This window comes from Gordonia sp. NPDC003422 (genome assembly GCF_053588675.1).
In genome coordinates this window covers 171,277-220,000 of record NZ_JBSFQL010000005.1, presented here as the reverse complement: position 1 = coordinate 220,000, position 48,724 = coordinate 171,277, and the positions used below count along the sequence as shown (strand labels likewise).

At 66.1% G+C, this 48,724-nt stretch carries 44 protein-coding genes and 1 pseudogene (1 of these 45 cut by a window edge); 23 read left to right on the top strand and 22 right to left on the bottom strand.

What is annotated here, in order from left to right; all coding sequences use genetic code 11:
• A partial coding sequence (locus ACWDTF_RS06905; protein ID WP_449754163.1) for an ISL3 family transposase occupies positions 1–313 on the top strand: 313 nt, incomplete at its 5' end.
• Between the two features lie 92 nt (positions 314–405).
• Here the strand turns inward: ACWDTF_RS06905 and ACWDTF_RS06900 are convergent.
• The gene (locus tag ACWDTF_RS06900; protein ID WP_449754162.1) at positions 406–1,647 is read right to left on the bottom strand and encodes a hypothetical protein; all 1,242 of its coding nucleotides are present in this window, start codon (positions 1,645–1,647) and stop codon (positions 406–408) included.
• Positions 1,648–1,848: 201 nt separating this feature from the next.
• On the opposite strand from ACWDTF_RS06900, the gene ACWDTF_RS06895 reads away from it, so the two are divergent.
• The gene (locus ACWDTF_RS06895) at positions 1,849–2,325 is read left to right on the top strand and encodes an anthrone oxygenase family protein (RefSeq protein WP_355276769.1); all 477 of its coding nucleotides are present in this window, start codon (positions 1,849–1,851) and stop codon (positions 2,323–2,325) included.
• An 18-nt stretch (positions 2,326–2,343) separates the two neighbouring features.
• Here ACWDTF_RS06895 and ACWDTF_RS06890 read toward each other — a convergent pair whose 3' ends face one another.
• Positions 2,344–3,210, bottom strand: coding sequence for an NmrA family NAD(P)-binding protein (locus ACWDTF_RS06890; protein WP_449754161.1), 867 nt, complete (start codon positions 3,208–3,210; stop codon positions 2,344–2,346).
• Between the two features lie 133 nt (positions 3,211–3,343).
• On the opposite strand from ACWDTF_RS06890, the gene ACWDTF_RS06885 reads away from it, so the two are divergent.
• Entirely contained in the window at positions 3,344–3,742 is a 399-nt protein-coding gene (locus tag ACWDTF_RS06885; protein WP_355276773.1) for a winged helix-turn-helix transcriptional regulator, read from the top strand.
• A gap of 23 nt (positions 3,743–3,765) precedes the next feature.
• Here the strand turns inward: ACWDTF_RS06885 and ACWDTF_RS06880 are convergent, their stop codons facing one another.
• The 3 genes from ACWDTF_RS06880 to ACWDTF_RS06870 are packed head-to-tail and all read right to left on the bottom strand — an operon-like array spanning position 3,766 to position 6,524.
• Positions 3,766–5,085, bottom strand: a complete 1,320-nt coding sequence (locus ACWDTF_RS06880; protein ID WP_449754160.1) for a VOC family protein — start codon at positions 5,083–5,085, stop codon at positions 3,766–3,768.
• The gene (locus ACWDTF_RS06875) at positions 5,082–5,606 is read right to left on the bottom strand and encodes an RNA polymerase sigma factor (protein ID WP_449754159.1); all 525 of its coding nucleotides are present in this window, start codon (positions 5,604–5,606) and stop codon (positions 5,082–5,084) included. Before ACWDTF_RS06875 ends, ACWDTF_RS06880 begins: the two co-directional genes overlap by 4 nt.
• A gap of 57 nt (positions 5,607–5,663) precedes the next feature.
• Positions 5,664–6,524 (bottom strand): alpha/beta fold hydrolase, encoded by an 861-nt coding sequence (locus ACWDTF_RS06870; protein ID WP_433257921.1) that lies wholly within the window; start codon positions 6,522–6,524, stop codon positions 5,664–5,666.
• Between the two features lie 69 nt (positions 6,525–6,593).
• Here ACWDTF_RS06870 and ACWDTF_RS06865 point away from each other — a divergent pair, with 69 nt between their 5' ends.
• Positions 6,594–7,196, top strand: coding sequence for a TetR/AcrR family transcriptional regulator (locus ACWDTF_RS06865; RefSeq protein ID WP_449754158.1), 603 nt, complete (start codon positions 6,594–6,596; stop codon positions 7,194–7,196).
• A 4-nt stretch (positions 7,197–7,200) separates the two neighbouring features.
• Here ACWDTF_RS06865 and ACWDTF_RS06860 read toward each other — a convergent pair whose 3' ends face one another.
• Positions 7,201–8,109 carry a DUF5996 family protein gene (locus tag ACWDTF_RS06860; protein WP_240862327.1) on the bottom strand — a complete coding sequence of 303 codons (909 nt, stop codon included), beginning with the start codon at positions 8,107–8,109 and terminating at the stop codon, positions 7,201–7,203.
• Between the two features lie 81 nt (positions 8,110–8,190).
• Here ACWDTF_RS06860 and ACWDTF_RS06855 point away from each other — a divergent pair, with 81 nt between their 5' ends.
• The 4 genes from ACWDTF_RS06855 (at position 8,191) to ACWDTF_RS06840 (ending at position 14,088) form a co-directional block, all read left to right on the top strand.
• Positions 8,191–8,949, top strand: a complete 759-nt coding sequence (locus ACWDTF_RS06855) for a VOC family protein (protein ID WP_240862325.1) — start codon at positions 8,191–8,193, stop codon at positions 8,947–8,949.
• 246 nt (positions 8,950–9,195) lie between these two features.
• Positions 9,196–11,742, top strand: a complete 2,547-nt coding sequence (locus ACWDTF_RS06850; RefSeq protein ID WP_355276784.1) for an ATP-dependent Clp protease ATP-binding subunit — start codon at positions 9,196–9,198, stop codon at positions 11,740–11,742.
• A 423-nt stretch (positions 11,743–12,165) separates the two neighbouring features.
• Complete coding sequence (locus ACWDTF_RS06845; RefSeq protein ID WP_433257926.1) at positions 12,166–13,017, top strand: enoyl-CoA hydratase-related protein; 852 nt, start codon at positions 12,166–12,168, stop codon at positions 13,015–13,017.
• A gap of 69 nt (positions 13,018–13,086) precedes the next feature.
• Entirely contained in the window at positions 13,087–14,088 is a 1,002-nt protein-coding gene (locus ACWDTF_RS06840; RefSeq protein WP_449754157.1) for an SGNH/GDSL hydrolase family protein, read from the top strand.
• Here ACWDTF_RS06840 and ACWDTF_RS06835 read toward each other — a convergent pair.
• Positions 14,001–15,470 (bottom strand): acyltransferase, encoded by a 1,470-nt coding sequence (locus ACWDTF_RS06835; protein WP_449754156.1) that lies wholly within the window; start codon positions 15,468–15,470, stop codon positions 14,001–14,003. The two genes, ACWDTF_RS06840 and ACWDTF_RS06835, sit on opposite strands and share 88 nt — an antisense overlap.
• 103 nt (positions 15,471–15,573) lie before the next feature.
• Entirely contained in the window at positions 15,574–15,918 is a 345-nt protein-coding gene (locus tag ACWDTF_RS06830; protein ID WP_449754155.1) for a hypothetical protein, read from the bottom strand.
• 311 nt (positions 15,919–16,229) lie between these two features.
• On the opposite strand from ACWDTF_RS06830, the gene ACWDTF_RS06825 reads away from it, so the two are divergent.
• Positions 16,230–16,727 (top strand): HNH endonuclease, encoded by a 498-nt coding sequence (locus ACWDTF_RS06825; RefSeq protein WP_240862313.1) that lies wholly within the window; start codon positions 16,230–16,232, stop codon positions 16,725–16,727.
• A gap of 3 nt (positions 16,728–16,730) precedes the next feature.
• Here ACWDTF_RS06825 and ACWDTF_RS06820 read toward each other — a convergent pair whose 3' ends face one another.
• The 5 genes from ACWDTF_RS06820 to ACWDTF_RS06800 all read right to left on the bottom strand — a co-directional run bounded on the left by ACWDTF_RS06820 (position 16,731) and on the right by ACWDTF_RS06800 (position 21,903).
• Positions 16,731–17,414 carry a DUF305 domain-containing protein gene (locus ACWDTF_RS06820; RefSeq protein WP_240862310.1) on the bottom strand — a complete coding sequence of 228 codons (684 nt, stop codon included), beginning with the start codon at positions 17,412–17,414 and terminating at the stop codon, positions 16,731–16,733.
• Positions 17,411–18,919, bottom strand: coding sequence for an LVIVD repeat-containing protein (locus ACWDTF_RS06815; protein WP_433259397.1), 1,509 nt, complete (start codon positions 18,917–18,919; stop codon positions 17,411–17,413). The genes ACWDTF_RS06820 and ACWDTF_RS06815 overlap by 4 nt, the downstream gene beginning before the upstream one ends.
• Positions 18,920–19,071: 152 nt before the next feature.
• Positions 19,072–19,569 (bottom strand): SRPBCC family protein, encoded by a 498-nt coding sequence (locus ACWDTF_RS06810; RefSeq protein WP_240862307.1) that lies wholly within the window; start codon positions 19,567–19,569, stop codon positions 19,072–19,074.
• Between the two features lie 40 nt (positions 19,570–19,609).
• A complete protein-coding gene (locus ACWDTF_RS06805; RefSeq protein WP_449754154.1) occupies positions 19,610–20,851 on the bottom strand; it encodes an MFS transporter in 1,242 nt (413 codons plus the stop codon).
• Between the two features lie 458 nt (positions 20,852–21,309).
• Positions 21,310–21,903: a TIGR03086 family metal-binding protein gene (locus tag ACWDTF_RS06800; protein ID WP_240862302.1), complete on the bottom strand. Its 594-nt coding sequence runs from the start codon at positions 21,901–21,903 to the stop codon at positions 21,310–21,312.
• A 91-nt stretch (positions 21,904–21,994) separates the two neighbouring features.
• Here ACWDTF_RS06800 and ACWDTF_RS06795 point away from each other — a divergent pair, with 91 nt between their 5' ends.
• The 3 genes from ACWDTF_RS06795 to ACWDTF_RS06785 all read left to right on the top strand — a co-directional run bounded on the left by ACWDTF_RS06795 (position 21,995) and on the right by ACWDTF_RS06785 (position 24,845).
• Complete coding sequence (locus tag ACWDTF_RS06795) at positions 21,995–22,927, top strand: helix-turn-helix transcriptional regulator (protein ID WP_355276799.1); 933 nt, start codon at positions 21,995–21,997, stop codon at positions 22,925–22,927.
• Positions 22,928–22,944: 17 nt separating this feature from the next.
• On the top strand, positions 22,945–23,133 hold the full coding sequence (locus tag ACWDTF_RS06790; protein WP_240862298.1) for a hypothetical protein: 189 nt from the start codon (positions 22,945–22,947) through the stop codon (positions 23,131–23,133).
• 716 nt (positions 23,134–23,849) lie between these two features.
• Positions 23,850–24,845 (top strand): alpha/beta hydrolase, encoded by a 996-nt coding sequence (locus tag ACWDTF_RS06785; RefSeq protein ID WP_355275045.1) that lies wholly within the window; start codon positions 23,850–23,852, stop codon positions 24,843–24,845.
• Positions 24,846–24,963: 118 nt separating this feature from the next.
• On the opposite strand, the gene ACWDTF_RS06780 is transcribed toward ACWDTF_RS06785, so the two are convergent.
• Together ACWDTF_RS06780 and ACWDTF_RS06775 are read right to left on the bottom strand one after the other, a co-directional pair.
• The gene (locus ACWDTF_RS06780; protein ID WP_449754167.1) at positions 24,964–25,923 is read right to left on the bottom strand and encodes a vWA domain-containing protein; all 960 of its coding nucleotides are present in this window, start codon (positions 25,921–25,923) and stop codon (positions 24,964–24,966) included.
• Between the two features lie 24 nt (positions 25,924–25,947).
• A pseudogene (locus ACWDTF_RS06775) lies at positions 25,948–26,430 on the bottom strand (AAA family ATPase); the annotation flags it as partial.
• Between the two features lie 144 nt (positions 26,431–26,574).
• Here ACWDTF_RS06775 and ACWDTF_RS06770 point away from each other — a divergent pair.
• Positions 26,575–27,204, top strand: coding sequence for an acyl-CoA-like ligand-binding transcription factor (locus ACWDTF_RS06770; RefSeq protein WP_240861881.1), 630 nt, complete (start codon positions 26,575–26,577; stop codon positions 27,202–27,204).
• A gap of 8 nt (positions 27,205–27,212) precedes the next feature.
• Here the strand turns inward: ACWDTF_RS06770 and ACWDTF_RS06765 are convergent, their stop codons facing one another.
• A complete protein-coding gene (locus ACWDTF_RS06765; RefSeq protein ID WP_240861883.1) occupies positions 27,213–27,362 on the bottom strand; it encodes a DUF1059 domain-containing protein in 150 nt (49 codons plus the stop codon).
• Complete coding sequence (kstR, locus tag ACWDTF_RS06760; protein ID WP_433257942.1) at positions 27,362–28,015, bottom strand: cholesterol catabolism transcriptional regulator KstR; 654 nt, start codon at positions 28,013–28,015, stop codon at positions 27,362–27,364. Before kstR ends, ACWDTF_RS06765 begins: the two co-directional genes overlap by 1 nt.
• 134 nt (positions 28,016–28,149) lie before the next feature.
• Between kstR and ACWDTF_RS06755 the strand changes: the two genes are divergently transcribed.
• The 7 genes from ACWDTF_RS06755 to ACWDTF_RS06725 all read left to right on the top strand — a co-directional run bounded on the left by ACWDTF_RS06755 (position 28,150) and on the right by ACWDTF_RS06725 (position 37,276).
• A complete protein-coding gene (locus ACWDTF_RS06755; protein ID WP_240861888.1) occupies positions 28,150–30,318 on the top strand; it encodes an acyl-CoA dehydrogenase in 2,169 nt (722 codons plus the stop codon).
• Between the two features lie 114 nt (positions 30,319–30,432).
• A complete protein-coding gene (locus tag ACWDTF_RS06750; protein ID WP_449754153.1) occupies positions 30,433–31,512 on the top strand; it encodes an acyl-CoA dehydrogenase family protein in 1,080 nt (359 codons plus the stop codon).
• Positions 31,502–32,665 (top strand): acyl-CoA dehydrogenase family protein, encoded by a 1,164-nt coding sequence (locus ACWDTF_RS06745; protein ID WP_449754152.1) that lies wholly within the window; start codon positions 31,502–31,504, stop codon positions 32,663–32,665. The genes ACWDTF_RS06750 and ACWDTF_RS06745 overlap by 11 nt, the downstream gene beginning before the upstream one ends.
• Before the next feature lie 325 nt (positions 32,666–32,990).
• The gene (locus ACWDTF_RS06740; protein WP_449754151.1) at positions 32,991–34,001 is read left to right on the top strand and encodes a bifunctional MaoC family dehydratase N-terminal/OB-fold nucleic acid binding domain-containing protein; all 1,011 of its coding nucleotides are present in this window, start codon (positions 32,991–32,993) and stop codon (positions 33,999–34,001) included.
• Positions 33,998–34,411: a MaoC family dehydratase gene (locus tag ACWDTF_RS06735; protein WP_240861896.1), complete on the top strand. Its 414-nt coding sequence runs from the start codon at positions 33,998–34,000 to the stop codon at positions 34,409–34,411. The genes ACWDTF_RS06740 and ACWDTF_RS06735 overlap by 4 nt, the downstream gene beginning before the upstream one ends.
• The gene (locus tag ACWDTF_RS06730) at positions 34,411–35,583 is read left to right on the top strand and encodes a lipid-transfer protein (RefSeq protein WP_449754150.1); all 1,173 of its coding nucleotides are present in this window, start codon (positions 34,411–34,413) and stop codon (positions 35,581–35,583) included. The genes ACWDTF_RS06735 and ACWDTF_RS06730 overlap by 1 nt, the downstream gene beginning before the upstream one ends.
• Positions 35,584–35,635: 52 nt before the next feature.
• Complete coding sequence (locus tag ACWDTF_RS06725) at positions 35,636–37,276, top strand: AMP-binding protein (RefSeq protein ID WP_240861899.1); 1,641 nt, start codon at positions 35,636–35,638, stop codon at positions 37,274–37,276.
• Positions 37,277–37,544: 268 nt separating this feature from the next.
• On the opposite strand, the gene ACWDTF_RS06720 is transcribed toward ACWDTF_RS06725, so the two are convergent.
• Positions 37,545–38,807 (bottom strand): ArsB/NhaD family transporter, encoded by a 1,263-nt coding sequence (locus tag ACWDTF_RS06720; RefSeq protein WP_355275029.1) that lies wholly within the window; start codon positions 38,805–38,807, stop codon positions 37,545–37,547.
• A 21-nt stretch (positions 38,808–38,828) separates the two neighbouring features.
• A complete protein-coding gene (locus ACWDTF_RS06715; protein WP_449754149.1) occupies positions 38,829–40,511 on the bottom strand; it encodes an MFS transporter in 1,683 nt (560 codons plus the stop codon).
• A gap of 235 nt (positions 40,512–40,746) precedes the next feature.
• Between ACWDTF_RS06715 and ACWDTF_RS06710 the strand changes: the two genes are divergently transcribed.
• Positions 40,747–40,887 (top strand): hypothetical protein, encoded by a 141-nt coding sequence (locus ACWDTF_RS06710; RefSeq protein WP_240861904.1) that lies wholly within the window; start codon positions 40,747–40,749, stop codon positions 40,885–40,887.
• Between the two features lie 15 nt (positions 40,888–40,902).
• Here ACWDTF_RS06710 and ACWDTF_RS06705 read toward each other — a convergent pair whose 3' ends face one another.
• Genes ACWDTF_RS06705 through kstD form a run of 3 tightly spaced genes read right to left on the bottom strand, consistent with a single transcriptional unit; the run spans position 40,903 to position 43,986 of the window.
• Entirely contained in the window at positions 40,903–41,334 is a 432-nt protein-coding gene (locus ACWDTF_RS06705; RefSeq protein WP_355275025.1) for a DUF6918 family protein, read from the bottom strand.
• A gap of 51 nt (positions 41,335–41,385) precedes the next feature.
• On the bottom strand, positions 41,386–42,249 hold the full coding sequence (locus tag ACWDTF_RS06700) for a MaoC/PaaZ C-terminal domain-containing protein (RefSeq protein ID WP_449754148.1): 864 nt from the start codon (positions 42,247–42,249) through the stop codon (positions 41,386–41,388).
• A gap of 3 nt (positions 42,250–42,252) precedes the next feature.
• Positions 42,253–43,986 carry a 3-oxosteroid 1-dehydrogenase gene (kstD, locus tag ACWDTF_RS06695; RefSeq protein ID WP_355275021.1) on the bottom strand — a complete coding sequence of 578 codons (1,734 nt, stop codon included), beginning with the start codon at positions 43,984–43,986 and terminating at the stop codon, positions 42,253–42,255.
• A 280-nt stretch (positions 43,987–44,266) separates the two neighbouring features.
• On the opposite strand from kstD, the gene ACWDTF_RS06690 reads away from it, so the two are divergent.
• Together ACWDTF_RS06690 and ACWDTF_RS06685 are read left to right on the top strand one after the other, a co-directional pair.
• Positions 44,267–48,112 (top strand): DUF3376 domain-containing protein, encoded by a 3,846-nt coding sequence (locus ACWDTF_RS06690; protein WP_433257961.1) that lies wholly within the window; start codon positions 44,267–44,269, stop codon positions 48,110–48,112.
• 120 nt (positions 48,113–48,232) lie between these two features.
• Positions 48,233–48,724, top strand: the start of a protein-coding gene (locus ACWDTF_RS06685; RefSeq protein ID WP_449754147.1) for a hypothetical protein. It continues 2,514 nt past the right edge of the window; only the first 492 of its 3,006 coding nucleotides appear in the window; its start codon is at positions 48,233–48,235; the stop codon falls past the right edge of the window.

Sequence of the window (48,724 nt, the reverse complement as noted above, 5' to 3'; positions counted from 1 at the left end):
TGCCGGTGACCTCGACAACGCTGAGGTGATCGACATGCTCGGCAAATGGTGCGGCTGGGCCCAGCGCTGCCGCATCAAAGAGTTCGTCAGAGTAGGCACCACCATCCGCGCACACCTCGAGGGCATCGCCGCTGCCGTGGACCGCGGATTGACCAACGGAACCCACGAAGGACTCAACACCAAAGTCCGATTGATCACCCGCCGAGCCTACGGATTCCGCACCGCCGAAAACGCACTCGCCATGATCCTGCTCGCCTGCGGACCGGTCACCCTCGAACTCCCATACCACACCCACACCCACCCACATCCATGACAGAAGAGCCGAAAGTTCTTCCCCTAGATTTTGCGGGCACGACGCCGTCGTGTTTCCCCAGTTCAGGAGGCTGAAAGCAGTAGCCGCCGGGTTCAGGAAGGACTCAGCAGCGACAGCGTGGTGCCCTGAGTCAGCACCAGATAGCCGTCGACCACCGACGCCGCGCCGCTGCTCAGACCGATCGTCCACGCGACCCGGCCGTCCGGTGCGAACGCGCTGAGTCGGTGTGCGTTGCCGAACACCATCAGGTCGGCCGAGGCGCCGACACAGCGGAGGTAGCCGATGTTGCTGTCGGGGTCGCGGAAGTCGGGTGGCGGCATCTCGCCGAGGATGGTTCCGTCGGTGAGCGCGAAAGTGACGCGGGAGCCGTCCTTGCGCGCCAGCGAGACCAGCGGACCACACGGGCGGGCCCCCGATTTGGATGCCTCGGGAGCATTGACCTGCCAGACGTCGTCGCTCGCCGGATCGCGCACCGAGTAGGTGCCGTGGGTGTCGAAAACCGTCGAACTGCTCTCGAGGACCGGCTTGGTCGACGGCCCCGTGATCACGCGGACGCCCGGGATCGTGTTGACGGGATCGGCGTCGAGTCGGACGTCGGGCATGGCGAACGTCGACACCCGCTCGTTGGCGGCCTCGCTGTACTCGACGACGAGTCCGCCCGGGTACAGCGTCATCTGGCATTGGCCGCAGGTGAGGTGCTCCTGCCCGTCGGTGCGTCGAAGTGCGTACTGGCTGCCGTCGGTGGTGGGGACGATCACCACGCTGCCGCTGATCTGTACCTCGTCGGTGAGGACGGCGTTGGCGAATCGTTTGGTCCACAGCGACGCACCGGTCGGCGTCATCAGGCTGACCTCGTACTTGAACTTGTTGATACGCAGAAAGTTCGGGCCGACACCGAACACCACTGCGGTGTCGTCGAGATCCGTCGTCGACGATGGGGTGCCGTCGTCACCGATGAGGTGGAAGCCGGGCTCGGGTGGGTCGCCCAGGTCGATTGCACATCCGATCTGTCCGGTGTCGGTGAATGCGCAGTCGCCCAGTCCGGCTCGAACCGGTTGCTTCCACAACGGCTTTCCGCTGCGGCGGTCGATGGCCATGAAGGCCCGGCCGAGACCGTTCGGGTAGGCGAGGAGCCAAGTGTCGCCGAAGGTGTCGGCTACGTCGATGGTGCCAACGCCCGAATGCCCGGGCAGGTCGGCGTCGGTGAGCGTCCACGAGACGTCGGGATTGTTCCGATAGTCGCGCAAGAGCCCGTACCCGTACTCGGTGTCGTCATCTTCCGGAGCGCCGGCCAGCACGACGCCGGCGGCCACCACCATCACCACGCACAACACGCCAACGACAGTCCCGATCCCAAACGGTAGACGCCGACGGACAGTGGCGATCCACGATCGGTTGGGCATGCCGATCAGTCAATCATCATTGTGTGGTCACGACCCTGTCGGGGAGGTGTCGGAGACTCGCCGAGACTCTGGCTTATGTTTCTGCGCTCCACGACCATGGATCGTCTCACGTTGCGGGTGTGGGATGAACCCATGAACTCAGTCAGGGATGCACTCCTCGGTATCACGGTGGTCACCACCGGGCTCAGCGCCGGTTTGCTGGCGGCCTTCGCCTACGCGGTGATGCCGGGTCTGGATCGTGCCGGTCCGGTGTCGGCCGTGCCGGCGATGCAGCGGATCAACGTCGCCATCCTCAATCCGGTGTTCGCCGTGATCTTCCTCGGCCCACTGGTATTCGGGGCGCTGAGCATCTGGGCGTTCTGGCGAAGCGACCTACGGTGGTGGATCGTCGCAGCGGTGGTGCTTATCGTGGTGGGCCTGCTCATCACCGCGATCGTCAACGTGCCGGCCAACGACCGGCTCGCTGCTGCCGGTGATGTGTCGGGCGGTGAGGTCGCCGCCGTATGGGCTGATTTCACGACGCAATGGGTGCGATGGAACGTCATCCGCGCGGTCGCCACCGTCGCCGCGTTCGCGACGCTGGTGGCCGGGCTCATCGCCGCCCGTTGACCGTGCGTCCCAAACGGTTCAGCGTGCGCTGACGAGGGACTCGGCGAGCACCTGCTTGAGTGACGCGCTCGGGCGCCCGCGGAGGTCGGCGAGGTCGGTCGACGTGGAGTCGAGGGCGCCACGGCTCACTCCGGCATCGGAGTCCGCGAGAATGGCTGCAACGGGGGCCGGTAGCCCTGCCCCGACCAGCGCCTCGGCGTACGCGGATTCGGGGATGTCCTGGTACCGCACCGGCTTTCCTCTCACCTCGGCGATGGCCGCCGCGATGGCGGGATGGTCGAGTGGTTCGGAGCCGGCGAGTTCGTACACCGCTCCCACGGTCCCCGCGATGAGGACGGCTGCGGCCGCGTCGGCGTAGTCGCGACGGGCGGCACCCGCGACGCGTCCGGCACCAGCGCTGCCGTACAGCGTGCCCGACTCGATCGCCGCCGGAGCTGATCCGACGTAGTTCTCCCAGTACCAGCCGTTGCGCAGCAAGGTGTGGGGTACCCCGCTGTCGGCCAGGATGTGCTCGGTCGCGAGATGCTCCTCGGCAAGCTTGAGCGGCGAGGTGTCGGCGTACAGGATGCTGGTGTAGGCGAGCAGGTCGACGCCGTTGGCCTTCGCGGCTTCGATCACGTTGCCGTGCTGGCGAACTCGACTACCGAATTCCGAGCCCGACACCAACAGCAGTCGGTCGACGCCGGAGAGTGCGGCCGACAGCGCTGCCGCGTCGTCGTAGTCGGCGACCCGCACTGTCACGCCCGCGTCGGACAAGTGCTGCGCACGACCTGCGTCGCGGACGATCGCGATGATGTCGGACGCCGCGACGCCTCGTTCGATCAGTGCCTCGATCGTCGCGCGTCCAAGTCCGCCGTTTGCTCCGGTCACTGCGTATGTGGTCATGCGTTTCCTTCCGTATCGCCGAACGCGTCGAGGCGCCGGCCATTAGTGGTTCTCTAGCAGCATGCACTTACTATTAGTACAGTGCAAGTGTAGGAGTTAGCGCTTAGGGTGTGGCTGGCATAGAATGCAGGTCATGACAGACGCGGCGTACGACGACGGGATTCCCGATCCCGCCTTGCTTGCCGACGTCTTCGCCCGTGACTGTGCGTCGCGCGACATCCTCCACAACGTCACAAGTCGGTGGGGTCTCCTCGCGCTGGCGGCCCTCGCCGACGGTGATCTGCGGTTCAACGCGCTGCGGCGTCGAGTGGACGGCGTCAGCGAACGGATGCTGTCGGTGACCCTGCAGTCATTGGAACGCGACGGTTTCGTGAATCGTGATGTGCTGCAGACGATCCCGCCCAAGGTGAAGTATTCGTTGACGCCGACCGGTCGCGAGGTGGCCGACCGACTGCTCGGGCTTATCGAGTTCGTCGAAGCCCACGTCGCCGATGTCCGGGACGCGCAAGGCACTTACGACGACACCCACTGAATCGTCAACGGGGGTGGGGTGGGTCAGAAGAGCTGGCCGAGGTAGAACTCGGCGCCCTGGTCGTCGGCGCAGCGGGCGGTGACGCCGTAGGGTGCGCGCTGGGGTTCGTCGATGACCCGACCACCCGCATCTCGTACACGCTCGACCGCCGCTTCCACGTCGTCGGCGATCCACATCGGCACCGCGACCGACGTGTCGGCACCGCCGCCGATGCCGATCTGCGGGCGGACGTCGTCGACCTCCCAGCCGTCGTCGATGCGCCCGGGATGGAACTCCCATCCGAGCACGCTGCCGTAGAACGCCCGCAGACGGGCGCTGTCGGGAGTGAGCACGGTCAGGTACGACATCTCGCCGATGCCTCGCGGGTGTTGCGGCGATCGCGGCGCCGCCGGGTCCGGCACGTGCACCGAGAATCGGACTCCTTGATCGTCGACGGCGTCGAGTACCCGAGCGCCATCACTCGACACCTCGTCGATGCTGCCGACCGCACCGCCGGCGGCGATGATCGCCTCACGCGCCGACCCGAAGTCGTCGACGGCGTACACGCAGTACAAGGTGTTGTTCCCGTAGTCGCCGGCCTCGGAAATGCCCAGGCGGTGACCAAGGTTGGTGACCTGGCGGCTCGCCGGGTCGTACTCCCAGCCGAGGACTGCGCGATAGAAGCGCGCGGCCCGCGCGGCGTCCGGCGTCTGCAAGGACATGTAGACGAGGTCGCCCTGCGCAATACGGTCCGACGCTGTGACAGCGCTCTTCGACGGTCCCGTCAGCATCCACCGATGTCCGAACGGATCGATGATGGTGCCGGTCCGATTTCCGTAGCCCTCGTAGGGTTCCCGCGTCACCGACGCACCGCCACGTCCGGCCCGCGCGACCGCTGCGTCGGTATCGTCAACGGCCAGCATCAGACTCACCGAGACATGCCCGGGAGTCGGTGCACGCAAACCCATGTCGGCGAACTCGCCCGCAAGATAGACCACGCCGCCGCCCATCTCGAGCTCGGCATGCCCGATGGTGCCGTCCTCCATGACGATCGGCTCACCACGGAGTCGGGCGTCGAGATTGGCGACATACCAGTCGATCGCCGCACGGGCGTCGGCGACGGTCAGGTAGGGCAGTGCTCCCGGCCGTTCGACGACCGGCTCGGATTGAGTTGGTGCTGAAACTGTTTCGACGGTCGTGCTCATGATGACTCCTTCGGGTAGGGTCGCGCCGCGACGGAGGCGATCACGCAACGCGTCAGCGAATGCGGCGTCCGGCGCGACCGGGTCGTCGAATCCGCTGTCGACACCGCGCAGGATGCGCAGCGGATCGCCGCTGGTGTCGGGGAACTCGGTGTTGTTCATACGTGACCTCCTCTCCGGCTCGATTGGAATTCGTTCTCCGGGTAGGCCGCGCGGAACGCGCGCTTTGCCCGGGTGAGCAGTGCCTCGGTGGCGCCGACGGTGCGGTCGAGGATCTGCGCGCAGTCGGCGACCGGGAGATCGTCGACGTAGCGCAACGTCAGCACCGCGCGGTGGGCCGGTCCGAGGGTCGCCAACGTGTGATGGGCAACCATCCGATCCAGATGGGCATCCCAATCGTCATCCGTCGTCTCGGGTAGCTCGTCCACCGGCTCCGGTGTGCGTTGCATCCGCCGCCAGTGGTCGGCCAACTTGTGCCGCGCGATTCCGATCAACCAGGGCGTCGACGGCACCGCCGACGCATCTCTGCGCACGGTGTCCATCGCGGCGAGGAAGGTCTCGGAGGTCACGTCCTCGGCGACCGCGCGGTCGGCGCAGCGCCGCACGACGTAGCCGTACACCGAGGGAAGTGCCTCGTCGTAGACCGATAGCAGCGCATCAGCACCGCCGGATTGACCGCTCACACCCTTATCGTCGTTCGTGGGGCCCAAAACCCGACGCCCTTCGCGCAAGTTTTTTCGTCAGGGCCGACGCGGCACCTGCCGTGCGCTGATCTCGACCACGGCGTCGACCACGGCCTGCGGACGGTCCATCGCGACAAAGGTGCGCGATCGGGGTACCTCGGTGAAGGTGGCGTCGGCGAAGACCGACGCCAGACGGCGGCCGAGTTTCGGCCGGAACGCGCGATCGGCGGTGCCCCAGACGACGGACACGGGTACCGCGACCTTCGACAATCGAGGCGTGATCGCGGCCAGTTCGGACGAGTCGATGGCGCGCAGGAAGGCGGCGAGGTCGTCGCGGATTCGTTCGTCGCTGCGCAACGGATCGAGGATCGACGCGGACAGCTCGGGATCGGGGTCGGTGACGAGCAGTCCGAAGCCGGCGATCGAATGGCGAAGCGCCGTCGAACGGTGCAGGAGCCCGACGAGCCGTTTGGTGAGGCCGGGCCGGGTCAGCAGGGCGAAGACGACAGGATACGGCTGCGGCGGAAACTGTTCGAATGCATCGCAATTGGTGAACACTACGCGGCTGGCGAAATCCGGGTCCTGATCCAGTGCGAACTGGCAGAGCGCGCCGCCGGTGTCGCAGCCGACGATCGTCGGGTCCGTGAGGCCCTGAGCGTCGACGAACTCGCGGATCAACCGGGCCGCCCCCACCGGCGTGCGATCAGCGTCTGGTCCCCAGGGGATGCGATGCGCGCCGAGTGGAAGAGTCGGTGCGTAACAACGGAATCCAGCGTCGGCCAGGCCTTGCGCCGCATCGGCCCACATCCGACCGTCGACCACCACCCCGTGTACGAACACCACCGGCGGATGGGGCGAGTCCTCCGGTCCGAAGATTTCGTATTCGATGGTTGCCGTGGCGAGTTCGATGGTCGGCATGGTGGCCTCCGTCGTAGGCTTGATGAGTTCAGTTACAAACACTCGGTATGAAAGTTACGTGCAGGCTGTATGAAAGTCAACCGTCGGACGCAGGCGGAGCGCACCGCCGCCACCCGTGCGGCCCTCATCGAGGCCGGCCGCGAACTCTTCGGCGAACACGGTTACGCCGACGTCGGAACGCAGGCGATCGTCGAGCGCGCAGGCGTCACACGTGGTGCTCTCTATCACCAGTTCGACGACAAGAAGGGCCTGTTCACCGCGGTATTCGACGAGCTCGAGCAGGAGGTTGTGGCGCTGTGCGCCGAGTCCATGGCAGAACTCGCGCCGACCGATCCGATCGCGGCTCTCAAGGTCGGCGTTCGGGCGTTTCTCGAGGTGTTCGCCGAACCCGTCCGACACCGCATCGGGCTCGTCGACGCGCCCGCGGTCCTGGGCTGGCAGGAGTGGCGAGCGCGGGGGGAGCAGTTCGGTTTCGCGCTCCTAGAAGGACTGATCCGGACCGCCATCGAGCTCGGGCAGGTGGCCGAACAGCCCACCCGCCCCATCGCGCATGTGGCCATCGGCGCGCTCGACGAGTCGGCGCTCTACGTCGCCGCCGCCGACGATCGGGAGCAGGCCACCGAGGAGATGCTCGTCGTGATGGATCGCATCATCGACGCGTTCGTGGTCTGATTGCTCAGCGTTCCAAGCTCTTTCGGTCCCACCCGCCCAGATCCGCGGCGATCTCGTAGGTGCTCTGCAGGAAGTCGAGCAGCACTGCGTCGGGATCGTCGGCTTCTCGAACCGCGGTGTAGGGCAACAGGAATTCGCCGAGGCCGGCGTCGAAATAGGCCGACGACGGCGCCACCGGAGCGGCCGTGAAGCCCTCGGGTTCCGGATAGGCGTAGGAGTAGAAGTAACCCTCGCCGTCGGGGCCGGGCCAGTAGCCCGCGCTCGACACTTCGTGCGAGTAGGCCTCCCACATCACCTCTGGGCCGCAATTCGGTGCTCCGCCAGGGTGTTTGGGGGCTTCTCGGCCGGAGAATCGTGTCACCGCGAGATCGGCTGCGCCCCAGAAGAAGTGGGACGGACTGACCTTGCCGATGAAGCGCGCGCGAAAGATCTCGAAGACCCGGTCGATCTGAACCAGCGCAAGCCAGAAGCGATGGACGGCGTCTGGGTCGTAGGCCACATGCTCCCGGTCCTCGTCGAAGGCGATCGCGCCCGGGATCTCGACCGGCATTTCCCATATCTCCGTTGATAACCCGAGATCGTCGAGCATCGCCATGACATCTCGGTAGAAGTCGGCCACCGGTCGCGACTCCAGCTTCAGCGATCGCTTCTCACCCGACGTCGTCGACACCACCAATTGGTGGTCGATCAGATCGAAGTCCATCTGGAAAGACGTGCTGCCGTGCGGGATCAGTGCGGTGGTGAGGCCGCGCGCCGTCACATACAGCGTCACATTCCACCAGTGACTCATGCGCGGAGTGTTGACCATGCGCACCTTGCCGACGATCTGCGTCATCAGCTGAAAAGTGTCGCGAGTGTCGGCCCACTCGGCGACGGGGATCTCGGGCCACGCGGAGTTCGTCTTGGATGTCATCGTGGAAGAGCACCTCCTGGTTGCTTGAATTCGATCGTCGCATTCCGATGAGTTCTCCGGTCCGGAACGGTCAGCACTGACATGGCTACCGCAACGATCAACTCCATGCTCCTGTCCAGCGACGACCCCACCCGCCTCGCGCAGTGGTACGCCACCGCCTTCGAGGCGAAAGTGGAGTCCACCCCCGGCGACGACGGCTATCAGGTGGTCGCGCTCGACGGCTTCTACCTGATGTTCGACAAGCGCGACGACGTGTCCGGGCCCAACCCCGGCGGCGCGCGAGCCATCCTCAACGTCGAGGTCGACGATCCGAGCGCAACCGCGAAACGGCTCGACGAACTCGGGGCCGCGTGGGTGAGTCCGCTCGAGGACCGCGACGGCAATCTCTTCGGCACCGTCGAAGATCCCGACGGCAACTGGCTGCAGATCCTGCGTCTCTCCGACGAGAGCGAAGCCCAGATGAGCGAGCCGAACCTGGCATTCAGTGGTTTCGCCGTGGGCGACCTCGAGGCCGCGGAAACGTTCTATCGGGACGTGCTCGGCATGCGGGTGCTGCGCTTCCCGATGGGCGTGCTCGGCATTCGTATCAACCGGCAGACGACGGTCATGGCCTACCCCAAGCCCGACCACACGCCGGCCGGCTACACGGTCCTCAACCTCCCGGTCGACGACCTCGACAAGGCGGTCGACGAACTCGCCGCCCAGGGCGTCGAGTTCCTGCGCTACGACGGCTTCGACCACGACGAGCGCGGGATCGTCCGGTCGGGCGAACACGGCGGACCCGACATCGCGTGGTTCACCGACCCGTCGGGCAACGTCATCGCGGTACTGCACGGCTGACGCTGCGGATCTCGGGGCGGAGAACCGATCCGTTCGCTCTGGGCGTATCAGATGGGGAACACCGCGCTGGCCTGGGCGGTTGTATGAGCCAGATCCCCGCCGCACCCGGTGTTCGACGTCATCTGGACAGACGTTGACTGTAGGTGTACACCCGACGACCACTAGAGTGGAACCAGGCTGGTCGACGTGTCAGTGCACCATGTCACACCCACGGCGGCCGGGGCGCTAGCAATGTGAGGGAGAACAATGTTCGAACGGTTCACCGACCGCGCGCGACGGGTTGTGGTTCTGGCCCAAGAAGAGGCGCGGATGCTCAACCACAACTACATCGGAACCGAGCACATCCTGCTCGGTCTCATCCACGAGGGCGAGGGCGTGGCCGCCAAGGCACTCGAGTCGCTCGGGATCTCCCTGGAAGGTGTCCGCAGTCAGGTCGAGGAGATCATCGGCCAGGGACAGCAGGCGCCGTCGGGGCACATCCCGTTCACTCCGCGTGCCAAGAAGGTGCTCGAGCTGTCGCTGCGTGAGGCGCTGCAACTCGGCCACAACTACATCGGCACCGAGCACATCCTGCTCGGTCTCATCCGCGAGGGCGAGGGCGTTGCCGCACAGGTGCTGGTCAAGCTCGGCGCCGACCTCAACCGGGTCCGCCAGCAGGTCATCCAGCTGCTCAGTGGCTACCAGGGCAAGGAGCCGCAGGAGGCGGGCACGGGCGGTCGGAGCAGCGAGTCCGGCACCCCGTCGACCTCGCTCGTGCTCGACCAGTTCGGTCGCAACCTGACCGCCGCCGCCGGTGAGGGCAAGCTCGACCCGGTCATCGGCCGCGAGAAGGAAATCGAGCGGGTCATGCAGGTGCTGAGCCGCCGCACCAAGAACAACCCGGTCCTCATCGGCGAACCCGGCGTCGGCAAGACCGCCGTCGTCGAGGGTCTCGCGCAGGCCATCGTCAACGGCCAGGTGCCGGAGACGCTCAAGGACAAGCAGCTCTACACCCTCGACCTCGGGTCGCTGGTGGCCGGCAGCCGCTACCGCGGTGACTTCGAGGAACGCCTCAAGAAGGTGCTCAAGGAGATCAACACCCGCGGCGACATCATCCTGTTCATCGACGAGCTGCACACGCTCGTCGGCGCGGGTGCTGCCGAGGGCGCGATCGACGCCGCGTCGATCCTGAAGCCGAAGCTGGCCCGTGGCGAACTGCAGACCATCGGTGCGACCACTCTCGACGAGTACCGCAAGTACATCGAGAAGGACGCCGCCCTCGAGCGCCGGTTCCAGCCGGTGCAGGTCGGCGAGCCGTCGGTGGAGCACACCATCGAGATCCTCAAGGGTCTGCGCGACCGTTACGAGAGCCACCACCGTGTGTCCATCACCGACGGTGCACTCGTGGCCGCGGCGACGCTGGCCGACCGCTACATCAACGATCGGTTCCTGCCGGACAAGGCGATCGACCTCATCGACGAGGCCGGCGCACGCATGCGCATCCGCCGGATGACCGCACCGCCAGACCTGCGCGAGTTCGACGAGCGCATCGCCGACGCCCGCAAGGAGAAGGAAAGCGCGATCGACGCGCAGGACTTCGAGAAGGCGGCCAGCCTGCGCGACAAGGAGAAGACCCTCGTCGCCGAGCGTGCCGAGCGCGAAAAGCAGTGGCGCAGTGGCGATATGGACGTCGTGGCCGAGGTCGACGACGAGCAGATCGCCGAGGTTCTGGGCAACTGGACCGGTATTCCGGTGTTCAAGCTCACCGAGGAGGAGACCACCCGTCTGCTCCGCATGGAGGACGAGCTGCACAAGCGGATCATCGGCCAGGAGGACGCGGTCAAGGCCGTGTCCAAGGCGATCCGCCGCACGCGTGCCGGCCTGAAGGACCCCAAGCGTCCGTCGGGTTCGTTCATCTTCGCCGGACCGTCGGGTGTCGGTAAGACCGAGCTCTCCAAGGCGCTGGCGAATTTCCTGTTCGGCGAGGACGACGCGCTCATCCAGATCGACATGGGCGAGTTCCACGACCGCTTCACCGCGTCGCGTCTGTTCGGTGCCCCTCCCGGGTACGTCGGCTACGAAGAGGGCGGCCAGCTCACCGAGAAGGTGCGCCGCAAGCCGTTCTCGGTGGTGCTGTTCGACGAGATCGAGAAGGCGCACTCGGAGATCTACAACACGCTGCTGCAGGTGCTCGAGGATGGTCGTCTCACCGACGGTCAGGGCCGCACGGTCGACTTCAAGAACACCGTGCTGATCTTCACCTCGAACCTCGGCACCAGCGACATCTCCAAGGCGGTGGGCCTCGGCTTCACCAAGGGTGCCGACTCGCAGTCGAACTACGAGCGGATGAAGCTCAAGGTCAACGACGAGCTCAAGAAGCACTTCCGGCCCGAGTTCCTCAACCGTATCGACGACGTCATCGTCTTCCATCAGCTGACTCAGGACGAGATCATCCAGATGGTCGACCTGATGATCGCCCGCGTCGAGACGCAGCTGAAGAACAAGGACATGGCTCTCGAGCTGACCGACCGGGCCAAGGGACTGCTCGCCAAGCGCGGGTTCGACCCGGTGCTCGGTGCCCGGCCGTTGCGTCGCACCATCCAGCGTGAGATCGAGGACCAGCTCTCGGAGAAGATCCTCTTCAACGAGATCACCGCCGGCCAGATCGTGCTGGTCGACGTCGAAGGCTGGGACGGCGAGGACGACGGTGAAGATGCCAAGTTCACCTTCACCGGTTCGGAGAAGCCGCGCGCGGTGCCCGACGCCCCTGTCGAGCTGACCAAGGCCGCCGACGGCGGGTCCGACGCGAGCTGACCTACGAGTTCAACCAACGACGGCGGCGTCACCTGATGGGTGGCGCCGCCGTCGTCGTTGACCGGGCGTCCCAAACCGTTGACCGGGCGTCGAGTGCACCCATCGCTCCCTCAGGAGTCTCTACCGCTCCCTGAGGTGCTCGAGGCGCTAGCCGAGAGCCTCGAAGGGCTAGTGAGACAGGGTAATTGGTTGACCAGGTAGCAGCCGTCACCAGGCCTTCGAGGCTCCTCGACTTCGAGACGCTCCATGCTCGTACCTCGCACGGGGCTCCTCAGCCCGGCGGCTAGCGCTCGTCGCACCTCAGGCAGCGGAATCTGAGGCCCAGATGCAAACCCTCCACGGATCCACGCTCAGGGAGCGGATGGGCTCGCCAACGCCGGGATTCACGATCGACGGAACGTTCGTTCGGTCATCGAGTAGGTTGTGTGGGTGCCATCACGTACCGAGAATTCCGACATCCCACCCGTCATCGTCGAACGCGACGGCGAGATCGCGATCTTCCGCCTCAATCGCCCTGATCGTCTCAACGCGTTCACCATGCAGATGGGGCAGGCGCTGATCGACGCCTTCGACGAGACCGACGCCGACGACTCGGTGCGGGCGGTCGTGCTGACCGGGAACGGCCGGGCCTATTGTGCCGGAGCCGATCTCGGCGGTGGCGCCGACACCTTCGACGCGTCGTCGATCACCGACGAGGTTCCGCCCGACGAGGGTGGCCGACTGTCGCTGCGGATTTTCCGGTCGCTCAAGCCGGTCGTGGTGGCGGTCAACGGTCCGTCGGCCGGGGTCGGCGTGACCATGACCCTGCCGGCCGACGCGCGCATCGCATCCGACGACGCGAAGTTCGGATTCGTCTTCGCCGCAAGAGGATTGGTGCCCGAGGCGGCGTCGAGCTGGTTTCTGCCCCGGTTGGTCGGATTGCCGACCGCTCTCCGGTGGACGATGGGCGCCACGATGGTGTCGGTCGACGAGGCGCTCGAACATGGACTGATTCAGCAGGTCGTACCGAAGGACGAGGTGCTCGCGACGGCCATCGCGGTGGCCCGTGAGATGACCGCCAACAGTGCTCCCGTCTCCGTCGCGCTGACGCGACAGTTGTTGTGGCGCATGGCCGGTGCGCCGTCGCCGATGGATGCGCACGTCGCCGACTCGAAGGCGATCTACTACCGCGGCCAGTCGGCGGATGTCTACGAGGGGGTGACGGCGTTCTTGGAGAAGCGCCCCCCGAACTTCCCGATGTCGGTCGCCAAGGACCTGCCGGACATCTGGTCGTGAGTAACGCCACCCCGTGCGGTTCGGGGGAGTTGTCGGGATAGGGCGTCGGCGATATGTGACACTGGCTGGATGAGTCGTCACCGGTGGTCGCACGCTGCGGTCATCGTGGCATCCGTGATTGCGGCGGCGGCGGTGATGATTCCCGGTTCAGCGGTGATGCCCGAGCCGAGTTACCCGGTGCGGTCCACCGCGTCGGGTTCGGACACACCGGTCCTGTCTGTCTTCGCGCTGAGCAAGTATGTGGCGCTGGGCAGTTCCTACGCGGCAGGCCCGGAGGTGCGCGGCCTGCGGACCGTGTGCCAACGATCGGCCGACAACTACCCGCATCAGGTCGCAGACGCCACCGACATGCGTTTGACGGATGTCTCCTGCAGTGGTTCGCGGACGTCCAACATCCTGCGGGTGCCGCAGCGTTCGCTGCGCGAGCCGCAGATCGCCGCGGTCACGCCCGACACCCGCCTGGTCACGATCACCACCGGCGGCAACGACCTCGACTACATGTCCAGGCTGCTCGCCCTTAGCTGCGCGAACGTCGACATTGCGCGCATTCATCCGTTGACGGCGAAGAGCTGCACCCGGCCTCACTCGGTTCGTTCCGATCCGACGCCGCAGGCCTATGTCGCCGTCGAGCGGGCCATCGTCGAGACCGTGGCGGCTGTCCGGGCGCGTGCCCCGCGTGCCGTCGTCGTACTCGTCGACTATGTGCCGGTGCTCGGGCGTGACGACCGGACCTGCCCCGGGTTGCCGCTGACTCCCGCGCAGGTGGCCTCGACACGCCAGGTGTACGACGCCATGACCGCCGCGACCGCCCGCGCAGCTGCGGCGTCAGGCACCATCCTGGTCCGCGCGTCCAAAGCCGGCGTCGATCACGGTGTCTGTTCGAAGACTCCCTGGGTGAACGGCTTCGGCCAGGGTGGCGTGTCCTATCACCCGAACGCCCGAGGCAAGGCCGCGGTCGCCGACCTCGTGTTGGCGACGCTGAGTCAGCCCTCGACGGTGACCGACTTCTTGGCGCGCGGTGTCGTGGTATCTGCACCGGTGACGTCCCGGTCGCCCTTACCGTCCCGGTAACGTCGCCAGAACACCGCAACAGCGGAGACGACGAGCAGTGCGGCGGTGGCGATGATCAGGTTCCCGGTGAGCGGCTCGATCACCAGGCGAACGGCGACGCCGATGCCGATCGCGACGATGCCCACGATCAGCGACCGTCCCGCGTTCTGCTGACGCCAGTCGAGCCGGTTGCGGCCGGTGGTGATGAGGCTGATCGGGCTCCGACGCAGCACCTCGACGATGAACACCGTCAGGACCACCGTGCCGAGGAACGACAGCAGCAGCAGCGGCCAGGGCGCGGAACCGGCGTGTTCCCGGATGATCGGCATCAGCGCGCTCAGCGCGAGGGCATGGGCGAGGTAGATGCCGAAGGACCGGTCGGCGGCGGTGCGCATGAACCCGTCGGCCACCGATCCGGGGCGTCGACGATCCTGCCAGAGCGTGCCCAGGCAGTAGAGGATCAAGATCACCGCGATATAGGCGAAGACGTTGTGCACGAGGAACACGTTGGACGCGCGTTCGATGCTGATACCCAGGTCGACCTGATTGACGAAGTACACGATGGTCGCCGCGATCACCGCGATACCCGCGGGAATGATCACCTTGCGCCACTTGACCATGAAGGCCTGGAACGCGGGGTAGTGCATCGCCGCGACGCAGCCGGCGAGAATGAAGAACTGGTACGGGATGATCGTCGCGACGAGATGCTTCGACAGCGCCACGTGCACCCCGGCCGGGATGAACTGCATCGGCGGGCTGGTCATCGCATAGATCAGCCAGAGATGGAAAGCGAAACTCGCGGCGAGCAGGTAGCGGTGATAGCCCCACGTACGCCGGAGCACCCACAGAATGCCCGGGAAGACCAGGTAGATCTGCATGCTCACCGACAGGAAGTACAGGTGGTACCACGCGTTTCCGGTGATCAGGTCGTAGCAGATCGATTTGATCGCCAACTTGATGGACTCGGCGGATTCGAAGTTCGACGCCACGTTCGACCAGCCACCGACCAGGTAGCGGCCGTAGACCCAGTAGAAGAGGCTCCAGGTGACGAACGGCAGTCCGATCAGCTTGTAGCGGCGACGCCAGAACGTCAGCGGCTTCAGCTCGCGGTCGCGGTACTGATACGTCAGGACGAAACCGGTGAGCGCGAAGAACGAGTACCGGGTGTAGCGCATCATCAACCCGACGGCACCGGTCGACATGTTCACGATGTGCGGGATGTTGAGGATGACGTGGTCGAGGATGACCGACGCAAAGGTCACCAGACGGACGAAGTCGATCTGGTAGAGGTGCTTGTCGGGCTTGCGCGTTTTGGCCGCCGGTTTGGGGTCGTCTCGCTCGTCGGGGTCGAGGTAATCCTCGGTGACCGTTGCTGGTCGCTCGGTAACGATGATCGCCTCCACTCCGTGCCGATCCCGGCCGGTTCTCGGTCCGGGTCCCGCGCAGAGGGTACTCCCACTACCTGTGAGGATCACGTTGGGTGACGTGCGACACGTCGAGGTGTTGCTACAGCGGCCCGGCATTGCTCGCGATAGCGAACACCACGGGCACCAGTGCGACCTCGAGAACACATCCGATCAGGGCGAACGGAAACGCCAGGCGTCGCGCGCGTCCTCGCGCGTTGATGACCAAGGCCGACGCCAACAGCAGCGCGAGGCTGCCGACGGCGGCCGTCCAGATTGCCGCATCGATCCACCGGGGACTACCGCACGCCTCGTAGGCGCACGCGTCCGTCCCGAAAGTCGTCAGAACGGAGAGGCCGAAGACCCCGACGGCCAGCAGCACGTGGCAGAACCAGATCACGATCGACGCGGTCAGGTCCACAACGCGCCGCGGGCGCTCGTCGGTCATGCCTCGACGATAGGTCGCGCGGGCATCCGACCGGAGAAATTCACTTGGCTCTGACCCGCACGTCGCACTACCGTCACCCGTTGCGGCGACTATCGTCGTCGGTAAGACATGAAACCCGACCCCAGCGAGAGGAGGTGGCGCACATGACCATCGTCGGAACCCGGAGCTATCGGGACCGCGAACCCGGTCACGGACTCACGTGTACCGCATTGCGCCCCGTCCCGAGCGCCAAGGATCTCGGGATCGTCATTCCAGGCTGATCCCGAATCGTTGGCGCACCGACCAGTTCGCCATCGTCTCGAGGAGAAGCCATGACCATCTTCGTCACCAACGCCGGATTACAGATCCTGGCGCGCGTCACCTGGCGCCGCGCGGCGGTGCTGCTGACCACCGAGGTGGCCCGAAACGTCGAGGGAACCCCGGTGATCCGGGTGGTGCATTCGCCGACGCTCACGCTCCCGATCCACAAGGTGGTCGCGATCAAGCGCAACGCCTACCGCCCGTTCGCCGGGAAGTCGATGGACTCCTACGCGTCGTCGCCGACGATCCTGCGGCGTGACCAGTGGATCTGCGCGTACTGCGAAGGTCCGGCCGACACCGTCGACCACATCGTGCCGGTGTCGCGCGGTGGGAGAAGCACGTTCGGCAACCTGGTTGCCGCATGCCGGTCGTGCAACGGTTTCAAGGCCGACCGGACCCCGCGCGAGGCGGGCATGGCACTACGCCATGCGCCGTTCGTCTACGACCCGTGGGCGGCGGACCAGAAAGAGGTCTGGGAGCTGTTCACCCTGCGGTGGAAGACCGACTGACTCTCACGTCGGCAACGGTTCGGCGTTGCGCGCCTTGAGCATCAGGGTCATCTGTCCGATCTCGTTGCCCTGATCGCCGATCATGGTGAGCGCCCACTGTTGGGTGGCCGTGCTCGCGCGGTCGTCGTTGAAGGCGTCCCGCGCCATCTCCTGGCCGCCGCGGTGGTGTCGGATCATCAACTGCAGGAAGTAGATCTCCGCTGCCCGGCCGGTCAGTGTCGACAGCCGACCGAGTTCGTCGACGCTGGCCAGGCCGGGCATGGGTGGTTGGTCGGTCGCGGGTCCCGAATGTTCCTGCGACGCAGCATGTCCGTGCGACCCATGGTCGGTGTGGCCCATCCACGACATCGGCGTGTCCGACGTGAGTGGCTCGCCCCACCATTGCAGCCAGCCACGCAGGGTTGCCGTTTCCGTGCTCTGCGTGAGCACCATGCGGTCGGCGAGTACGCGGATCTCGGCGCCGACGCCCGGCAGCCCGGACGCGGTGCGTGACATAAGAATTGCCTGGTCGTGGTGGGTCGACATGTCCTGGGCGAATCCGACGTCGACGGTGCTGGGCGCATCGGAATCGCTGTGCCGGGACTGCTGCCAGGCCGCGCCTGCCACCGCGCCGATCGCCAGGATCAGCACAGCGACCGAGGCGGCCGCGGCAATCCGAAGCGCGCCCGACCATCGTGATGCGCTCATCCGATCGTCGAATCCTGGTTTGGCGGTGGCGTATACACGCGCGGGCTCAGCTGCAGGGTGTAGAAGCCACCGTCGGCGCAGGTGGTCCAGATCTGGTTGCCGCGCCATTCGGGCGGCGAAAAGCACCAGTCGGTGGCCATGTCGCCGCCGACGACCATCCCGGTGCGCGGACCGATCATCTCCGGCAACGACACCTTGCCGTGCAGGATTGCCATCCCCAGACTCAGGAATTCGACGGCCGGCACGCCCGAGATCGAGCCGAGGACGTGCGGCGAGTTGGGGAGGTCGGCAATCGTGGCATTCTTCTGCGCCGGCGGATTGTAGTAGCCAATCTCCCTGATGCTCTTGATGTTTCGGATGTCGAAGACGCGGATGCCCGATGACTCCCACGAGCAGGCGAGTGCGGTCGGGTCGGCCGGACGGTCGACGGTGCAGTAGTGCGGATTGCTGTTGAAGACGCTGCCGCCCATGCCCGACCGGAAGTTGGTGTCGAGGTTCTTCGGGAGGTTGATCTCGAGTTTGATCTGAGCGGCGTAATCGGGCCGGTTGGGCCGGGTGACGTTGAAGAACTTGACTCCCCCGGAACCGAGTTCGTCGACCGTGACGATATAGGGCACACCGCGATAGGTGACCGGGATGGTGTGTTGGTTCACCTGTCCGTCGGGCCACAGGTACGTCGCGATGCTCGGTACCTGCGGATAGGGTGCCCGACGCTGGATCGCGCGGGTGTCGAGGATGTTGATCCCGAGTCCGTTGGAGATGTACATCCGGTTCCCGTCCGGCGTCATGCCGAAGCCGTGGCCCAGGAATCCGTGCAGGCCCTGCCAGATGACCCGAGGGACAGCGGGATTGGAGATGTCGATGGCCGACAGGTGGCCGGGCCAGATCCCCGACGCCCAGTACGTACGACCGTCGGGCGAGAACCCACCCTCATGGGAGGTGAAGGGTAGCGGGGTCGACACGCCCGGCCCGCGGTTGAGCAGACGCGGATGTTCGCAGTCGGAGATGTCGTAGACGGCGAAGAAGCCGCCACCCCACAGCAGAGGAACCGAGGTCGCCGCCAGCAGCTTGCGTTTCTTGTTGACCTTCAACGTCTCCCACGTGCCGCCGCGCATCGCGGGATCGGTGAGCGACCCGACGACGCGCGGCCGGGCGGGGTTCGACGCGTCGACCACCTGCACACCCGGCTGTCGGACAAAGTTGTTGCCGGGGAACAGACTTCCCGTGTAGCTGCAATGCTCGAAGGTGGCCGACACGATGCCACCACCCGCACCGCGCACGTTGCCGACCTTGGTCATGTTGCAGCGATAGCCGCGTCGGCTGCGGCCGGAGTTTCGGTCCTCCGCACTCACGTCGCCCTGTAGTCCGGGTTCGGGCAGCGAGCCCGGGCCGCACTCGGCCTTGGGGACGGAGACCTCGGAGATGTCGGGGAAGTAGTGGGTACTTGCGTGGGCGGGTGTCGCCGTCAGCGCGGTCGCCACCAGCGCGGCACCGACTATCAGTATCGCCACTGAACGCAGCACGCGCGGTCCGCGCCTACGCAACAAGGATGTGTTTGTGCGATTCCCCATCGAATCCCCCGGTACTCGCCCGCCGTGATCCAAGTCACCTTACTGAGCGGTCGGGTCGACCGGACGCAATTGGGAGAATTGGATGGTCAGTTGACCAACTGGCCGCGCACCCAGTCCAGATTCGCCTGCATGCCACGACGCCAGTCATCCATGCGCCGGGCGATGATGCGTCCTTCCAGATGCGGGTTCGCCTCGATGGCCTGCGACAACCGTGACGGTCCCGGACCAAGGCGGGCCCACTGCCGCACGATCGCACCCTTCGACGACGCGTCGACCTCGAACGCCCAGGTGGACCACGGCTCACCTTGGGGCCCACCCGCGGTCCAGACCCAGCGTCGTCCCGGCTCGACCTCGACGATCTCGCATTCGGCAGTCCACGTGCCGAGTCCTTCTGCGGAGTTGGTGCCGCGAAAGCGCGCCCCGACCACGATCTCGGCGGGCTCGCCGACCCACTCCGCCGACACCAGTTCACCGTCGGCCTGCGTCGGAAGCGCGATGTCGGCGACGATGTCCCACACGCGTTCGACGGTGCATCCCTCGATCAGTTCGGACACCTCGACGGTCGGTGCATCGCGATAGCGCATGCTGCGAATCCTCTGTTCGATGTACGGCGGGCCTACAGCTTCACATGTGCTGCAGGCGAGCCGGTTTCCGGGTCCGTGTCCGATACATCAGGAGCGCCATCGCGGCGGCAGCGAAGCAGGCGGCCGCGCCGACGCCGAGTGCGACGCGCGCACCGGCATACTCGCTGACCGCACCGATGATTGGTCCGCCGATCGGCGTCGACCCCATGAAGGCGACCGACCACAACGCCATCACCCGTCCGCGCATCTGGGGCTCGGATTCGAGCTGCAGGGTGGCGTTGCCCGTCGACATGAACGACACGCTGAGCCAACCGACGAAGAAGAGGGCGATGATCGCCAGCCACAGGGTCGGTGCCAGCGCGGTGAGTGCGATGGTGACGCCGAATCCGAAGGCGGCGAAGGTCAAGGTCCGCAGGCCCGTGGTGCCCCGCGCCGCGACGACCAGCCCGCCGATCACCGCGCCGATCCCCATCGACGACGTCATGAACCCGAACGCCTGCGGCCCTCCGTCGAACACCTCGCTCGCCGCGACGGGCAACGACACCGGGAACTCGTAGGCCAGCGTTCCGACGATCGCCATCATCACCAGCGGCACCCACAGTGTCGGGCGTCCGCCGACATACCGGAGCCCTTCGCGGAGCTGGCCTTTGGCGCGCGCCACCGGCTGTTCGTAGGTGATATCGGAAGTGCGCATGACCAGCAGCGACACCACGACCGCGACAAAGCTGGCCGCGTTGATGGCGAAGCACCAGCCGGCGCCGACCGCCGCGAGGATGACGCCCGCGGTGGCCGGCCCGACGGCTCGCGCCGCGTTCACCAGCACCGAGTTCAGCGTGACCGCGTTGCGGATGAGGTCGTGGCCGACGATCTGGTGGATGAATGCCTGGCGTGCCGGATTCTCGAAGGCGTTGTTGAGTCCGAGCAACACCGCAAGGATCGCGATCTGCCAGACCTGCACCCAGCCGCCGAGCGCGAGCGTCGCGAGGATGGCGGCGAGAATCCCCATGACCGACTGCAGCGCGATCATCAGCTTGCGCCGATCGACGCGGTCGGCGACCACCCCCGCGTACGGCCCGAGGAGCAGCACCGGCAGTGCTTGCAACGCGACGATGATCCCGAGGATCGACGCCGAACCGCTGAGCGTCAGTACCAGCCACGCCTGCGCGGTGGCCTGCATCCACGTCCCGATCAGCGACAGCGCCTGACCGCCGAAGTAGAGGCGGTAGTTGTGACTGGCCAACGACGCGAACACCGCACTGCGCGGGAGTTCGGGCGTGGTCATTATTTCGATGGTAGTTCGCACTCCGAACCGTCCACCGCTGCGTGAGGCCCTCCCGCTGCCTGACGAGCGAACGCGACCCTCCCGCTGCCTGACGAGCGAACGCGACCCTCCCGCTGCCTGACGAGCGAACGCGACCCTCCCGCTGCCTGAGGTGCGAACGCGACCCTCCCGCTGCCTGACGAGCGAACGCGACCCTCCCGCTGCCTGAGGTGCGAGCGCGACCCTCCCGCTGCCTGACGAGCGAACGCGACCCTCCCGCTGCCTGAGGTGCGAGGAGCGCAAGCCGCCGGGTTGAGGAGCGACGAGGGAGCGAAGCGACCCGACGCGTCTCGAAACCGACGAGCCTCGAAGGCCCTGGCGACGCGTCTCACCAGGTCCTTCGAGGCTCTCGGCTAGCGCCTCGAGCACCTCAGGGAGCGGTAGTTACTCGGTGCTGCTGTTCGCGGTACACCTTCAGCTCACGCCCGCACCCCGACCCAGCTGCGCGATTCCCGCCCCGACCAGTTGGCGAGCTGCTCGGTCAGCCCGGCATCCGGTCGGGATTCGACAACCGGCCCGAACGGCACATCGTCGTCGTCGCGAATGTCGGCGGAGATGAACTGCTGAGCGACGGCTAGTGCGGGTGCGACGATCGCGGGACCGGCCTCGGCGTCGGCCCCGATCGCGACGGCCAGATCCCACCCGTGCACCAGGGTCTCGTTCACATAGCCCCAGAGCGCGCCCGCGCCCGGCACGGTGCCCCACGGGACGGTGACCATCGCGGACAGTCTGGCGTCGTCGGACCACAGCTCGATGGCGTGGGCGACGGTGTCGGCGTAGGTCTGCACGTCGTAGATGTCGGGGTAAGGGTTGATCGCGAAGATGTCGGCGCCGGCGGCGAGGCCTTCGGCGCGACGCGCGGTTCCGATCAGATGTGCGCACAGTGCGCGGACGTCGAATTCGGTGCATGGCGTCGGGTTGCCCAGTTGTTCGTCGGTGACCGTGCGCATGATGCCGGTGGTCCAGGCGGTGGCTGCGGCGTAGACGGGGCGGGGATCGGCGGGGCGGTTCATGACGTTCTCCTTCGGTTGGTGGCTGTCTCATGAACCAGTCAACGGCCAATACATGACACCTTCTGTCATGATTTCGAGGAGAATGTGAATCATGCGCGCCGAACGTCTACTCGCGGTCCTGATGCTGCTGAAAACGCACTCGCAGATGACTGCCGCGCAGATCGCCGCCGAGTTGGAGGTATCGGAGCGGACGGTACTGCGCGACATCGATGCGCTGTCGCTGTCGGGCGTGCCGGTCTACGCCGAACGTGGACGGCATGGCGGGTTTGCGCTTCTGCCGGGCTACCGCACCGACCTCTCCGGGCTCACCCTCGACGAGGCCCGATCGCTGGTCGCCGGCAGTGGGCGTATTGATTCGCCCGCCTTCGCGTCGGCGATGCGCAAGGTCGCCGCGTCGCTGCCGGAACAGTTCCGGGCGTCGGCGGTGCGTGCTGCACAGCGAATCCTGGTGCGGCCGGAGGGTTTTGTGCGTCCACCACAACAGCTCGACGCACTCGGGCCCGTCCAGCAGGCGGTCTTCGACGGTCGGCGCATCCGCGTGCGGTATCGCCGGCGCGGCGCCGACCACGCCGCCGAACGCGTCCTCGATCCGGTGGGACTGATCGTCGCCGGCGACACCTGGTATCTCGTTGCCGAGGTCGAGGGCAGCGAACGCATGTATCGGATGTCGCGCATGTCCGACGTCGAGATCCTCGACGAGCCTGCCAGACGGTCCGACGACGTCGACCTCGAAGAGATCTGGCAACGCCGGCGCGATGAGTTTCGCGCCGGGTTCACCGTCATCGGAGTGACGGTGCGGTGCTCGGAGCAGACGGCGAAGGTGCTGCGCGGGATCGCCGATGAACAGGGAACGCCGGTCACGGTTGAGGATGGTCGTATCGAGCTGACCTTGGGTTTTGTCGGAGAACGGCATGCGGTCAACGCCCTGTGGACCTTCGCCGCCGATGTCGAGGTGTGTGCGCCAGAAAGCGTGCGCGCGGCGGTCGTGGAACGCGTTCGCGCATTGGCCACGATGTATCTGTGACTGAGTAGTGTCGTTTCATGCCGCTCGCTGCCGTTGTGTCCGTTCCGATTCTGGCTGTTGCGGCCGTGATCGCCGCCGTCACCGTGTATCGGCGTACGCGAAGCCTGGTAGGCGCGTTGTTCACCGCCGGTGTTGCATGTGTTGTCGCCTATGGCGTTTTCATCTTTGTCTTGATGGCAGGACAGCCGAGCATGGACATCGAGTAGGTCGTCGAGTCCTGGTCGGCAGAGGCCGCATAGACGACACTCGGAGTGGTCGCTGACTCCGAAGAGTTCGGTGATTCGCGCTCTGAACTGCACATAAGCGTCCACCACCCCACCGCTCTCTGAGGTGCCCGAGGCGCCAGCCGAGGGATGCCTCGAAGGGCAGGTGAACGGGCCACGTCGGCGAGCCACCGGACCACGGAGAGTAGGGAAGGTTCTTCCCCTACTTTCTGCCCCTGCTTGTTGAGTCGTCCGCGAGAAAATTCGCGGGGAGGACTCCAGGGATAGGGGACGAGTTTCTTCCCCTACTTTTCGTGGATCATCGTCGCCGCGCCGCGCTTCACGGCCCTCTTCCCGCTTCCATGATCGCCGACGAGGTCGGCGGGTGGGTCGCTGATCCAAAGCGGTAACCGGTGCTGTGAACTGGGGAAATGCGCGGCCGGCACCTCGCATCCGGCGACCGGATGGACGCGCTCACCAAGAAGTTGCAGTTTGACGCGGATGCCGCGTCAAACTGCAACCTTTGCGGGTGCTCGTCTGCAGAGCGATTGGATGCCTGATGCACCGCGATCCATCGCGTCTGACCCTGCAGCGACACCACGGCCCGGTCACAACTGTCTAACGTCGGTTTCTCCGAGTTGGAAACCCGATACGCTCTGGATAGTCTGTTACGGATGTGACTAATGGGACTAAAGGGGTTTCTGGTGCGCAATCGATGGATGACGCGAGCGATAGCCGTGGTGGCAGTGGCTGGTGCTGCGGCCGGCGTGTGTGTCGGTATCGCCGGAGCAGCGCCGGACCCCGATCCCAGGGTCCCGCGCATCGACACCGTCATCCATGACGGCCCCCAGCAGGCCACGGTCATCGTGTACTCGGCGGCCATGCGCAAGCTGATTCCGGTCAACGTGCTGCGGCCGAAGAATCAGAAGAAGCCGAGTCCGACGCTGTATCTGCTCAACGGCGCGGGCGGAGGTGAGGACTCGGCGACCTGGGCGGCCAAGACCAGTTATGTGCAGTTCTTCGCCGACAAGAACGTGAATGTGGTGACCCCGATCGGCGGTGCCTTCTCGTACTACACAGACTGGCAGCGCGACGACCCGGTTCTCGGCCGCAACAAATGGACGACGTTCCTGACCAAGGAATTGCCGCCGCTGATCGACAAGGAATTCAAGACCACCAAGGTCAACTCGATCGCCGGTATCTCGATGGCGGGTACCTCGGTGCTCAACCTCGCGATCGCCGCACCGAAGCTGTACCGTTCCGTCGCCGCCTACAGTGGGTGTGCCCGGACCAGTGATCCGTTGGGGCAGGCCTACATTCGCATGGTTGTGGCCGACCGCGGCCAAGGCAACCTCAACAACATGTGGGGCACCCCGGCCTCGCGCGGCTGGCGCGACAACGACCCCTACATCAACGCCGCCAAGCTACGCGGAACAAAGGTCTACATGACCAGCGGCAGTGGACTTCCCGGACAGTACGACCGCACCGACGCGCCGCTGGTGAACGGCGACGTCATCACGCTCGCCAACCAGATGATCCTCGGCGGAATCATCGAGGCTGCCGTCAACGACTGCACCCGCCAGATGGCCGCGCGTCTGAAGAAGCTGCGCATCCCGAACAAGGTGCTGCTGCGTCCCAACGGAACTCACTCGTGGGCGTACTGGGAGCACGATCTGCACACCACCTGGCCGATGATCGCTGCCGACCTGCGCTGAGAGTCGAACCCCTTCGCAAATCCACCCCGGATTTCCGCACGGGCCAGGTGCGTCGTTGCCATATAGGCAAAGACAGCGTCGGTGAGGGCGGAAATCGGTGGGAGGTTTCAGGCTCGGGTCAACCAGCGAAGATCCGGCGCAACGCCGGCGCGACGTCGTGGTGATTCCGCACCGGTAGGCATCGTCCGTGCCCCGCCGACGCGAGGTCACTGCCCAGGTCGAGGTCGTGCTCGCCGGAAACATCCAGGAGAACATCGAGTCTCGGCAGGGTCGTGGCGACGGTGCGCGGGTCTGGGCCTGCGTTGTGCACGCAGTCGCTGAGGAGTAGTACGCGTCCCTCGCTGGGTAGTACACCGCGGAGTTCGTCGGCCGCCACCGACAACGCGAACTCGACGTTCGTGAGGCCCTGCGTCGGCAAGGTGAGGAGGGCATCGACCACGTGATCGGGTGACACCGCCTCGCCCATGGGGGAGATGACCGCGGCGTCAGACCAGAAGGCGATGACCGCCAGCCTGTCTCGGCTCAGCTCACCGGCGAGCGCACCCGCGGTCGCCGCGGCGGTGCGGACCTGCTCACCGCGCGTCGAACCGGAGATGTCGACGACGAGGACGATAGATCGTCGCCTTCGCACGCGTTCGCGGACAAGGATGTCGTCGTCGGTGGGAAGTGGGGTTGCCGCAACCGCCTCGAGTGTGCGGTCGAGGTCGATCTCGTCGGAGACGCCACGCCAGCGGCGGGTCATCAGTGTTCCGGTGGCCGATCGCGGTGCCCGACGACTCGGAACAACCTGCGCCAGAGCGAGTTTCCGCGCGATCAGCCGGGTCCGTAGGCGCGCTTGTTCGTCGGCTACCGGCGCCTGCAGGTCGCCGTCGCGTTCGCCGGCCTCGTCGGCGGTGCCGGGCACACCCGATCCGCGGCCCTGTCCCCGGGTCTTGGCCCGCTCCGATCGCGAGGTGATCGCAAACCCGCCGCCCGACGAAGCGACGAGCAGGTCGGGTTCTGTGTCGAGTTGTTTGGGCTTACGTCGCAGCGGCTTCCGGACACCGCGAGGTTGAGCAGCCGGGCTTCGCCGGGTCAGCGGCGAATCCGCCTCGACGGCTCTTCAACCGGGCTCGGCCGCCGCCGGCGAAAGGAGGAAATGGTCCTGCCAGATCTCGACGAGGATCGCCTCGGGCGTCGAGAAAGCGGTGTCGTCGAGGTGGATTCGTCCCGACAGCGCCACCAGCATCGCGTCCAGGAAATAGCCGGTGTAATCCGTCGGCAGATCGCGTGGCGGATCGACGGTGTCGACTGCCGGCACCCCGACACCGCGCATGGCGCACAGTTGCGTGGTCACCATCGCCAGGTCGATTGCGCCACGCACGCTGCTGCCTTGTCGGATGTCGTCTCGGTCACGGGTGGCGCGAGTGACCGCGACCGCGTCGGCCACCACGCGTGTGGTGACGGGATCGGCTCGGCGACTGACGATCTCGCGCTCGGCGGAATCGTCCTGATAATCCACCACCAATCGGCACATCCGATCGTGCACCGACGTGGACAGCCGGGTGGTGCTGACGTTGTCGTACGGATTCATCGACGCGACGATGTTGCCCATGTCGATGTCCTCTCGTGCGAGTGTGACCCCGGTCTCAATTCGGGGATATGACACGCCGTGCCACAACTTTGCGTCCGGCGCCAGGGGATCCGGCAAAGTTCGCATGCTCGGTGGTTGAGGTGCGACGATGGGGGCATGTCGGAGCAGATGGCGGCGCGGGTCGCCGACGCCGCGCACGGGGTGGACAGAGGTGGACGTCCGTCGTCGACGAGTGCCCATGAGCTCGCGGCAGCGGCTCAGCGACTCTTCCTGCGGGACGGATTCGACGAGACGAGCGTCGAGGACATCGCGGCGGCGGTGGGCGTCAGTCGGCGAACTTTCTTCCGCTATTTCAGTGCCAAGGCCGACGTCGTCTGGGTGGAGACCGACGCCGAGCTGGCAGCGTTCCGCCGCCTGCTGACCGAATCCGATCCGGCCGACGATCCGTCGGAAGTGGTTGCCAGGGCCTTCATCTCATCCATCGACCATGGTCGTGCCGAAGACGAGTGGGCTCGCCACCGCGCTGAACTGATCTTGCGTGCGCCGGCGGTGCAGGCACAGGCCAACGGTGTCTACCGCCAATGGCGCAGCGCCATAGCGCAATTCGTCGCTCATCGGCGCGGGGAGCGGCCGGATTCGCGTTACCCTGTCGCAGTGGCGCATGCGGCGATGGCAGCTTCGATGGCCGGACACGAGCTGTGGCTCACCGATCCCGACGCAGACCTGGCATCGTCGCTGTCGGCGATGTTCGAGCTGATGGTTCCGCGGCCGACTGCTGCTGGTTGAGCGGTGGCTCAGAAGGCCATGAACAGGATCTCGTCGCGCGAATAGTCGTGGCCGGGGTGGTTTTCGGCGAGATGTGCGCGCACCTTCTCGACGAGTTCGTCCTCGTCGGCGCCGCGGATGGATTCGCCGCACGGACAGGTGAGACGTGTCTTCGCCATCAGTTCACCCGGTCCTTGAGCAGTAGTCGCACGGTGAGTTCGAGTCGGTTGGTGACGTCGGTGGCCGACGCGCGACGGGTCAGCCATTGCACCAGATTCGACATCCACACATCCGAGAGCACGCGCGCGATCGCGAGATCCTCGTCGGAGGGCTCGCCTTCGTCGACGATCGCCCCGGCGAGTAGTCGGTCGATGATGCCGGCGACTTGATCGACCTCCGCTGTCGCGGAGGCGTCGGCGAACATGAAGGCGCGGGTCATGGCCTCGGTCAGCAGTGGATCGCGTTGCATCGCAAAGGTGATCATGTCCAGTACGTGCCGCAGGCGTTCGATCGCGTTGTCGCCGCGCAGTTGTGAGCGGTCGACCTTGGACTCCACGCGTTCGAACTCGCGCGCCAGCGCGGTCACCAGCAGATGGACCTTCGACGGGAAGTAGCGGTAGAGGGTGCCGACCGCGACGTCGGCCTTGTCGGCGACGGTGCGCATCTGGACGGCGTCGTAGCCGCCCTTGGAGGCGAGGGCCAGGGTCGCGTCGAGGATGCGGCGGCGCCGCTCACGCTGCGCGGTGGAACCCGCCTCGGTTCCGGCCGCGGGCGCCGGCGCTGCCCCGTCGGGAGCGTCGATCGCGGCATTGCCAGGTGCAGAACGGGCCATGTGCTCTCGGACATCCTCACGTATTCGAAGTCAGATGAACGCTGATTCGCTGGGTACCGAATCTACATCCACTCATGGCATATTAGAACAGGTTCTATTTATTCGTCACAACTCGACATTCACAAGGAATCACCGTGATTATCGCCACGTCCGAAGAACAGAAGGCTGTCTGTCACGCGATCGCCGACTGGGCGCAGCGGGTCGACGTGACCGAGCGCGTCCGGTCCGACCTCGACAAACCCCGCGATCAATGGGCCGATCTCATGCCACAACTCGCCGAATTCGGGGTGTTCGGCGCGGCGGTTGCCGAGGACCGCGGTGGGCTCGGCGCCCAGTTCGCCGACGTGGCGGCGATGCTCGAACAGTGCGGGACCAGCCTGGTTCCGGGGCCGCTCGTGCCGACCATCGCAGCCTCGATCGCGCTGAGTCGGAGTTCTGATCCGCGGTCGGCGGCCATCGTCGATGAGCTGGTGTCCGGTCGACGTGCGGCCGTCACCCCGGTGTCGGCCTTCTCGGGGAGTGCGGCGCCCGAACTCGCCGATGGCGAGCTCGACCTCGGGTTGGTCGCCGGCTTTGTCGACGGTTGCGTGGTGCTGACGCCGCTCGACGTCGCCGGCCGAAGCGGGTGGTGGGTGATCCCGTCGGGCATCGGAATCGCCGAGGTCATCCCGCAGAACCCGGTGGACGGCGCCGCGTCGGTATCTCGGGTGCGTATCAGCGGGCTCACTGCATCCGACGTCGTCGGACTGCACGACGCAGACCTGGTAGATGGTGTGCTGTCGGCGGCGCTCGCCGCGTACCAGAGCGGCGTCGCACGATGGTGTCTGACGACGGCCGTCGAGTACGCAAAGACGCGCACCCAATTCGGTGTGGCAATCGGATCGTTCCAGGCGATCAAACACATCTGCGCCGAGATGCTGTGCCGCAGCGAACAGATCACTGCCGTCGCATGGGACCTGGCCGGTGCGGTCGACGTCGCGTTGAGCGGAGACGACGAGGGATTCCGGCAACTCGCCGTCAGCAGACTGGCCGCCGACGCCATCGTTGCGCAGGCGTCAGTCGCCAACGCCAAGGACTGCGTCCAGATTCTCGGCGGGATCGGGTTCACCTTCGAGCACGATGCGCACCTGTACCTGCGGTCGGCCATCGCCGCCCAGGTGGCCCTCGGTCACGGGGTGCGACAACAGCAGCAGCTTGCGGTTCGTGGCCTCGCCGGCGACCGTCGCCGGTTTGCGCTCGACCTTTCCGCGGTGGAACACCGGCGCGACGAGGTGCGGTCGGCGGTGGCCGACATCGCGGCCGCCGACCCCGACGACCAGCGACGACTGCTCGCCGAATCGGGCTACCTCACACCACACTGGCCACCGCCGTTCGGGCTGGGAGCCGACGCCGCACTGCAGTTGCTGATCGACGCCGAGTTCGAGAACGCCGAAGTGGATCGCCCGGACCTGGTCATCGCGGGCTGGGCGATCCCCACCATTCTCGAACACGGCACCAGCCAACAGCGCGACCGTTTCGTCGGGCCGACCTTGGCCGGCGACATCGTGTGGTGTCAGCTGTTCAGCGAACCGGAGGCGGGGTCGGATCTGGCGGCGCTGCGTACGCGTGCCGAAAGGGTGGACGGGGGGTGGCGATTGACCGGACAAAAGATCTGGACGTCGCAGGCCCACAACGCTCAGTGGGGGATCTGCCTGGCGCGCACCGACTCCGACGCCCCCAAACACAAGGGCATCACGTACTTCCTGGTCGACATGTCCACCCCCGGCATCGACATCCGGCCACTGCGGGAACTCACCGGCCGCGCCAACTTCAACGAGGTGTTCCTCGACGACGTGGTGGTGCCCGACGACTGCGTGGTCGGCGAGGTCAACGGCGGCTGGCGGTTGGCCCGCACGACGCTGGCCAACGAGCGCGTCGCGATGGGCGGATCCGGCCTGGGCAAGGAGATGGAATCGCTGCTCGCGCAGGTCGCCGATCGAGACCTCACCGACGGTGACCTGGCCGCGGTGGGTGAGATGGTGGCCGACGCCCACGTCGGCCGAGTGCTCGACGCCCGCGCCGTCACCGAACGGCTCGCCGGCCATGACCCCGGCGCGCTGTCGAGCGTGCGCAAACTGATCGGCGTTGCGCACCGCCAGGCGGTCCCCGAGCTGGCGTTGCGACTTCTCGGCGACGAGGCGCTTGCGGCCACCGACGCCTCCGACCTGCTGCTGCAGAATCGGTGCCTGTCGATCGCCGGCGGCACCACCCAGATCCTGCGGACCGCGGCTGCCGAACGCATTCTCGGTCTGCCTCGGGGCTGAACGCGGGCCGTCGGAGAAACCGCAGATACGGCCCCACAATCTCGAATCAACGCGCTAGTCTGATACAACTAGAACAGGTTCTAATTCCTGCTCGTTTCAAGGGAGGCATCACCGGTGGATTTTGCCCTCGACGACTCGGCGATCGCGATCCGCGACGTCGCCGACGACGTCTTCGCGCGGAGGCAACCGGATTGGGAGTCCACGTTCGGCTCTCACCCATTCGACGACGAACTGTGGCGGGCGCTTGTTGACGCCGGACTCCTGGCCCTGCCGCTGCCCGCGGACCTCGACGGTGACGAGATCGGCGTTTTGGGTCTGCTGCCCTTGCTGCGCCGCGCCGGACAGAGTGCCGCCGTGGTTCCCCTGCTGGGCACCCTCACCGCCGCGCTGGTGTTCGCGCGCTCCGGCGCGAACGCCTGGCAGCGGTGGCCGGAGGCGCTGACCGGCGGCTCGTGGGCGGCGGTCGCGATCGGTGAACAGGGCGACAACCTGACCGCGACCTCGCACACCTCCGTCCGCGGCGGCCGTCTCAACGGCACCAAGACCGGCGTGCTGCATGCCGAGGGTGCCGCTGTGCTGCTGGTGGCCAGCGATGCCGGCGTGGTCGTGGTGCCCGCCGATGCCGACGGCGTCACCATCACCCGCACCACGTCGTCGAGCGGCTGGGGCGAATACACCGTCGTCTTCGACGATGTCGCGGTCGACGACGCCGACATCGTCACCCGTGACCTCGGGGTGTTGCGCGATCATCATCGCCTCGCGCTCTGCGCCTACGCGGACGGTCTCGTGGCTGGTGCCACCCGTCTGACTGCCGATCACGTCTCCACGCGCGAGCAGTTCGGCAAGCCGATCGCGCTGTTCCAAGCGGTCGGGCAGCAACTCGCCGACATCTACGTGATCGGGCGTTCGCTCGATCTGCCCACCACCTCCGCGGCCTGGCGACTCGACGAAGGACTCAGTGCGGCAGACGATCTCGCGATCGGGAGCTACTGGGTGGCCGAGGAGGTGCCGGCGACGATGCGCACGATGACCCACCTGCACGGCGGAATCGGTGTCGACATCACCTATCCGCTGCACCGCTACTTCTCCATCGCCAAAGACCTGGCGCGATTGACCGGCGGCGCCGCAGCACGACTCGACGAACTCGCCGATGTACGTGACGTCGCGACCGAGGAGGTGGCCGATGTTCATTGACCTGACCCCCGAACAACGCGCACTGCGTGCCGAATTACGTTCCTATTTCGCCGATCTGGTGAAGCCCGACGAAGCCCAGGTGATGCTCACCGAACGGCACGGACCCACCTACCGCGAGGTCATCCGCCGAATGGGAGCCGACGGCTGGCTCGGTGTCGGATGGCCGAAGGAGTACGGCGGCAAGGGTTTCGGTGAGATCGAGCAGCAGATCTTCACCAACGAGGCGGTGCGCGCGGATGTTCCACTGCCCGCGGTGACGCTGCAGACCGTCGGGCCCACGCTGCAAGAGCACGGCACCGACGAGCAGAAGCGTCGGTTCCTGCCGCAGATCCTGGCCGGCGAAGTGCACTTCGCGATCGGCTACACCGAACCCGAGGCCGGCACCGACCTCGCGTCGCTGACCACCAGCGCAGTCCTCGACGGCGACCATTACGTGGTCAACGGCCAGAAGATCTTCACCACCGGCGGACATGACGCCGACTACATCTGGCTGGCCGTCCGCATCGACAAGGAAGCGCCCAAACACAAGGGCATCTCGATCCTCATCGTCGACACCAAGGATCCGGGCTTCAGCTGGACCCCGATCATCACTGCCGACGGTGCACATCACGTCAACGCGACCTACTACAACGACGTGCGGGTTCCGGTGTCGATGCGGGTCGGTGACGAGGGTGGCGGTTGGAAGCTGATCACCACGCAGCTCAACCACGAGCGCGTGATGCTCGGACCGGCCGGACGTATCGACGGACTCGCCGCTCGCGTGCGGGCCTGGGCGCAGCGGCCGGGCCCCGACGGCACCGTCATCGCCAAGCACCCGGATGTTCGTCGCGCACTTGCCCAGATCGACGCGTACGCCCGCATCAACGAACTGCTGAATTGGCAGGTCGCCTCCACCGGCGAAGCCATCTCGATGGCCGACGCCGCGGCCACCAAGGTGTTCTCCACCGAACGCCTGCAGGTGATCTGCCGCATGATCAACGAGATCATCGGCCGCTACGGCGATTTCACCGACCCCGACACAGCGGCCCTGGTCGACTGGCTCGACGTGCAGCAGAAACGCCACGTGGTCATCACCTTCGGTGGCGGTGTCAACGAGGTGATGCGCGACATGATCGCCACCGCCGGACTCGGATTGCCGAGGGCCAAGCGATGAGCCTTCTTCCGCTCTCCAATCCGCCGAGTCTCCACCCGCTCCCTGAGGTGCGAGGAGCGCTGGCGGAGCGCACCCTACCGTTCTCTGAGAGCCCCCAACCGCTCCCTGAGGTGCTCGAGGCGCTAGCCGAGAGCCTCGAAGGGCTTGGCGAGATGACCTCACCAGGCCTTCGAGGCGCGTCGACTTCGAGACGCTCCATGCTCGTACCTCGCACGGGCTCCTCAGCCCGGCGGCTAGCGCTCCTCGCACCTCAGGCGGCGGAGGAAGGCTCCTCGCTGGCGCTCATGGCGCCTCAAGCCGAGGTGGCAGTGGAGAGGATTGCAGCATGAACGCCGACACGATCCGTTCTGCCGCCCAGACCATCATCGACGACGGTGCGAGCGCGCCGGTGCGCGGTCGCGATCCCATCAACCAGCCCATGATCAACAACTGGGTCGAGGCGATGGGCGACGAGAACCCCATCTACACAGACGAATCCGCCGCTATCGCCGCCGGGCATCCCGGTATCGTCGCACCACCCGCGATGGCGCAGGTCTGGACGATGCGCGGCCTGCACGGCGTCCGGACCGCCGACGATCCGCTCGGCCGAGCGTCGGAGCTGTTCGACGACGCGGGATACACGTCGGTGGTCGCGACCAACTGCGACACCACCTACCACCGCTACACGCGCCCGGGCGAAGAAGTGAGTCTGTCCGCGGAGTTGCTGGAGGTGGTGGGCCCCAAGAACACCGCACTTGGCGAGGGGTGGTTCTTCACCACGCGCAACGTGTGGTCGGTGGCCGACGAGGTGGTCGCGGAAATGCGATTCCGCATCCTGAAGTTCCGACCGCCGGTGAAGTCGGAGCAAGTCGCCGAGGCGCCCACGACTGAGGTCCCGGACGACCTCGATCCGGCAAAGATGCTCAAGCCCAGCGTCTCTCGCGACACTGCCTTCTTCTGGGAGGGTGTCGCCGCACACGAACTGCGCATCCAGCAGACCGGCGACGGGACACTGCGACACCCGCCGATCCCCGCGACGTGGAAGCCGCGGCTCGACGACGGGACCGTGCCACCCACCGACTACGTCGTCGCCTCGGGCGCCGGAACCGTGTACAGCTACGTCGTCCACCGGGCACCCAAAGTTCCGGGCCGCGAGTTGCCGTTCGTCGTCGCGTTGGTCGAACTGGCCGAAGGGGTACGGATGCTCGGGGAACTGCGCGATGTCGACCCCGCTCAGGTGCGGATCGGAATGCCGGTGGAGGCGATCTTCCTCGACTTCCCCGCCGACGATGCCGTCGGGCAACCGGCCTGGACTCTGCATGCCTGGCGGCCCGCCACGACGGACGGATCACGATGACAAGTCTTGCGCCACAACCTGTGCAGGTCTCCGACACCCTCCCGCCCCTGATCATCGACGCAACGCCGACATTCGTCGTCGCAACCGCGCTGGCGACCCGTGACTTCCAGGACGTCCACCACGACCGGGACCTCGCGCAGGCCAAGGGGTCCAAGGACATCTTCGTCAACATCCTCACCGACACCGGCTTGGTTGAGCGGTTCGTCACCGACTGGGCGGGACCGTCGGCCCGAATCCGTTCCATCGCACTCAAACTCGGAGTCCCGTGGTATGCCTACGATTCGGTGACCTTCACCGGCGAGGTCACCGAGGTCGACGGCCGCCTGGTCACGGTGGCGGTCACGGGCACCAACTCACTCGGCAAGCACGTCATCTCCACGGTGACAGTCGAACTGGGGGAAGAGAACTGATGGGTTCACTGTCGGGTAAGGCCGCCATCGCAGGTATCGGGGCAACAGAATTCTCCAAGGACTCCGGGCGCAGCGAACTCCGGCTCGCCGCCGAGGCCGTGTCGGCGGCGATCGCCGACGCGGGTCTCACTGCCGCCGACGTCGACGGCCTGGTGAGCTTCACCATGGACACCAACGCCGAGATCGCGGTGGCGCGGGCGCTGGGTATCCGTGAGATGACCTACTTCTCGCGCATCCACTACGGCGGCGGCGCGGCCTGCGCGACGGTGCAGCAGGCCGCGATGGCCGTGGCCACCGGGGTGGCCGACGTCGTGGTTGCCTATCGCGCATTCAATGAGCGTTCGGGTCTGCGGTTCGGTCAGGTCAACAGTGCGGTCGCCAATCAGGAAAATTCGTCGGGCACCGACAACGCCTTCAGCTATCCGCATGGACTGTCCACGCCGGCTGCCTTCGTCGCGATGGTGGCGCAGCGCTACATGCACGACTTCGGCGCCACCAGTGCGGATTTCGGTCAGGTGGCGGTGGTCGACCGCAAACACGCCGCGGTCAATCCCAACGCCTTCTTCTACGGCAAACCGATCACCATCGACGATCACCAGAACTCGCGCTACATCGCCGATCCGCTGCACCTGCTGGACTGCTGCCAAGAATCCGACGGTGGAGTGGCAATGGTCGTCGTATCGGTCGAGCGAGCCCGGGATCTGCCTCATCCGCCGGCGGTCATCGCCGGCGCGGCGGCCGGAAGCGCCGACGATCAGTTCATCATGACCAGCTACTACCGCGACCAGCTGGCCGGACTCCCGGAGATGGGCTTGGTAGGAAGGCAATTGTGGGCGCAGTCGGGCCTGGGACCCGACGACATGGACCTCGCGATCCTCTACGACCACTTCACCCCCTACACACTGATGCAGTTGGAGGAGTTGGGATTCTGCGGTCGCGGGGAGGCCAAGGATTTCGTTCGCGAACCGGGTGCGCTGGAAGTGGGTGGTCGGCTCCCGCTCAACACCCACGGCGGCCAGCTCGGTGAGGCCTACATCCACGGCATGAACGGGATCGCCGAAGCAGTCCGCCAGTTGCGCGGAACCTCCGTGAACCAGGTGGCGAATGCCGAGCGCGTCGTCGTCACCGCCGGAACCGGTGTTCCCACATCCGGATTGGTCCTCACCACATGACAAGTGACCACATGACATTTGACAGCCCGACGGTCAACAAGGAGTGCGCACGATGAAGTTCAACCTCGCCGATGTCTTCGAGACGGTGGCCGATTCGGTACCCGAGCGGATTGCTCTCAGCTATCAGGGTCGTCAGATCAGCTACGCCGAGCTCGACGGTCTGGCCAATCAGGTCGCACACCTGTTCTCCGACGCGGGAATCGGGGCCTTCGACAACGTCGCCCTCTTCCTGAAGAACAGCGTCGAACATGTGACGAGTCTGCTCGGTCTGCTCAAGGTGCGCGCGGTCCCGGTGAACATCAACTACCGCTACACCAACACCGAGCTCCAATACATCTTCGACAACTCCGACTCACGCGCCATCATCGTCGAACTGCCCGAGCACCAGCGCAGCGTCGCGGAGTTGCTCCCCGACGTCCCGACCGTGCGCGTCGTGTTCGTCATCGGCGACGTCGCCGATGAATTGCGCAGCGCAGCAGCGTCGTTGCCGGACGGCCGAACCGTGCAGATCGTGTCGTTCGGGGACTACGAGTCCAAGCCTGCCGAGCGAGATTTCGAACCACGCACCGGCGAAGAGCTCTACTTGCTCTACACCGGAGGCACCACCGGATACCCGAAGGGTGTGATGTGGCAGCACGACGACTTCTTCCGCAAGCCGCTCTCGGGCGGTAACCCGTATGGCGAGGCACGTAAGGATCTGGCCGAATTGGGTTCTGCGGTCAAGGACTTCGGTTCCATCGCCTTCCTGTTGGCGGCGCCGTTGATGCACGGCGCGGCGTCGTACTCGTTGTTCACCTTCTTCACGCTCGGTGGCCGGCTGGTGATCCAGCGCGACTTCGATCCCGCGGCCATCGTCGGGGAGGTGGAGAAGGAGAAGGTCAACATCGTGCTGATCGTCGGCGATGCCATGGGTATGCCGCTCGTCGAGGAGATGGAGCGAACCAAGGGCGAGGTCGATCTGTCGTCGATGTTCTCCATCACCTCCGGTGGCGCCATCTGGTCGCAGCATGTGCGGGATCGGATGCTGGCAGTCAAACCGGATCTGGTGTTGCGGGACAACTTTGGTGCCTCCGAGTCGGGCAACGACGGCGAGATCATGATGGACGACAACGGCAACCTGAAGGTGCCGCCGACCGAGAAGATGATGGTCGTCGACGATCGGCTCAACAAGATCGAGGCGGGCTCCGGCGATGTCGGGTACATCGCCCGGATCGGCAACGTCCCGCTCGGGTACTACAAGGACGAGGAGAAGTCCGCCAAGACGTTCCCGACGCTGCCCGACGGTCGTCGGATCTCCATCCTCGGCGACATGGGGACCGTCGAGGCCGACGGCAGCATCGTCTTCCTCGGACGTGGATCGCAATGCATCAACACCGGCGGCGAGAAGGTGTACGCCGAGGAGGTCGAGGCGACGCTGCACGCGCACCCGGCGATCGCCGACGCCTTGGTGGTGCCGGTGCCCGACGAGAAGTACGGGCAGCGAGTGGCCGCGGTGGCCCGCGTCGCCGAGGGAGCGGTCGAGCCGTCGCTCGACGAGATTCAGCAGCACTGTCGGGAGACCCTTGCCGGATACAAGGTTCCGCGCACCATCGTGTTCGTCGACGAGGTCAAACGCACACCGGCCGGCAAGGCCGACTACCGCTGGGCCAAGAACGCCGCTGCGGCTGCCGAGAAACCCACCGCTTCGGTCTGATCCGTTGAATCCTCTCTCCGTCGCCTTTTCCGCTCCCTGAGGCGTCGGGAAACCCCTTCCGCGAATCCCCCTCCGCTGGCTGAGGTGCGAGCCTGCGAGCCTCGAAGCCCTTGGTGGGAGGACATTGTCGTCTCACCAGGCCTTCGAGGCTCCTCGCTAGCGCTCGTCGCACCTCAGGCAGCGTATGGGAGGACAGCGCTCGTCGCACCTCAGGCAGCGGATGGGAGGACAGCGCTCGTCGCACCTCGGGCAGCCGATGATTACTCGATCAGGTGAGCGACAGCCCTACCCACAGCGCGACCACGGCGGTGAGAAGTGTTGCCGGAACTGTCAACAGACCGAGCGTCAGGTACTGGCGCGACGTCGGGGAGCCGGTGTGGCGGTGCATGATGTCGCGCCACAACAGGTTTGCCAGTGAACCGAAGTAGGCGAGGTTCGGGCCGATGTTGACGCCGAGCAGCACGGCGAGGACCACGCCCGGGCGGTCGGCGACCAGCGGCACCAGAAGGAGAGTCGCGGGCAGGTTGTTGAGCAGATTCGCGAGCACGGCGGCGAGGACGGCCACACCGAGCAGCGTGAGCAGTCCGGTTCCGCTCGGAATGAGATCGGCGACCGCATCGCCGACCGCTCCCTCGCGTACCGGCAGGATGATGATGCCGAGTGCGGCGACGAAGGCGAGGAACGGGATGTTGATCGATCGCGCGGCCGATCGCAACGCCGCGACGGGTGCACGACGCATCGATTCGACGAGCATCACCGCTGCACCGATCCACGCGACCGCGTAGAGCGGCAGCCCGACCGGCTCGGCCACCACGAACGCGGCCAGCAGCGCTCCCAACGAGATCAGCGAGAACAACGGGGTGGGCGCTACGTCGTCCGCGTCATCGCGACGATGCACGACCGGCACGTCGAGCTGACCCGCGAAGAACCACCGAAAGATCAGGTATTCCACCAGGATTGCCACGATCCACGGTGCCGCCATCAGTCCGGTGAACTCCAGGAACCCGAGCCCGGTCGCCGAGAAGGCGAGCAGGTTGGTGAGGTTGGACACCGGGAACAAGGTCGACGCGGTGTTGGCGAGATGATTGCTCGCGTACCCGACGGGTGCGACTCGTGCTCCCACCCGACGCGCGGTCAGCACCGCGACCGGAGTGAGCAACACGATGGTGGTGTCGAGGGACAGGACCGCGGTGGTGACGGCGGCCGCCACGAACACGATGCCGAGGAGGCGTGTCGGCGACCCCCGGCTGCGTCGGGCCAAGACGTGCCCCACCCAGGTGAACACACCTGTCCGCGCGCAGACGTCGGCGACCACGAACATCGCCGCGAGAAACGCGATGGTGGGTGCCATGAACGTGAGTTCGTCGGCGGCGGCGGACATCGTCGTCAGGCCCAGCACGAGGACAAGGCCCGCCAGGGGAACGGCGACCACCGCGGGCGGGACGCGTCGCACGCTGACGGTCACGACGATGACCACCACCAGGACTGCGATGGCGACCACCGAGCCGGCGATGCTATCGGTGGTCAGCACCGTGCACAGGGTACGCCGGGGTCATTCGAGAGCGTGTTCGTCGGCAGTCGACGGTGCGGCATCGTCGTCGTCGGAGCTGGTCTCGATGTCCGAAGGCACCGGGTTTGCCTCGATCACGCGTCGCGGCGCGAACCAGAACAAGACGGCGGAGCCGACGACGAGCACCGAACCGAGGACCACACACGCCTGGTTCATCGGCGCCACAAAGGCGCCCTGGGCGCCCTGCGCAAGCCGCTGCGCCAGGGGAGCAGCGTCGGCGGGGAGTCGGGCGATCACCTCGACGGCTTCGGCGAGCGACTTCGATATCCGGTCGGCCGCCTCGTTGGCTGCGTCGATGAGGGCCTGACCGCCGGCCGTATCACCGGCGGCGATCCGCTGCTGACCGGCCGCGGTCAACTGCTCGCGCGCGAGATCAGCTGTCGGTTCGATCCGAGACGTGTAACCCGCGGCCAGAATGCTGCCGGCGAGTGCGATGCCGATCGCGGCACCCAACTCGCGAGCCGTGTCGTTGACCGCCGACCCGATGCCCTGATTGTCGAGCGGGGTGTTGGACATGATGGCCGTCGTCGACGGTGCGGTCGCGATGCCGATCCCGGTCGCGCAGATCGAGATCATCCAGATCGACTGCCAGTAGGTGTCGTAGTCGACGGCACCGAGCAGGATCAGGCCGACACCGGCGAGCAAGATCCCACTGGCCAACACGAACCGAAGTGAGTGGAACCGAACCGCAAGCCAATTGCCGAGCAGACCGAAGATGACCGTGCCGGCGACCATCGGCATGAGGGCGAACGCCGATTGCAACGCCGTGAATCCGTAGATGAGCTGCAGCCGCTGCAGATACAGGTAGAACACCGCGAAGGAGGCGAAGAACTGCAGTGCAACCGAGAGGGATCCGGCGCCGAACGCGCGATTGGTGAACAGACGAACGTCGAGAAGCTTGTCGGTGCGACGGAGTTCGATCAGGCAGAACGCCGCGCCGAAGGCGACACCGCCGATGAGGGCGATCAACACCAGCGGGTCATCCCACCCGCGGTGCGGCGCTTCGAGTAGTCCGAGCACGACGCCGGTGACCGCGAGGATCGAGGTGATGGTGCCAGGGAAGTCGAACTTGCCGGGGTCGCGGTCCTTCGACGTCCCAATTGTGAGGCACAGCAACGCCATTGCGGCGGCCGAGATCGCGAAGGCGATGAAAATCGAACGCCACGAAAAGAACTCGAGGAGGAGGCCGGTGACGAGGAAGCCGGCGATCGCGCCGGCACCGGCGACCGCGGCCCAGATGCTGATCGCGATGGGACGTCGTTCTCGCGGCACACCCGAGGTGATCAACGAGAGCGTCGTCGGCATGATGAGCGCCGCCGCGCCGCCGGCAAAGCACCGGGTCGCGATGAGCTGATTGGGGCCGGAGACCCAGATGGCCACCAGCGACGCGATGGCGAACAGGACCAGACCGACGATGAGCACTCCGCGTCTTCCGAATCTGTCGCCGATCGCGCCCGCCGGTAGCAGCAGCGCAGCGAGAACCAGTGTGTAGCCGTCGATGATCCAGGTCATCTGCCCGGCGTCGGCGCCGGTGTGAATCGCGATCTGGGGAAGCGCGGTGTTGAGCGCCGCCATGGCCGCGACGACCATACTCACCGCGGCGCAGGCGATCAGGATGAGCCACGCAGAGCGCAGGTCCATGCCGCCGATGGTTCGCTGCTTCATGAGTGACCGCCCTTCGAGGCTCGCTGCGCGGGTCCTGAGTAGCGAGCCTGCGAGCGTATCGAAGGGCGCACCTCAAGGAGCGGTAATGAGTGCGTTGCGGTTTCGTTACCGCGACACGCGCGTCTCATGCTGTGCTCAGCGTCGCAACATGTGACACATTTATCACTGCTGTACCAACCCGGTGATGTGGACCACCGGCCCACGTTGTCCGGACAACCGAAAGCGGTGACAGGTCATGGCCTCTCCCCAGGTCGCTCCTTCACAACGTACCGACTACTCGCCTGCACGAGTGCACGTTTGGCGTGTGCTGTCGATGCTCGCCGCGCTCGTCGCGGTGGTCGTCGGCTTGCTCATCATCGTCACCTCGGCGGCATAGCGTTTCACGCGGATATCAACCCGCGTGACGCTCGATCGCGGCACCGACCCGTGGGAGTGCCGCGACGACATGGCCTTTCCCCTTTCCCCGTAGCGATCCATAGACCTTGGCGAGTGCGGGCTTCGCCGACTCCGCCTGGTCGTCGGTGACCGTCAGTAGGGCTTCGGCAGCCGCGTCGTCGTTGGCAACCAGGTGGTCGCCGAACGCGACGCCGTCGGGCTTGCTGTCCCAGAACGGTGCCAGTGCCGACAGGAAATCGGGCAGCATCAGATTCGTGGCGTTGGAGACGACGCCCGGCTTGATCTTCTGCGCGGCGGCATATGCCGTCTTGACCGCGGCGCCGGACAGACCCTTCTGGTCGGCGACCTCCGCGTCGATCACCCCCACCAGGTCCGCAACCACGGCTTCGCGGTTGTTCTCCAGCAAAGGGGTCAGCGAATCGCTCATCAGATCTCCTCGAAACTCGGTGTGGTGGCCGGTGTGGCCGCCGCGTCGAGGTTACTGCGCGCGGCGGAGCACCACATTGCCGAGTGCGGGTGCGTCGTCACGATCGCCGACGGTGGCGGTGACGAGCAGCCGGTCGTCGGCCTCCCAGACGTTGACGCTGAGAGTCTCGCCGGGGAAGACGACCCCCGCGAAGGTGGCCGAGAACTCGCCGACCGCCGCGACGTCACCATCGAGCACGGCGTCCGTGACTGCCCGGCAGACGGTTCCGTAGCTGCAGAGGCCGTGCAGGATCGGACGCGGAAAGCCGGCGCGTGAGGCGAATTCCGGATCGGAGTGCAGTGGATTGCGATCGCCGCAGAGTCGGTAGAGCAGAGCCTGCTGGGGCAGGGTGGCCACGGTGAGTCGGTGGTCGGGGTCACGGTCGGGGTAGGCGATCTTCGACGACGTGCCCCGCTCGCCCCCGAAGCCGCCCTCGCCCTTTGCGAAGATCGACGACCGGGCCGTCCACAGCGGCTCACCGTCGTCGGTGGTGGTCACCGATTCCTGCACGATCACCGCGGCCGAACCCTTGTCCTGCAGTTCGGCGATGCGGGTGCGGGTGGTCGCCTTGCCGCCCGGCGGTAGCGGCCGGTGCGCGGTGATCTGTTGACTGCCGTGCACCACTTTCGCGAGGTCGATGTCGACGCCCGGGAAGGAGACCTTGGGCGGTTCGGTCGCATGGAAGCTCGCCGCCACGGTCGCGAAGGTGGGCAACACCTTCGGCGTCGCGTCGTCGACGTAGGCCAACCCCGCGACATCCATCGGGTCGGCCGCCGCTCCCACCGCGAGGTGATAGAGCGCGACGTCCGACGGCGTCCAGGAGAAGGTGACCTCGGGGAGTTCGGCGCCGAGGGCGACGCCGGGATCGATGGGCACGGTTCAGGCTCCTGTCGACGGGGTTGCGGCACCGGCTGTTTCGGACTCGCGCGCACAGTCGAGTGCGGCGAGATAACCGAAGACGAGCGCGGGTCCGATCGTCGCGCCAGGGCCGGCATAGGTGTGGCCCATCACCGGCGCACTGGTGTTGCCGGCCGCGTACAGACCGTCGATGACCGATCCGTCGGCCCGCAGGGCCCGCCCGCTCGCGTCGGCGTCGATGCCACCCTTGGTGCCGAGGTCGCCCGGCACCATCTTCACGGCGTAGAACGGCGCCTTGTCGACGGCGCCGAGACTCGGATTCGGTTTGTTGGTGATGTCGCCGTAGTAATGGTCGTATCCGCTTGCGCCGCGGTGGAAGTCCTCGTCGGTGCCGGTCTTGGCGAAACCGTTGAAGCGGTCGGTGGTGGCCTTCAGTGCATCAGCGGGCACCCCGATCTTCTCGGCCAGCTCCGCGATGCTGCCGGCCTTGACGACGACACCCGATTCGAACCACTTTTTCGGAAGTGGCTGGCGTGCATTGATTCCCGCGAACAGGTAGCGGTTGCGGCAGCGCTGGTCGAAGACCATCCAGGCTGGCACATGCTCACCCGGGCCGTCGCCTTGGCCGAACTCGCCGCCGTACATCTGGTGTACCGCTTCGACATACGGCAGCGACTCGTTCATGAACCGCTTGCCGGCCATGTCGACGATGAACGTGCCGGGCACCGAACGTTCCGAGAGCGCAAACCACGGCCCGCGGGGAAGCGGGATGGTCGGGCCCCACCAGGCGTCGTCCATGTGCGACACGGCCGCACCGATCTTGAGTCCCGCGTTGATGCCGTCGCCGGTGTTGGAGGTTGCTCCGGTCGTCCACTCCGAGCCGATCGGGTCGCGCTGATACTTCTTGCGCATCTCCGCGTTGTGCTCGAATCCGCCGCACGCCAGGATCACGCCGCGTCGGGCGCGAATGGTGACCTCGGCGCCGTCGGATTCGGCGATGACACCCGTGACCCGACCGTTCTCGGTGACGAGGTCTTTGAGTCCGGTGTCGAACCTGATCGGCACGCCCGCCGAGCGGACCCCGAGCAGCAGTTCGGCGGCGAGGGCGGCGCCCATGGCGATGTTCTTCTTGCCGCGGCTGCGCGACCAGAAGAAGCGTGCCGCCACCTTGCCCATCCGCCCTATGCCCTTCGGATGCCGCATCCCGATGTTGAGCCAGCGATAGTCGGACTGGAGCACCACCATGTTCAGCGGGGCCTTGGTGTACTGCGGGTGCAGCGTCTTGAGGTCGTCGCCGAGGCGGCGCGCGTCGAACGGCCGGGGTTCGATCGAGCGCCCACCGAGCCGACCGCCGGGCGCCTCCGGGTAGTAGTCGGAGTAGTTCTTGACCCACTCGAGGTCCAGCGGCGCGTGCGCCATCAGGAAGTCCAGCGCCTCTGGGCCGCGGTCGATGTAGGCGTCGATGCGGTCGGCCGGCGCGTGCTCGCCGATGATGGCGTGGACGTACTCGCGAGCCTTGTCGGGAGTGTCCTCGACGCCGTCGCGCTTGAGCACGGAGTTGTTGGGGATCCAGACGCCACCTCCGGAGCGGGAGGTCGAGCCTCCCCAGTACGGCGACTTCTCGATCAGCACCGTGCGCAGACCCTTGTTGGCCGCGGTGATGGCCGCGCTCATACCGGCCGCTCCGGCGCCGACGACGATGACGTCGAACTCCTCGCCGTTCTCCTTGACTGCTGGTTCGGTCGCGTCGGCCATGTGGGTCCCTTCGTGCGCCGCGAGTGCAACGTGTTCTACCTACAAATTAGAACACGTTGCAGAAATGTGGCGCCAGGGGTGGCGGTACCTGCGCGGAAATCTGTACGTGGGAGCCCGACCGTGTGCACTGTGCGCGTGGCGGGCCTACCAGGTACGGCTCTCCGCAGGTCACGGAGTGAAATCGAGTAGCGCGTTACTCGGGCGCCAGGGTTGCACATCGGTGATCCTGGTAGCGATCCCGCCTGACCAGTCGTTTTCGCATGCCGACCTGAGGAGTCCCGTGCCCGAAACGCCAGCGCAGCAACTGTCGAAACCCGCGAACGCTCCATCGGGCGATCCATCCACCGCGCCCGCGGCCCTGGAAGGCAAGACCCTGCGCATCGCGCTCGCCATGCGCGGTGGCGTCAGCATGGCGGTGTGGATCGGCGGCGCGGTCGCCGAGCTGGACCTGATGCGGCGTGCGGCGTGGGGGACGGAGAAATGTGGCTGCACGAACGGGTCGCCGGAACTCGCGTCGCCCAGGTGCCCGGCGCCCGGCGACGAGCGTCGTCGACGAGCGCATCTGTACCGCCAGATGCTGGACAGCGCAGGTTTCGGTCCCGTCGAGTTCGACATCCTGGCCGGCGCCAGCGCGGGCGGGTTGAACGCGATTCTGTACGCGCTCACGCAGAGCTATGGCGTGGTCAGTGACCGGACGGTCGGGCGGATGTGGTCCAACGACGGTGATCTGTGGGACCTGATTCGCGACCAGGGTTGGGGGTCTGTGCCGTCCCTGCTGGATGGCGATGGTCGATTCTTGGCGCTCGCCACGGACACGTTGAACAAGATTGGGGACGCGGCGAAGCTTGAACGCGCGCCGCAGCAGGATCAGATCGCCGTGGAACTTGCGGCGACCCTGCTGACCGACGGCGAGCAACGTTTGGGCAACCGAGCCAACTTCTCGTTCGCGCGACGGCCAGGCGGACTCAAGTCGGCATTCAGCACGATCCCCGGAGCTCCGGACGCCGCCGACGACGCTCCCGACCTTGCGAGGAGGCGCATGGCACTCGCCGCCCGGTCGACCTCGTCGTTTCCAGGCGCTTTCGAGCCGGCGGCGGTGCATTCCGTTCTCGGAGCCGACGCGACGGGACCCGTACGCACCGACTGCGGAGAACTCGTCGAGGGCAGCGCGAAGGATGCGGTCGTCAACATGGTCTCGGTGTTTCCGTTCGCTCGGCAGGGCGCCGACGGCACGGACGCAAACGAGCGGCTGGGTCGCCCCGTCGACACATTCAAGGTCATCGATGGTGGAGTTTTCGACAACATCCCGATCGATCGCGCGCTGCGGGCGATTCAACGTGCTCCGGCGTCGGATCCGTCTGAGCGGCATCTGATCTACCTGGATCCGCAACCGCCACGCCAGGACGAGTCACCGGCAGCACCGGTAGGCGGGACGCGAGGAGCGGACGCCCAGACCGCGAGTTCGGTCTCATGGCTCTCGGTTGTGTTGGGAGCGAAGAAACTTCAGAAGCGCGAGGAGAGTGCCGCAGACGAGGTGGCACAGATATGGCGCTACAACGCCTCCGAGACGCAGGTCCGGGATCGGATGAATGCGCTCGGTGGCTTCGGGTCGCCCGCTGACGGTGTCGACTTCGGAAGCGAAGCTGGCTATCTCGACTGCCGGATCGGAAACGAGACGGAACGCATCGGTGAACTGCTTGCGGATCCGGTGGCCCAGATGTGTTCCCGGCCATTTGATTCGAGGCCCTATCCGCGATTCAAGAACAGCACGATCCTGCCGATCCGTCGGGAGGTCTTGAGGGCTTATGGGTTCATCGACTCATATCCGGCCGACGGATCGATCCCGATGGGGCCGTCACCCGAGGAGGTGAGATCGGCCAGAGAGGTCTATCGCCTTGGCGATGTCGTCCGGCTGGGCGAGGCGTGTCGCATTCTCATTGCGTGGGTTCAACAACTGCAAAGGCTTGGCGACGAGCAACTCTCGGCCGCCGAGGCGACGCCCGCACTGCGGGATCTGAAGGCCGGTCTCTACCGATGTTTGACCGTGCTGCGGGAGGGGCGTCGCATCACCACGGACGCGATGCTCGTGTCCCTTCCCGCCGGAGGTCCCGACGACGAGCCCATGAGCACGAGGATGATCAGGGGTATCGCGAGGCAGGACGGACTGTGGATATCAACCGGTGTAGCAGGCGTCCTTGCGCCGGAACCGGCTGATGTCGCCGAAGAGGAGTTCTATGCCGCACTGGCTGCGCCCGGCAGCGGTGTGACGGGAATAGGGGTGTGCGAGAAGGGCGCGCCAACGCCGCCGCCAGGGTCTTCGCTTCTGGCGTGTCTGCGGACGCGACTGGTCGACTATCTCTCGCATGTGCAGGCATGGGCCGTCGTGAATGACAATGGTGACGACGCCGCGGACCCGGACTTGTCCGCCTGGAACGAGTCGTTGTTCGCGGCAATCCGCGGGATGGATCTGACGATCGCCGGTATCACCCGTCTGTGCGCGCAGTCCGGAATACCTAACACCGCATCCACTGTGCGGTTCACCGAGATCACCGGTGACACCACACCGCGGGCCGCGTTTCCCAAACTCGTGAATGCCGCCATCGACAGCCAACTCGAGACATGGTTGCGCGCCGGTACCGATCCGGCGGTGCTCACGCCCGAGCGTCGGAAGCGGGCGATCGACGAGGCGGAACAGCTGAAGCGCGCCGACGTCAAACTGGCCGGCACGGTGCTTGCCCGGTTCGGTGGTTTCCTGGACGCGGGATGGCGGCGCAACGACTGGTGCTGGGGGCGGCTGGATGCCGCGGCCGGCGTCGTCGAATTGCTGATGAAACCCGCTGTGGGCAAGCAAGTTCGGGAGCAGGCGATCCGTGATCTCCAGAGCGAGATCCAGAAGGCTCCCGAGGGTGATTGCTCTGCGGACGACGCCCCACCGAGCGAGACGGTGCTGCGGGTCATCGACACGGTGAGCGGCGAGACCATCGACAATCTGCCGATCGGATACCGGTTCGGGGTGGTCGCCAGAACAGTGCCGTTGTTGCTGCGCGCGCTCTGGCCCGCGGAGTCCTCGGCAGGTGGAATCCAGGGCCTGTCCACCCGAATCGCCTTGCTTGCCGTGCGGCCGCTGGTGCCGGTCGTCACCCTGGCCGCAGACCTCCTGCGTCTCGTCGCGGCTGTCGGGGTCGCGATGCTTGCCGCTACCCTCCTGGGTTCTGGTGCGACCAAGTCGGTGGGCCAGGGAGTCTTCGTGACGCTGTTGGCGGCGGCCGGCGGGTATCTCCTGTGGCGCAGATTCCGGGTTCACAAACGATGGTCGCGGGTGAGAGCTGCGATCGACGCCGCGCCACGCGGGTTCGACACCACTCGGCCGGAGCGCTGGCAGAGCCGTGTGACCAAGGCGTGGCCGCGCGCCAGAAACCACCAGATCGCGGCCGCCGCACTCGCGGTGGTGCTCATCGCGATCGGAACTGCCTGGTGGATCAACAACTTCGCGAAATGGGTCGACGCCGACACGACGCTCGGTATCGGACTGGAGTTCATGGTCCTGGCCACGGTTGGAGTGGTACTCGCACTGTGGTACCTCAACGCCGAATCGCTCAAGGTCCGGACCGTGCCTCCGAAGCGAGGCGGCTGGCGTCTGTTCCTCATCGGCGCCACCTGGGTCATCTTTGCCGGGACGGGCATCTTCGCGTATTTCGCCGCGGCGAACGGTGAGTGCGTGCGCCAGATGATGAACAACTCGAAGGCCACATGCGACAGCCGCTTCGCGCATGTCATCGTCGACTGGATCCCCGGCTACGGCACGGCTGGCTATGCGGGCTTCGTGGCCGCAGCAGCCGTGCTCGGGCTCACGCTCCTCTCCTTCACCTTCTGGGCCAATTGGTGGTTCGCCATCCTTGCGGCCGCCGGTCTGGCGATCCTCGCAGGGCTGCTGCAATGGTGGTTCGAACACGTCTTCCACACGCCGATCCTCGACCTGTTCCCGATCGCGGTGTGGATGGTCGGTGTCGGAGTGACGCAACAGTGGGCGCCCAAACGGCAGCTGGCGCAGGTTGCCTCGCAGCGGGACTGGGTAGGGGCCTCGGCGCCGGACACTCCGTCGCCGTCGGCCGCGAGCACCGAGTAGCACCGAGCCGCGGGTTTCGCGTAGCCGTCTACTCGTGCACCCCGGTTCGACGGGGACGAGGCTGAGACGACGGACGTCGTGCCGTTCCCTGCACGTCGCCGTCGATGTCGGGAGATCGTCATGGAGGACGAGCAGTCAACGCGGTTGGTCGACCGCGCGCGCAGGGCGCCGATCGTGTGGATCGTCACGCTACCGGTACTCGCGATCAGCGCAGGTGTGGTGCTGATCGCCCTCAACTGGGGCGAGGCATCGCCGCCGGGGCTGCTCGCGTACACCTTCAACGATCCGACCAGCTCGATCCAGGTTAATGATGCCGTGTTTGCCGACTGGTTTGTGATCGTCGGCTACGCGATCGTGTTGGCGGTCTGTTCGATCTTTGTGTACCTGTACGCATTCGCGGATGCGACCCGCGTGATGGCACTGGTGTCGATGGGTGTCGCGGCCGTCGTAGTGGTCGCCGACGTCACCGAGAACGTCCTGCTTCTCGGCGGACCCCACTGGCGGTTCGCGGTGTCGGTGGCGGCGACGATCAAGTTCTGCATGCTGGTCGCCTCGATCCCGGTGGTACTCGGATTCGGGCACGTCCTCTTCCGACTGTTGACCTCGTGGATC

Coding starts and splice junctions, on each gene's coding strand:
- ACWDTF_RS06785 (WP_355275045.1), top strand. CDS start 23,850: ATGACGCGAGCGATAGCCGTGGTGGCAGTGGCTGGTGCTGCGGCCGGC.
- ACWDTF_RS06725 (WP_240861899.1), top strand. CDS start 35,636: ATGAAGTTCAACCTCGCCGATGTCTTCGAGACGGTGGCCGATTCGGTA.
- kstR (WP_433257942.1), bottom strand. CDS start 28,015: ATGGCCCGTTCTGCACCTGGCAATGCCGCGATCGACGCTCCCGACGGG.
- ACWDTF_RS06860 (WP_240862327.1), bottom strand. CDS start 8,109: ATGACATCCAAGACGAACTCCGCGTGGCCCGAGATCCCCGTCGCCGAG.
- ACWDTF_RS06770 (WP_240861881.1), top strand. CDS start 26,575: ATGTCGGAGCAGATGGCGGCGCGGGTCGCCGACGCCGCGCACGGGGTG.
- ACWDTF_RS06740 (WP_449754151.1), top strand. CDS start 32,991: ATGAACGCCGACACGATCCGTTCTGCCGCCCAGACCATCATCGACGAC.
- ACWDTF_RS06830 (WP_449754155.1), bottom strand. CDS start 15,918: ATGACCGACGAGCGCCCGCGGCGCGTTGTGGACCTGACCGCGTCGATC.
- ACWDTF_RS06825 (WP_240862313.1), top strand. CDS start 16,230: ATGACCATCTTCGTCACCAACGCCGGATTACAGATCCTGGCGCGCGTC.
- ACWDTF_RS06745 (WP_449754152.1), top strand. CDS start 31,502: ATGTTCATTGACCTGACCCCCGAACAACGCGCACTGCGTGCCGAATTA.
- ACWDTF_RS06855 (WP_240862325.1), top strand. CDS start 8,191: ATGGCTACCGCAACGATCAACTCCATGCTCCTGTCCAGCGACGACCCC.
- ACWDTF_RS06790 (WP_240862298.1), top strand. CDS start 22,945: ATGCCGCTCGCTGCCGTTGTGTCCGTTCCGATTCTGGCTGTTGCGGCC.
- ACWDTF_RS06820 (WP_240862310.1), bottom strand. CDS start 17,414: ATGAGCGCATCACGATGGTCGGGCGCGCTTCGGATTGCCGCGGCCGCC.
- ACWDTF_RS06840 (WP_449754157.1), top strand. CDS start 13,087: ATGAGTCGTCACCGGTGGTCGCACGCTGCGGTCATCGTGGCATCCGTG.
- ACWDTF_RS06800 (WP_240862302.1), bottom strand. CDS start 21,903: ATGAACCGCCCCGCCGATCCCCGCCCCGTCTACGCCGCAGCCACCGCC.
- ACWDTF_RS06730 (WP_449754150.1), top strand. CDS start 34,411: ATGGGTTCACTGTCGGGTAAGGCCGCCATCGCAGGTATCGGGGCAACA.
- ACWDTF_RS06880 (WP_449754160.1), bottom strand. CDS start 5,085: ATGAACAACACCGAGTTCCCCGACACCAGCGGCGATCCGCTGCGCATC.
- ACWDTF_RS06885 (WP_355276773.1), top strand. CDS start 3,344: ATGACAGACGCGGCGTACGACGACGGGATTCCCGATCCCGCCTTGCTT.
- ACWDTF_RS06810 (WP_240862307.1), bottom strand. CDS start 19,569: ATGCGCTATCGCGATGCACCGACCGTCGAGGTGTCCGAACTGATCGAG.
- kstD (WP_355275021.1), bottom strand. CDS start 43,986: ATGGCCGACGCGACCGAACCAGCAGTCAAGGAGAACGGCGAGGAGTTC.
- ACWDTF_RS06870 (WP_433257921.1), bottom strand. CDS start 6,524: ATGCCGACCATCGAACTCGCCACGGCAACCATCGAATACGAAATCTTC.
- ACWDTF_RS06895 (WP_355276769.1), top strand. CDS start 1,849: ATGAACTCAGTCAGGGATGCACTCCTCGGTATCACGGTGGTCACCACC.
- ACWDTF_RS06715 (WP_449754149.1), bottom strand. CDS start 40,511: ATGAAGCAGCGAACCATCGGCGGCATGGACCTGCGCTCTGCGTGGCTC.
- ACWDTF_RS06735 (WP_240861896.1), top strand. CDS start 33,998: ATGACAAGTCTTGCGCCACAACCTGTGCAGGTCTCCGACACCCTCCCG.
- ACWDTF_RS06795 (WP_355276799.1), top strand. CDS start 21,995: ATGCGCGCCGAACGTCTACTCGCGGTCCTGATGCTGCTGAAAACGCAC.
- ACWDTF_RS06890 (WP_449754161.1), bottom strand. CDS start 3,210: ATGACCACATACGCAGTGACCGGAGCAAACGGCGGACTTGGACGCGCG.
- ACWDTF_RS06705 (WP_355275025.1), bottom strand. CDS start 41,334: ATGAGCGATTCGCTGACCCCTTTGCTGGAGAACAACCGCGAAGCCGTG.
- ACWDTF_RS06710 (WP_240861904.1), top strand. CDS start 40,747: ATGGCCTCTCCCCAGGTCGCTCCTTCACAACGTACCGACTACTCGCCT.
- ACWDTF_RS06865 (WP_449754158.1), top strand. CDS start 6,594: ATGAAAGTCAACCGTCGGACGCAGGCGGAGCGCACCGCCGCCACCCGT.
- ACWDTF_RS06850 (WP_355276784.1), top strand. CDS start 9,196: ATGTTCGAACGGTTCACCGACCGCGCGCGACGGGTTGTGGTTCTGGCC.
- ACWDTF_RS06765 (WP_240861883.1), bottom strand. CDS start 27,362: ATGGCGAAGACACGTCTCACCTGTCCGTGCGGCGAATCCATCCGCGGC.
- ACWDTF_RS06805 (WP_449754154.1), bottom strand. CDS start 20,851: ATGACCACGCCCGAACTCCCGCGCAGTGCGGTGTTCGCGTCGTTGGCC.